We start from the raw sequence: 57671 nt of genomic DNA, 5'->3' as shown, positions 1-57671 counted from the left end.
GGCGAAACGGTGGCGGGCACGGGCATCACGCGGCCGGCCTCGTCCAGGGATTCGATCGGTTTGCCGACCGCCCTGACCCGGCTGTCGCCGCGCTCGCGCGCGTCCACGGACGAGACGACCTCGTCGACCAGCTTGATGAGCTTGTCGATGAACGGATGCACCGCCGAATGGGCCTGTATCGACTGCGGATGGTGACTGCCGAAGAACACCAGCTTATATTCCGGCGGCAATTCGAGCAGCGCCTGCACGGCCGTCTCGATCCCCTTATATTCGGAGATGTAGCCGAACAGGCCGACGATCTTGTCGTGCGGACCGAAGCCGTTCCGTTCGTGAAAGCTCGCCATGTCCGATTGCGCCCAGGCGGCGTCACGCTCCTCGGGGGTCAGGAAGGCGAGCGGATAGTCGAAGCAATGGGGCATCTGATAGATGTCGGTGATGATCCGACGCTCACGCTTGGTATGGACCTTGATCCACGCGTTCTTGTGCTTCGCTTCCCGGCCGACCTGTTCGATGATCCCGCGATAGAGATCCACGTACCGCTTGGAGCCGGCCCGGCGCTTCCACGGCTTGAACGAACGCGCCCGGATGGCGAGCCACGCGGCATGCCACCGCGACGTCGAATCCACGTCGACGCGATGCATCGTCAGGATCAGGTTTGGCGCCGCTTCGATCAGCCAGCCGATCCGGCGGCGGACGTCCGCGACGGTCCGGCCGAACAGCCCGGCTTCGAACTGGATGTTGACGTAATCATAGGTCCGCAACGTCGCGGCCATCGCCCGGATATGGGCGTCACCGGCGCGCGTGAACGCGCTGCCCTTGCGTTGGAGAAGGAAGAGATCGAGCGGCAGAACGTCAACGTCGACGAACTCGCTAAAGCCCGTTTTCAGAACGTGGGTATAGGACGCGTTGCCGCAATTTTCGTTATAAGTACTGACAATGGCTAAGCGTGCCATGTGTAAAGTCTCCGATTTCTATCGTCGGCGATGCATGTCTGCCGGTCGGCGTCAGTAGCTTGCGCCGGACGCCGCAGTGGGACCTCTTCAGACACGCAATTCATCGAAGTTTGATCTTACCCAGTCAATCGTCGCCGCCAGGCCGCTCTCGATCGAATGGGCCGCCTGGAAGTCGATACCCTTTATCCGGCCGACGTCATAGGACCGTCGTAATTGACCGAGCGGCTTGTCCGGATTCCAGCGATACGCGACGTCGGGATAGAAAGCCGCAATCGCCGTCACGAGTTCGCTGATGGTGCACGGCGTTCCGGACGCGAGGTTGTAGCTGCCGTCACCCTGCTCCATCATCAGCGCAAGCCCGGCAGCCGCGTCTGCGGCATATAGGAAGTCGCGCTGGGGCGATCCGTCGCCCCAGATCTCGACGACCCCGCCGTCGCGACGGGCGCATTCGAACTTCATCAGCAGCGACGGGATGACATGCCCGTACTCGACGTTGAAGCGGTCATGCGGGCCGTAGAGATTGGTCGAGATCGCATAAGCGAAGCGTGTTCCGAACTGTCGCCGATAGCTTTCGAGCTGGACGAGCAGGCCGCGCTTGGCGAAGGCATAGGCATATTCCGAGGCATGCGGCTCGCCGGTGAGCGCGTCGCTTTCGCGCATCGGCTGCTGCAAGCCATCGGCGTAGACGGCGGCGGTCCCCATTGCGACGATCTTCTCGACGCCGATCTGGCGCGACGCCTCGACCACGTGGAGATTGAGCAACGTGTTGCGCCGGAAGGCATCGCCGGGGAACGCCGTGTTGCCGCCGATGCCGAACACGGCGCCCGCCAGATGATAGACGAAGCGGGGCCGCTCGCGCTCGAACGCCGCGCGGCAGACGTGCCAGTCCTCGAGGTCGCCGTCGGCCCGCCCGCGCAGGACGCGCACATCCGCGCCCCGGGCGACCAGCAGCGCCTCGAGCGCAGCGCCGGCCACGCCACTACCCCCCGTTACCAGGATGTCGGCCACTTAAACCCTCTCTCGGTAGGATTTCAGAACGAGGGTCGCGATGATCCATGCGCACATCGCGAAGGCCAGGAACGTGGCGATCGCGATCGCGATGCGCGGCGAGTCCGGTTCCTGGGGCAGGGTGGGACCGAAAATGGTGTCCAGGTACAACTGCTGTTGCGCCGCCAGGGCTTCCTGCTTTTCCAGCGATGCCATCGCCAGTTCGTAGCGTTTCTGGGCAAAGTCCTGTTCGACCTGCAACTGCTGGAACGCGTTGAGCGCACCCGAAAGGTTGCCGCCGCTGCCCTGGTCGCCCGTCGAGTGCGCCTGCAACGCGGCGAGCGCGGCGCGCAGCGATGCGATCCGTTTCCGGAATGTCGGCAGGGCGGGCGAGCCGGGCGAGTAGCTTTCGCGCAGCGCCAGTTCGGTCTGCGCCTTGACGATCTCCCCCTGCAGCGTCGTCTGCTGTTCCATGTTCGCCCGTGCGGCGAGCTGTGGATCGAGCATGCCGCGCTGGTTGCGCAGGCCCTGGAACTGGGCGTTGATCCGCCGCAGCGCGATACCGGCGTCGGCCGCCGACTTGCGCGAGTAAGCCACCAGATCGCGGCGCGACCGCGCCGTCATCGTGTTGATCAGCTGTTCCGATGCCGCCAGCACCGCCTGCGACAGCCGCAGCGTGGTGGCTGGATCATAGGCGCGGACCCTCACCACCACCGTATTGGTGGTGTTCTCGTAATAGGCGTCGATCCGGTTCTGCCAATAGCGGGCCAACGCCTCCGGCGACGCATTGGACGACAGGCGCGAGGTGGGGTCGATATTGGGCGCGGAATACAGCTGGCGCAGGTTCAGCCGGCGGTCGAGATCCTTCACGCCGGATCCACTCTCCAGATACTGGATGATGGCGTAGCTGTCGGCTGCGTTGACCGAGGGCAGGCCGATTCCGGTAATCTGCGGGAAGGCGGAGTTGCCGCCTTCCTGCGCGTTCCGCACGATCACGCGGAACTCACAGAGATAAGACGGCGTCTGCACGAACAGCATGTAGGCAGTAAACAACAGGGTCGGGATCAGGACGATCGCCAACCACAGTCTGAACGGCGTAGTATGGCGTGACAAGTTTCTGACATGGTACGACGGCCGCGTCGGACGAGATAGATCCCGCACCGTATCGAAATGACCCTCGTGCGTATGATCCGGCGAGGGATCCTTCAATGTTCAATCCCTTTGGTCACCAAGGTTGCGGCGGAGCCTATGCGTCAGAACCGCGGGGCTTGCAACGGATAGCTATGTGCGGATCGGGCGGGGATCGTGCGGCTATTGGCGGTCGCGGGGAAGCCGGGATGGGCTGGCACGCCCGACGTCCGCGAGCGGAGCGGCCGGCATCTCGAGCGGGGTCGGAGAAGGGCAGGTGCCGGCTGTACGGGCGCGGCGACCACCGGGTTTCATGCTGTGTCGCATCTGTGTCGGCATGTTGATCGTCCACGATCTTCAGGCGCGTTCCTTGTGGATTTCGTGTCGGAATTGTCGTCGCCGCAACAGGCTAGTGCAATCGCCCAACGGATGCGTTAGCACGCCCCAAACCAACGGGGGATCAACGAATGGTAGCGCACAGAGCGGGTATTCTAGAGTCTTTAGCGCAGCTCGTTAACATGCAAGGCTATGGCCTGGAGGTCTCTCCCTACTTTCAGCCTGTTCTTGGCAAGGACGCGTACAACGTCCGATATACTGACTGTATCGACAATGAAACGATCGTTCAGAAGGCGTCGCAAAATCCGGGTTTGAACGGGGCGGTCGTGCCCAAGATCGACTTCGTATGGCAGCCGGGCAAGACCCTGAAGCAGTGCATGAACGATCATGAAAGTTTCGACTTCGTGATCGCGTCGCATGTCATGGAGCATGTTCCCAATACCCTGGGATGGCTGAATGAGATCCTTGAGACGCTGAAGGTCGGTGGACGGGTCGCGCTGTTCCTGCCGAACAGGAAGTTCAACAACGACTTCCACCGTAAGGATACCGATTTCGCGCAACTGTTGCAGTGGTGGATCGAGCAGCCAATCGTGCCAACGGTCGGTCAGGTTCTCGACTTCATGTCAAACTCGCTGTCCATAACGGCTGAAGACATTGTCGACTGGACTAAGCCCGAAGATGTGGTTCGGCTGAAGCCGCATTATTCCAGGAGCGATATCATCAGTACGGGGGTCGCCTTGTACAATGACAGCCCCTACATCGATGCACACTGCACGGTATGGACGCCCGAATCCTTCCGGTCCGTGTTCCGCGAAGTCGAAAGCGCGGGGTTGATCGGCGCGAAGGTCATCGACGTGGTCGACGACACTGTCGAGTTTCTCGTGGTCCTGGAAAAGACCGGGGATCCCGCGCTGACCCCACCCGCCAAGAAGAGCAGTGGCGTCGGGCATTCGACCGGCTCGGTCAATCTCGAGGGGATCGAGCATCGGCTCGGCGTCATGCATCACGACCTGAGTTTCCTGATCGATCGCGTGCACGAGGCGGCAGGGTCGACCTACCGGCAGGAGGGCCTGATGCAGGCCGCCGCGCAAGCCCAGGAGCAACACCGCCGAAGAGGCTGGTTTGCGCGGTTGTTCCAGTAAGAGCGGGGGTGCTTGGGGTCAAACGGCGTCCATGCTGCGGCGGGGCGTGCGTTTGACCCGCTCGTCCTGTCCGGCGGGCACGGGGCTGGAATCACACCACCCGGTTCGCCACCAGATCGTCCACCACCGCAGGATCCGCCAGCGTGCTCGTGTCGCCGAGGCTCGACACGTCCCCCTCGGCGATCTTGCGGAGGATGCGGCGCATGATCTTGCCGCTGCGCGTCTTGGGCAGGCCCGGCGCGAACTGCAGCTTGTCGGGCGTCGCGATCGGCCCGATCTCCTTGCGGACCCAGCCGATCAGTTCGCGGTGGAGGTCGCCCGACGGATCGATGTCCGAGTTGAGCGTGACATAGGCGTAGATGCCCTGGCCCTTGATGTCATGCGGCATGCCGACGACCGCCGCCTCCGCCACGTGCGGGTGAAGCACCAGCGCGGACTCGACCTCGGCGGTCCCCATGCGGTGGCCGCTGACGTTGATGACGTCGTCGACCCGGCCGGTGATCCACCAATAGCCATCGCCGTCGCGCCGCGCGCCGTCGCCGGTGAAATATTTGCCCGGATAGGTCGAGAAATAGGCCTGGAAGAACCGGTCCGCATCCCCCCACAGCCCGCGCATCTGGCCGGGCCAGCTGCGCGCGATGACGAGGTTGCCTTCGGTCGCGCCGGCCAGCACCTTGCCTTCGGGGTCGACCAGCTGGGGTTCGATCCCGGGCAGGGGCGTGGTCGCCGAGCCTGGCTTCAGGTCGGTCGCTCCGGGCAGCGGCGCGATCATCGCGCCGCCGGTCTCGGTCTGCCACCAGGTGTCGATGATCGGGCAGCGCCCCTCGCCGACGATGTGGTGCAGCCAGCGCCACGCTTCGGGGTTGATCGGCTCGCCGACGGTGCCGAACAGCTTGAGCGATGAGCGGTCGGTCGCGGTGACGAAGCCGTCGCCATCCTTCATCAGCGCGCGCAGCGCGGTCGGCGCGAGGTACAGCGTGTTGACCTTGTGGCGGTCGACCACCTGCCAGATCCGGCTCGCGTCGGGCCAGTTGGGCAGGCCCTCGTACATGAGCGTCGTCGCGCCGTTCGCGAGCGGGCCGTAGAGGATGTAGGTGTGGCCGGTCACCCAGCCGATATCGGCGGCGCACCACCAGACGTCGCCGGGACGGTAATCGAACGCAAGCGCGTGCGTCAGGCTCGCCCACACCAGGTAACCGCCGGTGGTATGGAGCACGCCCTTGGGCTTGCCGGTGCTGCCCGAAGTGTAGAGCAGGAACAGCGGGTCTTCCGCGCCCATCGGTTCGGGATCACAGGTCGCGGGAACGTCCGCGGCGGCCTCGTGATACCAGACGTCGCGCCCGTCCTGCCATGCAACCGCGCCGCCGGTCGCGCGGACGACGAGGACTGTGGCGAGTCCCGGCGCCTGCGCCGCGGCGGCATCGACATTGGCTTTCAGCGGGATCGTCTTGCCGCCGCGCCGCCCTTCGTCGGCCGTGACGACGATCGTCGAGCCGCAATCGGCGATCCGCCCCGCGAGCGCCTCGGGCGAGAAGCCGCCGAACACGACGGAATGGACCGCGCCGATCCGCGCGCACGCCAGCACCGCGAACGCCGCTTCCGGGATCATCGGCATGTAGATCGTGACGCGGTCGCCCTTGGCGACGCCTTGCGCCTTCAGCACGTTGGCGAAGCGGCAGACTTCGGCATGAAGCTGACCGAAGGTGAAGTGTCGGGCGTCCTCGTTCGGCAGGTCGGGTTCCCAGATCAGCGCGACGTCGTTCGCGCGCTTCGCGAGATGGCGGTCGAGGCAATTCGCCGCGACGTTGAGCGTGCCGTCGGCGAACCAGTTGATGTGAAAATCCTGTTCATCGAACGACCAGTCGCCCGCCATGGCGGGGCGCTTGATCCAGTCCAGCCGGTTCGCCTGTTCCAGCCAGAAACGGTCGGGGTTGGCGAGGCTGCTGCCATAAAGCGCGGCATAGCCGGCGGCATCCACGCGCGCGTGCGCGGCCCATGCGGCGGGGACGGGATAGAGGTCTGGATCGGACATGCACGCTCTCCTGCGGGGCGCTATCTGCCGGGGGAGGCGGGGGCTTGGCAAGGCGGGCTGTTGCGTTCCTGCCTGAAAACGCGAAAAGAACCCGCAAACGCGTGTTCAAGCCGATCCTTAGGAGTTGCCATGTCCTCGACCCTCGCCGAACTGGAACGCAAGCGCGCCGCGGCGCGGCTGGGCGGAGGCGAAAAACGCATCGCCGCGCAGCACGCCAAGGGCAAGCTGACCGCGCGCGAACGGCTCGAGGTGCTGCTCGACGAAGGCTCGTTCGAGGAACTCGACATGTACGTCGAGCATAATTGCGTCGATTTCGGGATGCAGGACCAGATCGTTCCGGGCGACGGCGTCGTCACCGGATCAGGGACGATCAATGGTCGGCTGGTGTTCGTCTTCTCGCAGGATTTCACCGTGTTCGGCGGGTCGCTGTCCGAGCGCCATGCGCAGAAGATCTGCAAGATCATGGACATGGCCCTCAAGGTCGGCGCGCCGGTGATCGGGCTCAACGATTCAGGGGGCGCGCGCATCCAGGAGGGCGTCGCGTCGCTCGGCGGCTATGCCGAGGTGTTCCAGCGCAACGTGCTCGCGAGCGGCGTCGTGCCGCAGATCTCGCTGATCATGGGGCCATGCGCTGGCGGCGCGGTCTATTCGCCTGCGATGACCGACTTCATCTTCATGGTGAAGGATTCGTCCTACATGTTCGTGACCGGCCCCGATGTGGTGAAGACCGTCACCAACGAGATCGTCACGCAGGAAGAACTCGGCGGCGCGGTCACGCACACGACCAAGTCGGGCGTCGCCGACGTCGCGTTCGAGAACGATATCGAGGCGCTGCTCGCCGCGCGCGACTTCGTCGACTTCCTTCCCGCGTCGAACCGCGAGGGGTCGCCCGAGCGACCGTCGTCCGACCCGTGGGACCGGCTCGAGGAGTCGCTCGACACGCTGGTGCCCGCCTCCGCCAACCAGCCGTACGACATGCACGAGCTGATCCGGAAGACCGTCGATGAAGGCGACTTCTTCGAGATCCAGCCGACCCATGCCGCCAACATCATCACCGGCTTCGGGCGGATCGAGGGGCGCACCGTCGGCTTCGTCGCGAACCAGCCGATGGTGCTCGCCGGGTGCCTCGACATCAATTCGTCCAAGAAGGCCGCGCGCTTCGTGCGATTCTGCGATGCGTTCGAAATCCCGATCGTCACCTTCGTCGACGTGCCGGGCTTCCTGCCGGGGACCGCGCAGGAATTGAACGGGATCATCAAGCATGGCGCGAAACTGCTGTTCGCTTATGCCGAGGCGACCGTGCCGAAGATCACCGTGATCACGCGGAAAGCTTATGGCGGCGCGTATGACGTGATGGCGTCCAAGCATTTGCGCGGCGACCTCAACTATGCCTGGCCGACCGCCGAGATCGCGGTGATGGGCGCGAAGGGCGCGGTCGAGATCATCTTCCGCGGTCGCACGCCTGAGGAAATCGCGGAGCAGACCGCACAGTATGAGGCACGCTTTGCCAATCCCTTCGTCGCCGCGAGCAAGGGGTTCATCGACGAGGTGATCCAGCCGCACTCGACTCGCCGCCGGATCGCGCTCGGCCTGCGCAAGCTGCGCGGTAAGCAGCTCGAGAATCCGTGGAAGAAGCACGACAACATTCCGTTGTGAGTCCCTTCCGGCACCTCACCTTGCAACCGCCCGGGCGCACCTTATAATGAGGTTATAAGGAGTCGCCCCATGCAGACCGCACGCGTGACGTTCTTGACGACGCCAGACGATAAGGCAGCGCTCGACGCCTATGCGGCGCGGACCGGGCATTCGGTCGGGCATGTACTGCGCGAGGCATCGAGCCGATACATTGCCGAGGGTGCGGACCGCGAAGATGCCGACCTCGCGGCGCTGGTCAGCGAAGTCAATGTGGCGATGCCGCGGATGGCCGCCGCGATCGATCGCATGATCGAGACGCTCGACGCGACCCATGACGAGGTCGATCGGACCTTGCGCGCCGCTGGCATCCGCACGTGAGTTCGCTGGGGGACGCGCTGGAGGCGATCCGCAACGTCGTGCTGATGCAGGAACGTCTGGAAGTGATGGACCGAAAAGTCGATCGGCTCGCGTCAGACGTGAAGGGCCTGAGCGATTATGCCGCGATGATCGACAAGCGCGTCGTCCGGATCGAGACGATGATCGAGATGGGTGCGCGGAGCAGCGCGCAGCCACGGATCGAAGGCTGACGCTGATACCGTTGCGCCAACCGCTGTTTTGCCTTTCGGCGCGGGCGCAATCTGATAGCTAGGTTTCGGTGGCGCCGCCCTGCACGTGGCAGCCGACAATCCCACCACCCCCGGTTGCGGCGATCCCCGTGGATCACGATTTCGCACCTGGGCACAGCGTCGTGCCGGAGTTGACCCGTGGCTACTGATACCCCTCTCGATCGTTTCAAGGCCGTGCTTGGCGGGACCGCGCGTGCGCTCGCGGACGAACCCGAGATCGAGCTCGCTTACACTGCCGACGCGCCGACCCAGTCGGGCAAGCACATCAAGGTGCCGATGCCCGCGCGGAGCCTGCCCCCTGAGCAGGTCGCCGAGGCGCGCGGGTTCGCCGACGGGTTCGCGCTCCGGCTGCGGCACCACAATGCCGCGATCCATACCCGCCATGCCCCGGGCGATGCGGTCGCGCGCGCGGTGTTCGATTCGGTCGAGAATGCGCGGGTCGAGGCGCTCGGCAGCCGTGGCTATGCCGGGATCACCGCGAATCTCGGCCGGGCGCTCGAGACCCGCCTGCGCGCCGACCCGATCACGCGCGCGCGCAACCGCGACGAGGTGCCGTTGTCGACTGCGTTGTCGCTGCTCGTGCGCGAGCGGCTGACCGGGGCGCCCCCGCCCGCCGCGGCAGAGCCCGGGCTGGAACTCGTGCGCGACTGGATCGAGCAGAAGGCGGGCACGGACCTCGACGGGCTTGCGCTCGCGATCGACGACCAGCGCGCGTTCGCGGGGCTCGTGACTCGCGTGCTCGAAGACCTCGAGCTGGTCGAGGGAGACATGCTGCCCGATGAATCCGACGAGGGCGGCAACGAGGACGAAGGCACCGAGGAACAACAGCAGGAAGACGAGAGCCAGGACGGCGACGACCAGGGCGAGGAAGGCCAGGGCGAGATCGAGGCGCGCGGGTCCGAGCAGGATTCCGAGGCCGAGGACGGCGAAGGCCAGGAGCAGGGCGACGATACGTTCGACGACATGGACGGCGAGCCTGGCGACGATGGCGAGGAGGGGATGCTTCCGGTCCGCCCGAACCGCCCCGCGCAGGATTTCGCGCCGCAGTTCGAATATAAGGCGTGGACCACCGCCTATGACGAAGTGATCGCCGCGACCGACCTGTGCGACGCGGACGAACTCGTGCGGTTGCGGTCGTACCTCGACCAGCAGCTCGTCCATCTGCAGGGCGCGGTGACCAAGCTCGCCAACCGGCTCCAGCGCCGGCTGATGGCGCAGCAGAACCGCAGCTGGGATTTCGACCAGGAGGAGGGCATTCTCGATGCGGCGCGGCTCGCGCGGATCGTGGTCAACCCGACGCTGTCCTTGAGCTACAAGATCGAGCGCGAGACCGACTTCCGCGATACCGTCGTCACGCTGCTGATCGACAATAGCGGATCGATGCGCGGCCGTCCGATCTCTATCGCGGCGATCAGCGCGGACATCCTCGCGCGCACGCTCGAACGCTGCGGGGTCAAGACCGAGATCCTCGGCTTCACCACGCGCGCGTGGAAGGGTGGGCAATCGCGCGAGACGTGGCTGGCGGCGGGGCGTCCGCCGCAGCCGGGGCGGCTCAACGACGTGCGGCACATCGTCTACAAGAAGGCGGACGAGCCGTGGCGGCGCGCGCGCAACTCGCTCGGGCTGATGATGCGCGAGGGGCTGCTCAAGGAGAATATCGACGGCGAGGCACTGCTGTGGGCGCATTCGCGGCTGATCGCGCGGCCTGAGGAGCGCAAGATCCTGATGGTCATCTCGGACGGCGCGCCGGTCGATGATTCGACGCTGTCGGTCAATTCGGGGTCGTATCTCGAACGGCATCTGCGGCAGGTGATCGGCTGGATCGAGGCCAAGTCGCCGGTCGAGCTCGCCGCGATCGGGATCGGGCATGACGTGACGCGCTATTACGCGCGCGCGGTGACGATCATGGATGCCGAGCAACTGGGGGGCACGCTGATCGAGCAGCTCGCCGCGTTGTTCGATACGCAGTAAGGCTAGCGTTTCTTCAAAGCTGCGATATATTGATGAGATAGCACAACTTTTTATGATTCTAGAGTAACCCGGGGGCGGTAGGCCATGCACAAAAATAGCGGCCGGCTCCGGTATCTCGACGGGTTTCGCGGTCTGGCGATCCTACTCGTGGTCTTTTATCACTACTGCGGACCGGTTTATTCCGGCCTCGTGCGATATAATGCCGGGGTTTTGTCGCCCATCGTCGCGCATGGATGGGTTGGTGTCCAATTGTTCTTCATGATCTCGGGGTTCGTCATTCTGATGACCCTCGAGAAATGTAGCGCGTTCGGAACATTTCTCTATCGAAGGTGGCTCAGGCTTTTCCCCGTGATGCTGATCGCAACCGCTGTGGTTTTTCTGTTCAACGCAACGACAGACCTGCCGGGGCCACATGTGACGCACCAATGGTTTAATATCATACCTGGTTTGACCTTCATCACGCCATCAATTCTGCATGCAGTGAGTCATGTCGATTTTAAGTCGATGGATGCGGTGTTCTGGACCCTCTACACGGAGGCCGGTTTTTACGTCGTATTTGGAATATGCTACTTCAAGTTTGATTGGAGGGTGGCGACTGCGGTTCTGGTGGTACTTGCCCTTGTCACGACCTTTGGACGGCCCGTTCTGACTATGCTCGGCGTCCCGCCCCTTCTGACCCGTGGCATTGAGCCGCTCGAATGGTTGAACATGCAACTCTACAGCTGGTTAGCGAGCGGAGCCATGTTCTGGAAGGCGCGCGAGAATGATGATCTGCGCCTCTTTGCCAAGGCTGTCTTGCTCGCGATCGGCACGGCGCTGATCCAGGTGAACACGATACCGCTCCAATGGTCGGATCGGGCGGCTTTGATACTTGTCGCTCTCGCCTTCACGGCAGCGCAGGTTTCGCCAGCGCTGCAGGTGATGCTGGACAGTCCGATACCCGCTTTCTTCGGCTATATCAGTTATCCCCTTTATCTGCTGCACAACGAGATTGGGGTTTCGATAATTACCTACGGAAATGCGGCGAGCAGCCCCTTGTCGCCGATAGTCGTCGTTGGCGGCACCTTTCTTGCCGCGACTGTGTTTGCGTGGCTCGTTACCGTCTATGGCGAGGGGCCGGTTAGACGTGGCATAACGACCGCAATTGCGCGGCTGTCACTGGTGCCGTTGACTGGCAGGCCGGTCGAAACGCGGTAGTCCGTTGGTACAGGAAGGCCATTGGGGTCGCTGGCGGGTCCGAGACATATGGCTGAAAACATGCAAATCATGCCCCCTCCAGGCGGCTTTGTCGGCCCCGTCAAACGGTCGGTGACAATTGCGGGACATGCGACTTCGATCAGTCTCGAACCGATCTTCTGGCGCGCGCTGGACGATGCCGCGCGGGTGCGCGGGCTGCCGCTCAATGCCGTGATCGCGCAAGTGGATGCGCTGCGGATCATGGCGGACGATCCACCGAATCTGGCGAGTGCGCTGCGGAGTTGGGTGGTTTCGGAGCGCATCGCGATCCTGGAAGTTTGTGAGCGTTTGTAGTCTTCGGCTGACCGTGGCGCAAAGCCGACTCCTGCAGGCACGCAAATGAGAGTAATTCTCAATAGCGTTGACAATGCGAGTGACTCGCAATAGCGAGACCCCAACGAATGGGGAAATTTCATGTCACGTCTCGTCGCCGCAAAGCCTGCCTACCTCGCCTTGTCCTGTGTCGGTGCCTTTGCGAGCCTGCCCGCCTTCGCCAACGATGCGCCCCCGCCACCGCCCCCGGCGAACGACGAGGACCCCGACCATAAACTCGACATCGTCGTCCACGGCCAGCGCGAGCCGCGCCGCGATCCGAAGCTCGTCGCGCCGCTGGTCGACACGCCCAAGTCGATCGTCGTGCTCGACAAATCGGTGATCCAGCAAACCGGATCGACCTCACTCCAGGATGCGCTCCGCACCGTTCCCGGCATCACCTTCGGCGCGGCGGAAGGCGGCAATCCGATCGGCGACCGCCCGTTCATCCGCGGCTTCGATAGCCAGGGCAGCGTCTATGTCGACGGCGTGCGCGACCTGTCGTCGCAGACGCGGGAAGTGTTCGCGGTGGACTCGATCCAGATCGTGCGCGGGTCGGATTCGACGCTCGGCGGGCGCGGCAATGCGGGCGGATCGCTCAACATCCTGTCGCGCCTGCCGCAACTTCGCACCTTCGGCACGGCGAGCGCGAGCTATGGCAATGGCGACTTCAAACGCGTCACCGGCGACGTCAACGTCCAGCTGGGCGACACCGCCGCCTTCCGGCTCCAGGGGGTGTGGCACGACCAGAAGTTCGCCGACCGCGATTCGATCTATGCGAAGCGCTGGGGGTTCGCGCCCAGTGTCACGCTCGGCCTCGGTACGCCCACGCGGCTGACCGCAAGCTATTATTACCTCGAAAGCCACGAGTTGCCGGACAGCGGCATCCCGTACCAATATGTCTGCTCGGCGACCACCTGCGCGCTGCCGGCGGGGAACGTCTTCACCACCCCCGCGATCGGCACGATCACCACGCGCGGCGGTCAGACGGGGACGGTCAAGCGCTCGGCCTTCTACGGCCTGGAGGATCGCGACTTCCGCGACGCGACGACCAACCAGGCGATGCTGCGGGTCGAGCATGATTTCGGCGGTATCACGCTGCGCAACACTGCGCGCTATGCGCACAGCGACCAGGCGTACATCTTCACGCTGCCCGACGACAGCCAGGGCAACGTCTTCGGCACCGCGACGACCAACCCGACGGGCGCGGCGGGTGCGCGCGGCGACGTGCTGACCGGCGGCTATGTCTGGCGGCGCGGCAACACGCGTTACAGCTATACCGAAAGCCTGATCGACCAGACCGACCTCAGCGGCACCGTCTCCACCGGCGGGATCAAGCACAGTTTCGCGGTCGGCACCGAGCTCGCCTGGGAAAAGACGCGTCGCGGCATCTTCGTCTCCGCCAACGGATCGACGATCAGCCCGCGCTGCAACAGCGCGACGATCGCGCGCTATTATTGCGCCAGCCTGTTCGCTCCCAACCCGTCAGACCCCTGGGTGAATTACGCCAGCGACACGTCGAGCGTGGCCACCGCGATCGTGCGGGGTGCCGCCAATACCGAAACGCAGAACGATGCCACCACGGTCTCGGTCTACGGGTTCGATTCGGTCACGCTGCTGCCGCAGCTGATCCTTAACCTTGGCGCGCGCTACGACCGGTTCAAGTCGACCGTCACTCTGCCCTTCGCCGCTGGATCGACCGCCACGCGGCTGTCGCGCACCGACACGCTGTTCAACTGGCAGGCCGGGCTGGTGTTCAAGCCGACCAGCGAGACTAGCCTCTACGCAAGCTACGCCACCGCCGCGACGCCGCCCAACGCGCTGCTCGGTGAAGGGCGCGAGGACAATGCGCTGCCGACCACCAACAGCGCGGCCAATCTCGCGATCCTCGACAGTCTCAAGGTCCAGAAGACCAAATCCTACGAGGTCGGCGCCAAGGGGAGCCTGTTCCACGAGAAGCTCCAGCTCGGGCTGGCGGTGTTCCAGACCGACATCACCAACGCGCGCGTCCAGATCGACGCGAACACGGTCGGCTTCCTCGGCCGCACCCGCATTCGCGGGGTGGAACTGACCGCGAGCGGGACGATCCTGCCCGGCTGGACGGTGTTCGGCGGCTATACCTATCTCGACCCAAAGATGGTCGACGGCGGCAACAGTGCGCTGACCGTCGCGGCCAATGGCCCGGCGCCGGCGCAGACGGTCTACGTCCCCTCGGTCAACACCGGCCGACAGGTCCCGCAGACCGCCAAGCAGAGCTTCACCGCGACGACCAATTACGAGCTTTTGAAGGGGCTGCAGATCGGCGGCAGCGCGATCTACATGGGCCGGCAATATGGCGGCTATGCCGACAATCGCGCCGCGACCCAGACGAGCGCGGGGGTCGTGACGATCACGCCCGCGACCACCATCCTGTCGCGCGGGATCCCGGATTACTGGCGCTTCGATGCGCGCGCGAGCTATGCGATCACCCCCAATGTGGAGATCAGCGTCAACGCGCAGAACCTCACCAACACGGTCTATTTCACCCAGACCTTCACCGCGCATTACGCGGCGATCGCCCCCGGGCGGACGGTGTTCGGCACGGTGACGGCCAAGTTCTGATGCTGACACCGGAGCAACTGGCGGCGCTGTCGCCGGAGCAGATCGCCGCGCACCTCTCGGGTCCACCCGAGCACCGCGCCGCCTTCGTCCGCGCGGCGGCGGACGCGGGAATGGCGGATGCGCAGGCCGTCTATGGTCAGATGCTGCTCGACGGCACGGGCGTGCCGCGCGACGCGACCGCCGCCCTCGGCTGGTTCGTGCGCGCGGCGGCGCAGCATCATGTGATGGCGATCAACATGGTCGGGCGCTGCTATGACCTCGGCTGGGGCACCAGGCCCGACAAGGCGCGCGCCGCGGCGTGCTACCGGATCGCCGCCGAGGCCGGACTCGATTGGGGCATGTACAATTACGCGACGTTGCTCGCACTCGGGCATGGCGTGGACGAGGACCGGGTGGCGGCGCTCGGCTGGTTCCGCAAGGCCGCCGCGCTCGGCAACGCGAAGGCGATCAACTTCATCGGCAGCTTTCATGAGGATGGCTGGGTCGTCCCGCGCGATCTCAAGGCGGCGGCGCAATGCTATGCGCGCGCGGCGCAGGGCGGGGACTTCCGCGGCGCGTTCAACCATGCGCGGATGCTCGGCCGGACCGGCCAGGTCGAGGAGGGGCTTGGCTGGCTCCGACGGGCGGGCGCAAGTGCGACCCCGGCCTTCGTCGAGAAGGCCGCAGCCTGGCTCGCCGCCTGCGACGTCGCGGCGTTCCGCGCGCGCGGGGTCCAGGCGATCCGGAGTGCCACATGCTGACGGTCATTCCCGACCTGCTGTCGGCGGAGCAGGTCGCCGCCTTGCGCGCCGATCTCGATGCCGCCGACTGGATAGACGGCAATGCGACCTCGGGCGCGCAATCCGCGCTTGCCAAACGCAACACGCAATTGCCCGAGGACAGCGCGGTGGCGCGCGCGGGCGGCAGCCTGGTGCTCGATGCGCTCGCCGCGTCGCCGCTGTTCGTGGCGAGTGCGCTACCGCTCAAGGTCTTCCCACCGCTGTTCAACCGCTACGCCGAGGGCGATGCGTTCGGCGCGCATGTCGACACCGCGATCCGCATCCGGCGCGGGAGCGACTTCCGCATCCGCAGCGACCTGTCGGCGACGCTGTTCCTGTCCGATCCCGACAGCTACGACGGGGGCGAGCTCGTCATCGCGACGCAGTTCGGCGAACAGCGCGTCAAGCTGCCGGCGGGGCAGCTCGTGCTGTATCCCGCGTCCAGCGTCCATCACGTCACGCCCGTAACGCGCGGCACGCGGGTCGCGTCGTTCTTCTGGCTCCAGTCGATGGTCCGCGACGATGGCGCGCGCGCGCTGCTGTTCGAACAGGATACCGCGATCCAGTCGATCGCGGCCCGGCTCGGCAGCGACGATCCCGAGATCGTCCGGCTGACGGGCGTCTATCACAATCTTTTGCGCCGCTGGGCGGAGGTCTGATGTCCAAGATTGCACTCCGCAACGTCTGGTTCCAGCTCCACAAATGGATCGGGCTGCTGCTCGCGATCCTGATCATCCCGCTCTCGCTCAGTGGCGCGGTGCTGGTGTGGGACGAGGCGGTCGATCACGTCCTCAACCCGGCGCGCTATGCGACGACCGGCACGACCACGCTCGACCCGCAACGCTATGTCGCGGCGGCGCGGGCGACTCTGAAGCCCGGCGAACGGATCGCCAGCCTTGCGCTGCCTGAGGGGGAAGGGCCGGTCCAGGTGATGGCGATCACCCCGCCCGATCCCGCACGCCGCGGCCCGCCGCTTCGCACGACGGTCTATCTCGATCCGCCGACTGCGAAAATCCTCGCGGTCGGCACCAGCGCGCGTGGCGTGCTGCGCGTGCTCCACAATCTCCACGGCAATCTGCTGGTTCCCGGGGTCGGGCGGCAGATCGTCGGGTGGATCGGCGTCGCGATGCTGCTGTCGAGCGTTTCGGGCCTGTGGCTATGGTGGCCGACGGTCGGGCGCTGGGCGCGCGGGCTGCGCTGGCGGCGGCATCGCAACACCGACACAAACCTGCACCACCTGTTCGGCTTCTGGATCGCGCTGCCGTTGTTCATGCTGTCGCTGACGGGGGTGTGGATCGCGTTTCCGCAGGTGTTTGCCGGGATCGGCGGTGGCGGCACTGGCCCCGGCGCGCGGGGGGCGGGCGGCCCCGGCGCGCGACCGCTGGTGCTGGAACGCCCGTCGCTTGCGCTCGACGCGGTCCTCAGCCGGGCCGGATCGGTGACGCCAGGAAACATCGCGCGGGTCGAATGGCCGACCGATCGCAAGCCCGAATGGAAGGTCCAGTTCGCCGGATCGACCCCCGCTGCTGTCACCGTCACCGTCGACGACGCGACCGGTCGCGCCAAGCCCGCACGCCCCGAACGCGAAACGCTCGCGCGGACGATGCGGCGGTTGCACGACGGGACGCGGATGGGGTTCGTCTGGCAGCTGCTGGTGTTTCTGGGCGGGATCCTGCCCGCGGTGCTTGCGGTCACCGGCATCATCATGTGGTGGCGCGCCCGCGGGTGGAAAGCCGCGCTGAAGGCAAAGCAGCGCGCGCGGGTCGCGGCGTAGGGGACTCCTTCTCTTTGAAGCTTTCGCCACCGCCGGCCGTCGTTTCGATCGGTCTCCAACATCCGTCATCCTGAACTTGTTTCAGGATCCAGCCTTCCGCGAGTCCGGACCATGCCTGTTGCGCGGTGGATGCTGAAACAAGTTCAGCATGACGGCAGCTTTTCGGGAACGGGGGGCGACCAAACCTCCAATTGCCTTTGTGCAAAGGTTTCGCCTTCGCGGGAATGACGAAGTGTGGGGGGGGCAGAACCGCCAGAACGCCGGCTCCTAAAAGAAAGAAAGGCCGCGTCCCTGCACCGGGCAGGGACGCGTACCCAATAACCGGAACCGCTCTACCGCCCCAGCAACACCCGCGCCTGACCCGCGATCTGCGCCAGCATCGCCGCATTCGGGGCAGGGGCCAGCCGCGCGCGGTCGACCACCGCCTTGAACTGCGCGACGCGCGCGGCATTGTCGCCGAGCCACGTCTCGACCAAAGCCTGCGGATCGAGCTTGCCCCCCGCCGAACGCGCGAGGAACTCGAGCCGCAACTGCTGGAAATCACGCGCGAGGCCCGCGATCAGCAGCCGCTCCCACGGATCGCTCGAATCGATCCGCGCCGCATTCGCCTGCGCCCAGTCGAGCCCGAGCGCCTGCCCGAGCCGCGTGAACGCGCGCGTCAGCACGGTCTCGTCGATCCCGAGCCGGTCGCCGAGATCGGCAAGCCCGACCGCGCCGTCCATCTCGAACAGCCGAACCACCTTCTGCACCAGCGCGGTGGGCGCACCTGCCGCCTCGAGCGCGCCGGCGATCCGGGCGCTGTGCGCGCTCGCCTCTTCCAGCAGCAACGCCTTGGTCTGGCGGTCGAGCTCGACGATGCCCTTGGTAAGCCGCTTGAGCGTATCGCCCGGCCCGGACCCGGTCCGCGTCGCGCGGAGCAGGTCGGCGATCTGCGACCGCGTCGCCACCGCCGTCTCGTCGAACAAGGCGATCCGCGCGGCCTCGGGCATGTCGGTCGTCTCGATCTCGCGCCACAGGGCGGGGAGGTCGAACAGCCGTTCGGCGACGACGAACATCCCCGCGATGTCGCTCATCGCGGCGCCTTCTTCCTCGGCCAGTTCGAACGGGTAGAGCACGCCCATCCGGTTGACGATCCGGTTGGCGAGCTTGGTCGCGACGATCTCGCCGCGCAGCCGATGCTCGTCGATCGCCTTGCCGAAGCGTTCCTGCATCGCGCGCGGGAAAGCGGCGTGGAGATCGGGAAGCAATTCGTCGGCGAGGCCAAGACCCGACCGCTCGATCGCCGCCTGCAACGCAAGCTTGGCGGTCGCGAGCAGCACCGCCAGCTCGGGCCGGGTCAGCCCGCGGCCCTCGGCCGAGCGGCGGAGCAGGTCGTCATTCCCCGCCAGCCCCTCGACCGCGCGGTCGAGCGAGCCTGCCGCCTCGAAGATCTCGATCAGCCGGACATAGCTCGGCACGGTCTGTGCCCCGCCCGCCTCGGCGATCGACAAAGCGAGCGTCTGGAGCCGGTTGTCCTCGAGCACCAGATGCGCGACGTCGTCGGTCATCCCGGCGAGGAAGGCGTTGCGATCCTCGAACGCGAGGCGACCCTCGATCATCTCGCGGTTGAGCGCGATCTTGATGTTGACCTCATTGTCCGAGCAATCGACGCCCGCCGAATTGTCGATGAAGTCGGTGTTGATCCGGCCACCATGCGCCGAGAAGGCGATGCGCGCCGCCTGCGTCACGCCCAGGTTCGCGCCCTCGCCGATTGCGGTCGCGCGCAGGTCCTCGGCATCGACGCGGAGACGGTCGTTGGCGGGGTCGCCGACCGCGATGTTATTCTCGGCGCGCGCCTTCACATAGGTGCCGATCCCGCCGAACCAGATCAGGTCGACCGGGCTCTTGAGGATCGCCGAGATCAGCGCGCCCGGCTCCATCTCGCGCTCGGCGATGCCGAGGGCTACGCGGACTTCGTCGGTCAGCGCGATCACCTTGGCGGTGCGCGGGAACACCCCGCCGCCCGTGGAGATCAGCGACCCGTCATAATCCGCCCAGCTCGAGCGCGGCAGCGCGAACATCCGCGTGCGCTCCGCGAACGACGCGGCGGGGTCGGGGTTGGGGTCGAGGAAGATATGGCGGTGGTCGAACGCCGCGACGATCTTGAGCTCCGCGCTCAGCAACATGCCGTTGCCGAACACGTCGCCCGACATGTCGCCGCACCCGACGACGCGGATCGGCTGCGTCTGGACGTCGGTCCCGCGCTCGGCGAAGTGGCGCTGGACGCTGACCCACGCGCCCTTGGCGGTGATTCCCATCGCCTTATGGTCATAGCCGACCGACCCGCCGCTCGCGAACGCGTCGCCCAGCCAGAAGCCGTGCTCGAGCGCGATCGCATTGGCGACGTCGGAGAAGGTCGCGGTGCCCTTGTCGGCGGCGACGACGAAATAGGGATCCTCGCCGTCATGCACGACGACGTCCTGCGGGTGCACGACAGCACCCTCGACGATGTTGTCGGTGATCGACAGCAGGGTGCGGATGAACACGCGGTAGCTTTCGGTCCCCTCGGCGAGCCACGCATCGCGGTTCGACGCGGGCGGAAGCTGCTTGGGATAGAAGCCGCCCTTCGCGCCGGTCGGCACGATCACCGCGTTCTTGACGCGCTGCGCCTTCATCAGCCCGAGGATCTCGGTGCGGAAGTCGTCGCGCCGGTCGGACCATCGCAGGCCACCACGCGCGACCGGGCCGGCGCGCAGATGGATGCCCTCGATCCGTGCGGAATAGACCCACATCTCGCGCCACGGAACGGGCGCGGGGAGGCCGGGAATGAGATGGCTGTCGAGCTTGAACGCCAGCGCGACCTGCCCTGCGGGCGCGAACGCATTGGTCCGGAGCGTCGCGGCGATCACGCTGCGCAGCGAGCGCAGGATACGGTCGTCGTCGATCGCGGACACGGCATCGAGCCCAGCATCGATCGCGGCATCGGCGGCTTCGATCCCCGAACGATCACGCTTCGGATCGTGCGCGGCGGTAAACCGCTCGATCAGCGCGGCGGCGACCTTCGGCGCGCGCCGGAGCGCATCGACCACGGTGACGAGACCATAGGTCAGCCCGGCCTGCCGCAGATAGCGGAACCACGCACGGAACAGCAGCACCGATTCCGAGGACAGCCCGGCATCGACGATCAGCCGGTTGAACGCATCATTCTCGGCGCGATTCTCGAGCACCGCGCGGATCGCGTCCTCCAGCAGCGTCGCATCGGGAACGGTCCCGCCCATCTCGACGAGGAATTCGTGGACGAACCCCTGTTCGTCACCGAGCAGCGCGGTGGGGAGTTCCTCGATGACGCGGAAGCCGAAATTCTCGAGCACCGGCACTGCGTCCGACAGCGCGAGCGCGCCGCCCTCGCGGTAGATCTTGAGCCGGGTCGCACCGCGCTCGTCGCGGTACAGCCGGACCGAGCGATCGCCGGGGTTTTCCAGCCGCGCCAGCCGCACGATGTCCCGCGCGGCTTCCTCAGCGGTGTTGGCGCTGCGATACCCCTGCGGGAAGCTCGCGGCATGTCTGAGCGCAAGGCGTGCCGCGCGCGCGGCGTCGGTCTGCTCCACCAGCGCCGCCTCGACCGCGGGAACCCAGCCGCGCACCATCCGCGCGATCCGCGTGTCGAGCGCCTCGGTCTGGGGCAGCACGCCGCCTTCGCGCAGATCGAGCGTGAAGCGGATCAGCGCGATCGTATCGTCGACCGCGATCGACCAGTTGAGCACGCTTGCGTTCGCCGCCTGGGCGAGCATGTCGCCGATCGCGATCCGCCGCGCGGTGGTGAGGTCGTCGCGCGGCAGCCACACGAACGCGAACAGATGCCGCCCGAGCGTGCTGCGCACCAGCACCAGCTTGGGCCGTGGACGATCCGCCAGCGACATGGCGGTGAGTGCGACATCCTCGAGCGCCTCGGGCGTGAAGCCGGTGATCAGGTCGTGCGGCAGTGCGGCGAGCGCATGCGTCAGCGCCTTGCCGGTATGGCCCTTGGGGTCGAACCCGAACTTGGCCTCCAGCGCAGCGAGCCGCGCGCGCAGGACCGGCACGTCCTCGGGCGCCGCGCCCAGCGCGGCGCTGGTCCACAATCCGGCGTGGATCGACAGGCCGGCCACGCGCGCGCCATCGCGCAGCGGGACGAGAGCGAGATCGAGCGGCACCTGCCGGTGGACGCCCGAGATGAGGTTGGACTTGAGCAGCAGCGGCGCCTCGCCGCCATCCTCGAACCAGCGCATCGCAAGACTGCGCGACGCTTCGGCGAGGATCGGCACGGGCTGCGGATTGCGCGCGATGCCGAGCGCCTGCGCTTCGGTCGCCGCATCGTTCGACCCTGTTCCCGACCACGTCTGGTGCCCGAGCAAGGTCATGTTGCGGTCGAGCAGCCAGGCGAGCAGCGCGCTTCCCTCGCCCTCGGGGAGCGTCGCGATATCCGCCGACAGCGCGTCCTGCAGCGCATGCCAGTCGCCGACCGCCGCACGGACGTCCGCAAGGTTCTTGGCGAGATCGGTGACGAGCTCGCGCCGCTCGCGCGCATCGACGCGTTCGAGCTCGATATAGATCATCGATTCGGCGGCACCCTCGTCGACCTCGGTCAGCGCGCCGTCCGTATCGCGCGTCACGCGCAGCACCGGATGGATGATCCGGTCGATCGAAATGTCGTGCGCTCCGATCGTCGCCGCGATCGAATCCACCAGAAAGGGCATGTCGTCGTTGACGATCGCGAGCCGCATCAGGCGGCGCGGGTCGGTTGCCGGGAGCGGCTCGAGCGCGATCGTCGCGGTGGCGGGCGCGCGCCGCTCGGCGGTGGCGGCGACGAAGCTGGCGGCGGTAGCGCGCTCGGCCTCCCCGAAGCCCTGCAACTCCCCGGGAAGTGCACCTTTGGTGAGACGGACGGCAAGCGCATCCGACAGCGATTTCAGCGTGGTCTTAGGCATGCGGGCCCCTATGCGCCGGTCGCCGCGCGACCTCAAGACTTGTGGCGGTGCAGCAAATTCAGCTGATCGCGCGGCGCATTGCGCGCTCGGTCAGCGCGGAATCGTCTGTGATCGTCGCGATGATGTCGAGGGTTCCCGGATGGCCCGACCGCGCGAGGAGCAAGACGTAATCCCCTTCGGGCGACGTGGTCTGCATGGTGACACTGGCGAGCGTGGGACGCTTGGCGAGCTGGACGGAAGGGCTGGACCGCGGGCTCGCGACCGGCGCGCGCGCCAGCCGCTCGGCCTTTACCACGGCCTTGATCCCGCCGTCCTGCGACTCGAGAAATGCCTGCAGCCCGCCGGCCGGTACGCCGGTACGGCGCGCATATGCGAGGACGGCGGCATATTCGGTCAGGCGCGTCTTGTCATAGTCGGTGCCGAAGACGAGCTTGACCACCGGGGTCATCGGCGCGCGCAGCTGCACCGGGATGCGCGCGTGCTTCAGCAAGGCGTCATACCCCTGGGGATCGGCATCCGCCGCCGCCGCGAAATCATGCGCGCGGGCGAGGGCGCGGTACAGGGCGGCGCGGCTGCGGGTATCTGCCGCACGCAGCGTGGCCGCGGTCTGCTGTGCCAGCAGCAACCGGTCGGCAAGGCTGTCCTCGCGCTGAGACGCGACGTCGGCGGCGTCTTCCGGATCGGATGGCTGGCCAGCGCGTGCATCGTCGGCGCGGTCGTCGTCCTCGACCAGGTCGTCGAACCCGCCGCTGGGGCCATCGGCCCAGATGGGGGCGGTCGCGACGGGCTTGGGTGCGCCCCGAGCCGCCTCGATCTCCGCGTGGAGGCGGGCCTGCATCTCCGCGTCGACCAGTTCCTTCCAGTTGATCACTCCGTAGATGAAGTCGATCGTATCCTCGTCGGAGGAGAACGGCATCAGGATGCCGCGGTACAGCGTGTTGTGCCCGCGCGTGCTGACGAACTCCGCCTCGAACCCGATCGGCGAGCGATTGGCGATGATCTGCAGATAATGGTCGGTCAGGCGCGACAGGAGCGAGCGGCTCGGCACCTGCGCGATATGGGTCGTGCCAGCGTCGAGCGAACATTCGTCGCGCAGCGCGCGCCCGAGATAGGCGATTGCGGGGTTTTCGATGCCCTGTGTGAAATCCAGAAGCACGCTATGTGGGCCAAAGTCCGCGATGGTCCCGGGATCGAGATCGTTGATCGAGGGATATCCCCGCCCGCCCAGCAGCGAAACCCAGTAATTATACGCGCGGACGTGCATGCGGCGTTCGTCGGTGCCGACGTCGATCTGCGCTTCCGCCAGATCGTCGCTGCCCGCGTCCTGCGCGCCGCGACCGGGATCCTCGGCGCCGATCCGATCATCCTCGAAGTCGTGAACACTATCCATTGCGCAAACGCCCTATCTGGCCCGACGGGGCCGTTACTGCCCGACCTTATGCGCCCTGCGTGGTAAACGTCCGGTAAAGGGATGGGCAGAAGCCAGAAATCTTCCCGAGATTGCGCTCTCGGCTTGCCATCCCGAATTCGATTTGATAAGCGCCCGCCTCCACGATCGTCGATCCGACATCGTGCATGCCGCTTTAGCTCAGTTGGTAGAGCATCGCATTCGTAATGCGGGGGTCACAGGTTCGAGTCCTGTAAGCGGCACCAGAACACATTGAGAACATTGTAGAAAACCGCAGAAATCTGCGGTATATTGCCTCCTGTTGATCCCGCGAAATCTCACTTTGTTCCGCTAAGGATCACTCAAAGTGGACCACGAATTGGTGGACCACGGTATTTTGAGGAGGCGTGGTCCACCGTGCTGACGACCGTTCAGATCCGTGCGCTCAAACCCGCAACGCGCCCATTCAAGGTTCCCGACTCCGATGGGCTGTTTCTTTTGGTCCAGCCAACCGGCGCGCTCCTCTGGCGATTTCGCTACAAGGTGCTCGGCGTCGAGCGCAAAATGTCGCTCGGGACGTTTCCGGACGTATCGCTCAAGGACGCCCGAAAAAAGCGGGACGAGCTTCGCGGCGAAATCGTCGACGGGATCGATCCCGTCGAGGAAAAGCGGCAGCGCCGCATCAAGGACGAACTTGCCGCCGCAACGACGTTTGCGGTGGTCGCCGAGGAATTCATCCAGAAGATGGAGCGCGAGGGGAAATCCCCTGCCACCGTCAAGAAAGCCCGCTGGTTCCTCGAACTGCTCGACGGGATCGCCAAACGGCCCATCGCTGCGATCACACCCCACGAGTTGCTGGACGTGCTAAAACGCGTCGAGCGCCGGGGCCATCACGAAACGGCGCTGCGCTTGCGTTCGTTCGCCGGCCGCGTGTTCCGCTACGGCTTCGCGACGCTGCGCGTTGATCGCAATCCCGCCGACATTCTAAGGGGTGCTCTCACCGTGCCGCGCGTCAAGCATCATGCGGCGATCGTCGAGCCGCTGAAGGTCGGCGAGCTCCTGCGGGCGATCGAGGACTATAGCGGCCGCCCCGAAACGCGGTTTGCGTTGCGTCTTGCGCCGCACGTCTTTTTGCGGCCCGGAGAATTGCGCCAGGGCAAGTGGAATGAGATCGACTTCGCCGACAAGGTTTGGCGTATCCCTGCCGAGCGCATGAAGATGAAGCAGGCTCATACGGTGCCGCTTTCGCGCCAGTCCCTCTATCTTCTACAAGAACTGCGGTCGTTAAGCCGACCGAGCGAATTCCTGTTTCCGGCGTTGCACACAACGAAGCGTTCGATCTGTGAGAACACGCTCAACATCGCGCTGCGCCGGCTGGGTTACGAGCACGACCAGATGACTAGTCACGGCTTTCGCGCCACGGCCAGCACCTTGCTCAACGAATGCGGCCTTTGGCATCCTGACGCTATTGAACGCGCCCTCGCTCACGGCGAGAGCGACAAGGTGCGCGCCGCATATCATCGCGGAGCGCATTGGGCAGAGCGCGTGAAAATGGCGCAATGGTGGTCGGATTATCTCGACCAACTTCGAGCGGGCGGAAAAGTGATCAACGGGAAATTTCGCAAGCGGGCGTGACTCTTGTGTCGGAAATTGAGCCCGGTTTCCTGACTGATCGGTTTCGGGGAGCCAGCGTAGGATCGCCGCCGTTCAATGAAAAGATTGCTTCCGACCGCTGTTGACCAAGGCCGGCCGATCGCATTTTCGCAGACGAATGTCTGATCCCGACAATATCTGCTGATCGCTCCAATCAAAGCCGACGGTCCGCGAAGACCACGCGGCAGGTTACGATATCGAAATAGTTCAATTGAGCGGATAGATATTTTTCAGCTCAACCCCGCTCCGGCTGTTTCCGTCCAGCTCAATGACGCTGAGGGGCCGCACCAGGCCTCCCGCCGTCTCAACGGTGTCTATGCCGGCAAATTTTTCGATTAGATGACGCGCCAGAGACCGGCTTGATGTGGTGATGACCAGATTAACCGAACGGCTTTCCTCGAGCACCGTGGCGCGCAAAATGTCGAGCAAGCCAACGCGATTTAGGTCATCGAGATGCGCCACCGGCTCATCGAGGAAGAATGTGCCGCCGAGGCTGCGCGCACGTGCCAGGAAGAGTGCAAGGGCAAGATCCTGTCGCTGCCCCTGGCTGAAGTCTTTACCGGGATCGAGCTGCGCGTCGCCGGCATGCGCCAGCCAGTGCAGGAATTCGCTGCCCTCACCAAGATTGATGCGATCATAGACCCGGTTGGCGTGCATGCGCGCGAACAGCGGATTCACGACCTTGGCGAGATCCTGGACCTGCCGCTTGCTGATCGTGGTGTACGTATCCTGGAACATCGCCTGCGCTCGCGTCGCAGCGGCAATCCGCGCGGTCATCCGCGCCTGCTGCTCTAGCGCGGGTTCCATGGCGGCCCGGAGCGCGGTCAATTGCGCGCGGCGCGTTTCGGCGGTCCAGGCGGCTCGCGCGGCTTCGATATGCGCCTCCGCGTGGGCGAGTTTTTCCTGCTCGTTCTTCAGCTCGGTTTTGAGCTGTGCAAAAGCTGCCTCGCTCCACGACTGCTCCGGTGCGGCGACGTCCCACAAGGCCTGGAGTTCGGCCAGCTCGCTTCCCTTCGCCGCCAACTGCTCGCGACAGTCCCGCAACCGCTGCTGGATTCCGGCATATTCCGCACGCAGGCGATCGCGCAGCGTTGTCGCGTCCTCGCTGTCGCGGGCCAGTCCCGCCAGTTGAAGCTGCAACACATGATCGCGTGCGCCGATCTGAGCCAAGACGCGTTCGACCAGGTCGGACAGCGGCGCCTGGTCCGGGAGCAACTGGGCCGCGTCGGCGGGAACCATGGGACGCGCCATCGCAATCTCTTCGTTGAGCGCGGCGAAGGCGTCGGCGATGTCGAGGCGCGCGCGCTGCAGGCCAAGTTCGCCAGCAGAAACCGACGCCGGCAGTCCGGCATTTTGCAGCGAAAGCGCGCGGCGCTCTGCGGCATCCGCAAGCGCTGCACGCTCGCGGTCCAGCGTTGCGAGCCTGGCATTCGCCGCCTGCGCGGTTTTTAGCTTCTCGGTCGCTATCCGAGCCGCTTCCGTAGCGGCCTGCGCTAACGCTTCGGCCTGGCTTGCAAGCTCAGGGATAGTCGCAAGCGCCGCTGCGATCGCAGCGCGCAGCGCATCCGCTGTCTCCCAGTCATGCGCGCAAACCGGACAGCTGCTTGCCGCATGGCCATGGTCATGCGCGAGCAGGTCGCGTGCCGCCGATTGAAGTCTGGACAAGGGTGCAGCAGCGGCGTCGCGTTGCTGGTTCGCAGTTATCGCCCGGCGTTCCGCATCGGCAGCCTCGGCCCGCAGGGCAGCGAACGCCGCTTCGGAGATCGTGGCCGTGCTGGCAGCCTCGCGCTCGACGTCGAGAAGACGCAACCGTTCGGCCTCTCGATCGGCCTGTTCCAATCCGGCAGAAAGGGCAGTCAACAGTGCGCGGCGGTCGGCGCGCGCTTCTATGGTCCACCCTGTCTCGGGCAAACCGGCGCGCAGAGCGCCAAGCGTGACGGGGACAGGATCGAACACCGGTGCCCGGTGAATGATCGAGAGCATCGCGGCGCCCCGCCGCGCCAGCCGATCACCGGCCGCCGCGAGCGCTTGGCTCGCCGCGGTGACGCTCTGGCGTTCGGTTTCGCTCGCGGCGACCTTGGCAGCAGCGGCCTGACCGTTCTTGCCCATCTCGGCAAGTTCGGCATCAAGCTCAAGCTCTGTTGCCTTCGCCGCAGCAACGGCCTGCTCCAGCGCAGCACGACTGCTTCGACGAACCTCGACCGCGCTTAGGGCTTTACGCCGGCGCTCGTTCTCATGCCGGCCGCGCCGCTGCAGTGCTGTCAGCGCCTCCAGCCGATCGGGGAACGGCGAATTGGAAGGCGGCATATCCGCAGGCGTCGGTTTGAGCAGGACCTCGGCCTGCGCGGCCTCGCCGATCGCCGACGCCACCGTCGTAGCCAGCGACATATTGCGGTCGAGTTCCTTTTCGATCGCATCGGCCTCGGCCGAGCGTTGCTGGGTAAGCTGAACCTGGGCGCGCAGCCGCGACGAAAGCTCGGCCGCATATTTCTCGAATTGCCGTTCGGCATCAAGCAAATGCCGGATTCCCAACAGGTCGGCAAAGACCTGTGTACGCCGCTCGATCGTCTCATCGTCCGTATCGACCAAGGCGGCCAGCGCCTCCGCGCTCAAGAACCGGGTCCCCTTGAGCCAGCGCTGACGTAGACTGATCGCGGTCAGATGATGGGCCTCATTGGCAGCGGCCGCCGGCGCCAGCAGCGCAAGGAGGTCGTTCGGCCGCTGCGGCACCGCGAGCCCGTCGATCTCGAACGCGGCCGGGGATTGGCTGCCCTCGGCGATGCGCGAAAGTTGATAGGCCTTTCCGCCGACCCGGACATTGGCCGCGACGTGCGGCTTGTGCTCGGGCCCGGTGAACTTCGAGCGCAACACCTTGGCGTCGAAATCCTTCTTGTCCTTCAATCGGTCGACCTGGCCCGTCAGCAGCCACTCCGCCGCTTCGCACATCGTTGTCTTGCCGGTCCCGTTGGGCGCGAACACCAGCGTCAGCGGTGCGCGCAGATCGAACTCGAGCACCTCGCCGATTCCGCGAAACGCACCGACCGTAAGCGAAGAAAGGCGGACGCCGCGCGTCATGCCGTTTCGTCCTGGATCAGCGTTGCCGACAGGCCCAGCGCGGTAAGGTCTTCCCAAACCGCTTGGGCTTCACTGTCGATCTTGGGCCACACCAGTTCGCCACCACTCGACGGCATCGTGTCAGGTAAACCGACGACGGTCACGTCGGCCACGCGCAGCCACGTACCCGCAGCCTCCTCAGGATCAGCTTCGCCCGCTGGCCAGATGAGATGCTTGCGGCAAACCTGCGACGACAGTTCGAGGCGCCGAACATCCTCACTGGCATCCGCTGCCGGTGCGGCCGGCAACGCAAGCACAAGATACCCGTCGATCGGTCCCCGCGACTGCGCCTCGCCGCGTACGAGCATCTCGTCGAACCAGCCTTGTCCCTCGCGGGCCGCGGCGATAACGCCCGCAGCGTCGCTCGCACTGCACGGCCACAGAACCAGTCGGGCATAGCTTGACGTCCACAATGTCGTTCCCGCCGGGACAACGTGCTCGCCCGCTGCGACGGGCAAACCGGCTTGCTGCAGCCCAACCTTCGCGCAGAGCTCATCGACCTGCGCCACCGCGAGGTCGAGATTGCCGGCGCCAGGCTGCATATCCGTCATTCCGCACCATCCTCGGCAAAACATGCATCGATCTGCCCGAGCAACGTCGCGACGCGCCCGGCATCGGCGCCTTCCTCGAAATCGGCGTAGACATCCGCGACATTGGCGAGGCCGAGACCCGCAACCCGCCGCAAGCTGCGCGCCGCGGTGAAGTCGTCCTCGCGCGCGGCGAGCGATCCACCTGCGGCCAGTTCTGCAGCCGACGAAGGCGCGGTGCTGATATCGTCACGGCGGTCCTGCGGGATCTGGCCCTCGACCAGATCGCCGTTCGGTCCTGCGCCCAGCACGATCAGATCAGGATGTTCGCCGCCGGGCAGCATGCGCCACGCGGCAAGATCGCGCCGCATCGCCAACCGCGACTTGTCGGGCGAACGCCATACCAGCAGATGCTTCGCGTTCGCCAGCCTCAGTTGGCCGGTCAGCTTGGGGTTGGCCTGCCAGGATATTCCGTCGATCGACTTGAGTGTGGCAACGGCGTGGATGCCCGCCTTGAATGCCACGCTCGTCTCCGCGACGTGGAGCCTGTCAGGATCCTGCGGCCGTGCGGGAGCAACCCCGCTCAACGTCGCGTCGAGCAGCGCCGCCGGCGTCGGCGCTGCTGCTGTACGCAGCTGCTCGACGACCAGGTTGAGGCCAACCTGCAGGCGCGGCGCTGCCGTGGCGACCGGCGGATAACGGCGCAAGAAACGCGCAATCTCGCCCGCCGCGGGCGGCGGCGTCGGGCCCGTAAGTATGGCAAGCCCGGCATTGCCGATCGGGCAACTCATATTGCCGCGCCAGGCGAACTTGCCCTTCACCGGTGTGAACGGTCCCCATGTAACATGCCCAGTAGTCGCGCAGGCTTCTGTAATCCGGACCACACCGCCCGCGATGCCCATATCATTGAGCGCACGTACTGCCGGCAGATCGTCTTGGCCCTTGGGTAGTGCATCGAACGGAACGTAAAGACCGCTCAAACTGCGCCATTTGTCATGGGCTTCATCGGCCTTCGGCGCATCCGCAGCTATGTTGCACAATGCGACTGCTCCCGGCCGTCCGGCGAGCACCGTGTTGAGCAGCGAGTTCACTGCGGCGACCCAGTTGACGTTGTATCCGCTCTGCAGCAGTGATCCGACCACCAGCGCAGGTCGATCAGCGGCAGTCGCTTCAAGCGCGTGCAGGATCCGCGCTTGCGGCGAGCCTGCATCCTGTGCAGCTGGCTGCAACAGGTCCGCGCAGATCAGCGGAAAGATATCGACGTCGCCAAAAGCGAGATGGAGGATGGCGCGGCCTTCCTGAAGATCGGGCAGGTTTACCGCTTCGATCGACTGCTCCAACACATTCTTGAGATAGGCGATGCAGTGCGTGGTCTCGCCTGGCGCATGCAGCCAGCACCATCCGCCATTGACCCGCTGGATATCGCTGATTGCGCCATCAGCTTCGCGCCAGCCGAGGTGGCGTTGCGTGGCTTCACCAGCGCCCGCGGCCTGCCAGTCGAGCACCGATTGGCCGATCGTCGCGCCGAAACCGGCCAGTAGGATGATCGGGCGCGTCGCCGCCCGAACCAGCGCGTCGATCTTGGCCCAATCGCCCGACCCAAATGTATATTCTGGAGCGACGACCAACACCGGATCCGCGCCCGGGATCATACGCTGCAAGGCCGGCACCGCATGGTCCGGGCCCCCAACCAGCAGATCGCGCACCGCGCCGATCGCCAAAGGCCGCGGATGATCGCCGTCGACGGAGGCTGCCGATGACGGCAATTGCAGCAGACAAATTCCGAGGCGGCTCGCTGCCAACAGCGAAGCTGTGACATCTACTCGCGTGACGCGTTCGGAAAAATTGAAAGTAACGTTGGGCACGTAGTGAGACTGTACTCACATTTCAGGGACCGCGACCTTAGCGTTAACCACATGCCGCGTCATGCTTCATCGCGCGCAGCTATGCGACGGGTAGCCCGCCGGACCCGCAGAACCGTGCGCTAGCCTAAAAATTCGCTGAGCGAATTGCGTCGTCCCGCCGCACCCGCGCGCCGCATCATCCCGCGACACAGAGCCAGCCTTTGGGTGTGTTTTTATACACTTGGCCATATCCAGTGCCGAGGCCGACGCCGTGCTGGTTGAAGCAGCGAGCGCAGAGATTGGCCCAGCAAGGACCGATATCGCCATCGACCATGAAGCGGAGCAGCGCGAACGGATGCTCACAGACATCGCAGGTGTCGAGATCGCCTATCCAGTAGGACACCTCCTCCTGCGTGGGCGCATCCGCGATCAACTCGGCCAAGCGCCGCTCGGCCAGCGACATATCGTTGTTGATGGGGAACGCCTGGATCGTCTGCGCAAACCCCTGATCGAAGCGCATGAAGGGCGCGACGATCTGGTGGACCTCAGCTCCACCAGTCAACCCCGAAAAGGGGCGGATTTGCGTGGATTTCGCCGTCTTGCCGCTCCTCGGTACCACAATCTGGTCCCACAGTTGCTGCGCTGCTGTGGACTGTCATGGCACTTAATGATTGTCGTAAGACCCGAAAGCGCATGTGGCGATTGCGTCTAGTCGGACCTGACATATGATCGCCCTTCGGAGAGGCTAGTTTCCGAATTAGGGAGTGATTCAGTGAACAGCCTGTCCGTCCGGCTTCTTTATCGTCCGATGCGGATCGGATGGTGCATAGCGCCCGGCGACATGTCCGGCCTTCGCACGGCTGTGCTCCGCAATTTCACGCTGTGGGGCGGCCGCTTCAATCCGATCATCCCGATTTGGGATCCAGAGGAAGCCCGCCGGATTGCTGACGTTTTTCGGGTCGATTGCCTCTATCCGCTGAGTGAAGCATCGGACGTTACCGCATTTGTCGATTCCCAGTCTCATCGACCTTGGTTCGAGTACGGCCGCGCCCTCATCACAGATCATGGCAGTAGCAAATCGTCGGCTATCGCCGACCTCCTGCACCCCATCAATCGACTGTATGAGGAGGTTTACAAACACAATCCTCAGGCTGACCCGGTTCTGACGCTGCACGAGTGGCAAAGCGACGATGCGCTACGCGATGTTTTCATGATGTCGTTCGGCGAGCTTCCTCCGGTGGAGGAATGCGCCGAGGATTATGCGGGCATCCTTAAAACGCATCTACGCGCGACGAGAACCGTACTGGCAATTGACCAGCCGGTTCCACCGCCCGACGTTAAGATGATGTCTCTCTCCGGTTTCAACCGCGCGCATGTCGAGCAACACTACACCGTTCGCAGCCGGTCTGGCCCCGGCTTTTTCGTCGGCGATTCTGCCAACTTCGACGATTTGGTTGCCTTCTGGAATTTGCGCGCGACCGGAGAGATCCTACAATTCTACGACCCTGCTTTCGCCCCAAGATTGGACGTGTCTCGCGACTTTTGGGTGCAGCATTTTCCGGAACTGCCTCGGGCAGAATGGGCGCGCGAACCAACAGTGTGGCACCGAGGGGTCGGATTCGACCCTGCATGGTTTGGCGGGCGCGTTATCGCCTGCCACCTCTCGTCACCGATGTGGAACGGGCTAAATATCAAGGCGCCGGTGATGGTGTTTGGCAAGGCCGACGCCTTGGCGTCGGTTGACACGAGCCGCGACACGCCTGCAATTTCGTTTGCCCTAACGGCAAGTCCGGTCCGCCAAGAAGACGCGTTCAATGACAATGCGTACGTCGTTTCGGTCGATCCGGGCATCGGATTGTTTGGCGACAACCAAAATACCCTCAACTTCCCTTTCATTCCGGAGCTCAACGAGTTCTACGGGCGAAATGCGGATTACCGATCAAACCGGGTGCGCGCGGAACCAGGGTGTATAGGCGTCATCGCAACTGCCGGGCAGCATCATCTGTCGCTGCGTTCGATATCGATGACCCGACTCATGACCGCGATTTTCAAATCAATCGGAATCGACGCAAAGCCCAGTAGCGCAGGATTGATCTGTGATCGCTTGATCCGACAGATGGGCGGATTAGACGATTGCAGGGTATTTCGGATCGGCGGCGTTCGCGATCTGATCGAAGGGTACAAGCCCGACCAGAGTTTCACCCGCAGTCAAGCCAAGCAGACCATTCGCGGCGAAGCCACTGACCACCCACTGAGCGCCTATCAAGATCTCTATATTGAGCCGCGCGGCCCATCCTCCAATCTCACGAACGACGCGGTTTTTGCTCATCTCTTACGTAAAGAGATTTTTCGACCGGGGCTTAAGCTCGCTTGCTCCAACTGCCAGCTCGATTTCTGGCGGTCGATCGATGAAGTGAAAACGCGTAACGAGTGTGAATATTGCGGGCACGTTTTCAATTTGGGACCCCAACTGAAAGACCGCGACTGGGCGTTTCGTCGATCGGGGCTTTTCGGACGCAACGACAATCAGGAGGGAGCACTTCCGGTCATACTGACACTCCAGCAACTGTCCCATGTTCATGACATGGCACAAACCATCAGTGCGACCGCGATGACCCTGACGCCTAATGGCGCCGACATCGAGCATTGCGAGACGGACTTCGTGCTGCTCGCGTCGCGGAGCGATGATCGTCGAATTCAGATTGCAATTGGCGAATGCAAAACGCGCCAGCCGATTTCAGAGCAAGACGTCAAGAATCTTATGCGGGTAGCGTCAGCTTTCCCCCAAGACCGATACGAGGTCTTCATTGTCTTTTCGAAGTTGACAGCCTTCTCCGGTGAGGAGCTTGATCACATTCGTCTCATCAATCACGATCACCGCCGGCGCGCTATCATTCTGACGGATCGCGAACTGGAGCCGTGGCACATATACGAAAAAGCCGAGGCCGAGTTCGAGATTAGAGGTTTTGCCGTATCGTTCTCCGACATGGCGGAAGCGACCGACGCGATCTTCCTTAATCCCAAGCCTCGCTTGTCGAAGGACGATTCGGTCGTTTCACCGATCGATCCGAATTCTGAGCAAGAGACGAAGCTCGATTGAGTGACAGGTAGCGGCAGGCCTGACCATTCGTGATCACGGCTCGGAGCGTTCGTTTCGGGGCGGTGCGCACTTCGGTCGACCACCTGACGCTTCCGGCCACGCCGGTGGTAGGCGGCTTGAGACCAAATGGAGACTCGATGCACTTCTCATCGATCGAACAAGAGGCGATCATCTTGAGTGCCGTTGTCGGCATGGTCGATGACATGGTCAATCACGCGATCTTCTGTGCACTGGGCGAGAAACGGCACGATACTAATCTGCTCCCGCAAACCTCAGAATCGCTCAGGCTGTTCGGCACCCTGCTGCGTGATTTTTTATCGCCCGTAACTGCGCGTGGCAAAGGCCCGCTTCCATTCGGATTGCCCAAACCACCGGCGAGCGGCAGGGCCGTTGATCATACCAGCTTGTTCTATCTTGGGCGCGTATGCGACGCGCCGCTGATTGGCGGTGACGCCGCCCATCTGTCGCGGATCGTCAGAGCGTTCAGCGACTGGCTAGAGGACTATGCCGAGGTCGAACGCGTTTGGCTCTCCAACATTTCAGTTGAACTCGATCTCCGGATTAAGCGGATCGATTTTATCCGGATGAGCGGCGACATCGGCAAGCACAATTTTCTTCGGCTCGGCGGCCAGGCCAACCGTTTGCGGGCCATACTTGCGGAGAATGGTGTCACAATCGATGAGAGCCAGGCCTACCTGGCACTCCCGGATTGCTGGGATTGGTTCCACACCCATTTGCTCGCCTTCCACGCAAGCAACATCGCAGAGTTTCTGAACAACATCCGCTACGCGATCCGGCTTTACGTGACACCCGTTGCGAAGGCGCGCTATCGGGTTACGGGCAGGGTCGATGATGACGACCTCTATACGTTCGAGCGGCCCGATGAGATCACGAATGATTTCGCTTGGGCGCAGTACTTTGACTTGCTGCAATCTTCGTTAAGAAGGCCCAATTTTCCACCATTCAGCGTCTCGAACTCGTTCAAGACGCAGTTCTGATAATCGGCCATTTGGTGACTTCAGTACTGCTGCGCGGGACGACTACTCGGTGCGGTCATAATCATCCGCTCACCCGCTCGCCGCTGATCGAGCCCGATAGTCCGAGCCGCCATCCATTCCGGAACATGCCAGCTAGCCGGTAGCGACCGAGCAACGGCGCCCGGCAAAACCGCCATCATAAGGATGCCGACAATCGCGCCCGCCGTGGCGGCCCAGCCAAGCTGCCTCCACTGAGCATTGACTGCCTGACCGCGCTCGACAATCGCATCGATCCGGCCGATCGACCGCGACAGCGCGTCACGCGCATCGGCCAGCAGCTTACGGTCCTCGGCCCGGACCTCGGTGCTCGCTTTGACCATTTCGACCGCCAAGATCGCGGGCGACAGCCGCAAAGCCGGACTTTCGAGAATCTGCCCGATGCCGCCGGTCGCAACCTTTAAATCCTGAGAGATCTGCCCCAGCGTTGGGCTGTAATCGGGTATACGTTCGCGCGCGGCGGTTAGACCCTCGACCGCTAAGCGGGTGAGGCTGCCCTCGCTGCGCAGCGCTTCCAGGGCGCGGATGATGTCTTCGACTGCGGCGAATTCTGGCTGATCATCTGTCATGCAAACAGTCTAACGCCCCAGTCCGCGACCACGCGAGAGGGCGGGACTCTGCTGGAGATCGTGGGACAAAGATGCCCCGCCCGAAGTGCGGATTCCAAGCTCGCGGACGCGATTTCGGAGCAACGACTCGAGTTGCGGGTCGCGATGGAGGCTCTTTGCCATATCGACCATGCCCCGCTGGACGTGGTCGGCCTTGTCGTATTCGCCATCGCGGCTGAGCCGCTGCAGGAGGCGAGCATTCCGCTGCCAGTCGGCGACGAACTGGTCGGCGCGTTGCACCGCGCCGACCCGCATTTCCGCCTCCAATGCCATCGCGCGAATAGCAGCGGCGGTCTTGCCGGTCGCGGCCTGGCCGATCAGCGTCGGATCGGCGTTGAGCGCGTGCCGCAGATCGCGCGCGGCATCGGGACGCAGCACGTCGAGCGCTTTTCCGGCCTCGGTGAAGGCCACCTTCTGGTGCGGCAGCTCATCAAGACCGGCGCGTCGCATTCGCAGAATGTCGGCGGCGGCGCGCGCATAGCGCTCGACCGCCTTGTCCAGCGGATTCGTGCGTGTTTGGGGCACAGGCGCGACCGCGGGTGCGATGCGAACTCCGGCAAAAGGATTTCGCGCAGGCGCAGGCGCTCCCCGAATGAGCTCCGGTGCCCGCTGATAATCGAACGCCATATCCTTGCCGCGCTCACGCGAGAGCGCACGCACCAGTCTGCCCTGATCGGCAAAGTCGTCGCGGCCGTAATGCAGATCGACACGATCGCGATGGCGTGACAGCGCAACATAAGCAGCGTGACGATCGAGCCCCGGTGTCGCCAGCACATGGACGCGGTCAACGGTCACGCCCTGCGACTTATGCACGGTCGCGGCATAGCCGTGATCGATCTGGTTATAGTCCTTGATGTCGAACGCCACCGATCGGCCATCGTCCAGCATCACCGCCATGCGCGCTTGGCTGACGAACCGCGCGGTGCCGAGCGTGCCGTTCTTCACGCCAAGACTGCGCTCATTCTTGAGGAATATCACCCGGTCGCCGGTCGCAAACTGACGCGGCCCGCGTTCCGCCTGCACGGCGACATCGTCGCCGAGGTCTCCACTCGCGTGCAGCCGCTCGCGCGCGGCGATGTTGATCGCGCGCACCTCGTCATTGGTGTGGGTGAGGATGATCCGGCTGGCGGACGGTGCGGCCTGCCGGTCGCGATCCCAGCGATCGACCAAGTTGCCGCGCGCCTGTTCGTGCGTGTCGGCGATATGGATGTGGCCGCCATCCTGATACGCAGCAATCGCCTCAGCGGTGCGGCCGGTCGCAAGCTGCCGCGTAGCACTACGCTGCCAGTCTTCGCGCTGACGGCGGATCTGGGTGATCTCAACGCTGCCGTGCCGCTCGGCAGTCGCACGGAATGCGGCACCGGCCTCGATCGCCTGCAGCTGCTCGGGATCGCCGACCAGCACGACCTTGGCGCCGCGCTTCGCGGCTTCGGATACGACGCGTTCAATCTGGCGCGTCCCGATCATCCCGGCCTCGTCGATCACCAGCACATCGCGGCTGCTCAGCAGGTCGCGACCCTGCGACCATTGATGCTCCAGGCTCGCGATCGTGCGTGACGCGATGCCCGAACCGCTTTCGAGATTTTCGGCGGCGATGCCGGACAGCGCAATGCCTTGAACGGAATAGCCCGCGCTCTCCCACGCCTCGCATGCCACGCCGAGCATCGCCGACTTGCCGGTGCCGGCATAGCCGACGACGATGCCCAAGCCCTTGGCCTCAGTGACCTGCTCGAACGCCGAACGTTGCTCGGGCGATAGGCGCATCCCGCGCAGCGATGCACGACCGAGCGCGAGGTCGCGGTGACGATCGGCTACGATGTGATGGCTCCGGTTCGCCATGATGCCAGTGGCGCGTTCGAGCCGCTGCTCGGTGTCGATCATCGCGCGGCTGGTGAACCGCTGTTCGCCGCGCCCATCCTTGCCGAGCGCGACCAGCTCGGGTGCGGCCTTCACCGCCGCCATCACGCGGTCGAACTGATCCTTGCCGTCGCTGTGGCGGTGCACGAACATCGCGAGGTCGCGGGTCGTGAACGTCGCCTGCCCGTGCGTGATCGCGTCAAGCGCCAGCGCAGGATTGGCGAGCAGCTTTTCGCCATTGGCGCGCGCGATGGCGTGATGCTCGACGAGCCGCTCGGACTCCAGGCCTTGGCGCTCCATCCGCGACGCTGCGGGTCCGATCTTGTGCTGCGGCTCGAGATCGATGCCCTGTGCTTCCAGCGATCGGTGATCGACCCGCGCGTCGATACCGAGTTCGGCAAGGCGCTGGTTGACGTGCTCGCCCCAGCGCTGGCGCCATGTCTCCAACAGGTCGGTACGGTTCCAGTCGCGGTTCTTCGGACCGAACCCGTCCTCGCCGACCTCGCGCATGGTGAGCATCACATGCGCGTGCGGCTTCGCCAGCCCATCGGCACCGATATCCCAATGCACGTTGAGATCGGCGATCATGCCGCGCGATACAAACTCGTCGCGCACGAAGTCGCGCGCGAGCGTAATGCCCTGTTCTCGGCTCATCTCGCGCGGGATCGCGAACTCGATCTCGCGGGCGAGCTGGGCGTCGACGCGCTTCTCCGCCGCCTCGACGGCGTTCCAGAGTTTCTGGCGGTCACCGAACTCCTCGGGCGCGCCATCCGAGAGCATCACCTCGGAGTGGACGACGCCAGCCTTGTTCGAGAAGTCGTGATCCCGCTCGATCCGGTCATCGTGCAACCGTGACGCCGAGCGGTAGGCGGCAGCGGCCACGGCGCTCGACCCGGACGCGCGGGAAATAACCTTGGCCGAGAAATGGTAGATCGCCATGACGGCAATCCACTTACACCTGAAGCAGCACGTCGGCACGACGTATAAGCGCGCCCTCGAAAGATTTCATCTGTCTCGGGACGACGAAGTCCCATGACATTTCAGTGCGTTGTCGCTGATCGACAACACCGATAACTGGTTGGCCCTTGACGATCAACACGAGAATAAACCGATGCGAAAACCCCGCGATTTCGATGCCGAACTGAAGGCGCTTGGCGACAAGGCCAAAGTTCTCCGCGACCGCAAACTCGTCCAATTGGGCGAGCTTGCGGTCGCTACCGGAGCCGATGCGTTGCCGGTCGAGATGCTGGCTGGCGCCTTGCTCGCTGCCGCGCAATCGAAGGACGCCGCGACGAAGGAGGCGTGGCGCAAAAGCGGCGCTGCGTTCTTTCAGCGGACGGCGCGCGGCACTTCTAACAGCGCTGATCGCGACGCGAGCGGCGGCGCGGCGGACAACAGCGACGCGCAACCGCCTGCTGCTGACCCGCGCCCGTCATGATGGGCGAGACTGGCAGGTGAAGCGGCGGGAGCGAACCCGGCAGTTGATCGAGCTTGGCGGTCTGATCGCCAAGGCGGGGTTGATCGATCTCACTGATGACGATCGCGCTGTGATCTTCGCACTGCTGACGGAAGCGGCCGCACGATTGCGCAGCGACGAGCGCGAGGATTCGCTGACGCTATGGCGACGACGGGGCAAGCGGGCGTTTGCGCAAGATGCGGAGGGTCTGTCTGGCTCCGGCGAGGCCGACAGCCGTTAAGTCAGTGCCTTCGGATTGTCGGGAACGCGTGTTGTCGGCGTGCTGGCAAGCGTGCGCTTTAACTCTTGAATCGCGCGAACGAAAGCTTGGCAATCCTCATTTCGACTGAACATGAAGGCTTCGTTGAAGCCGCCCGATGCTCTGAGACTCATCTCGCCATAGAGCATGACCGGCAATTCACGATTATCTTTGAAACGACGATCGCGCGTACCGTTCTTATTCGATTTTGCCCACACTTTGCCGACTAGTCTGGCGTCACCCGGCGTCCGCTCCGTCTCGGTAAACTGTACGCCCGAGTAACTGACGTCGAGTTCCCTGAGGTCGATCAGCGCAAAGTCAGACCGGCCCGCGTCAATTACGAGCACGAATCCTGGATAGAAATATGCTGTTGATCGACCGTTTTGCACCGGCAGTGCCAAGGGACAGTCTGCTGTGTCCACGAGCGGATCGGAATTTCGCGCGAGGCGCGTCGACTGACGGTCGACGACTCCGTTCGACATGCTCCTCGCCCGGACTCGATCGATCTGCTGGGACATTTTCAGGACCCATGATCCTTGCGATGTCGCGAGGCCGTCGAATGCGCTGAGCATGCGAAGATGAGGCCCAGCTACAGCCGTTTCCATATCGAAGCTGATGGATATTCGCGAGGCGGCGAGATTATCGCGCAGCGTGGATATCTCGTTTTTACGCAGCGCGACGGCCTGCGTAGCTTTGGTCCGGACGGATTTCGATACGACCGAAACGAGGCTCGTCCATGCCAAGGCTCGCGCCGTCCACGAGATCGCGTGCTGCATGCGCGCTTTCTTGACGTCGGCGCGTATCTCTCGTTCGCGGGCCTGCGTCGCAAGCAGCAGTTCTTTAAACTGGCTAAGGCCGCTCGACGTCATCGTGGCGACGTTGCCGCCGCCGAAATCGATCCGAGTGCCGGGAATGAGATATCGCTCGGTTGGTAAAGGTCCCGCGCGACGAGGATCACCTATCACGCCGAATCCAACATTGGAGAGGCCTCGATCAGCGCCTCGGGAGTTCCAGTCGATTGTCGTTTCAAGACCCGTTCGTCTGACGGCGATGCGAACCGGCGGTACCACGGTAAGCTCGCCTCGGAAGCGTGATGTCATCGACTCCCCCTATCCCTGTCGATGAACTATATCGGTTGGGACGGGAAGCCGCCATTGTTCTCGGGCCGTCACGCAGACGACCGTTCGGCTCTCCGTTATTTCTGCGAGCCCCGTGTTTGCACGGAATTGTTTCAGGCGGCGGTAGCGCGTTCCAAAACCGCGATCCGCTCGGCACAGATCGTTTCGACCGCCTGTCCGAGTTCTTCAACTCGGTCTGCCAGCCACGCGAGTTCCTCCTCCGTGATCCGGAAGTGCCGGGAATAGCGTGCCTTGACGTAGGCTTCCTTGAGTTTCTCGAACCGGGCGCGTTCGTACTTGAGCACACGCGGCCAAACATGAACGAGACGAAGGTCCAGCCGTTCGGCCTGTGTTCGCAGGAAGCCGAGATTATGGACGTGCGGCGTGTAGAAAGTGCAGACCAGAAGTACGCAATGGTAGTAACGCTCGGCCGTCTGGTGAAGATCGAAGGCCGCGTCTTTTAGGTTGCCTTGACCGATATGGAATTTGGCGCCGTCGAAGCGCTTGTTCGCACTGGGAAACCACTCCTCATAATATTCTCGTGCCATCGCCAGCGCCTGATCAGGCGTCTTGGGTTTGGGTTCGACAAAATCGGTATCGTCGGTCTGATAGAGCGCGATGCCGTCGCGGACGACGTCCATGAAGAAATAGCGGCCTTGGTTGAGGCCGGTGGTCACTTCGCTCAGCGTGTGTACGATGAAATTGACGGGCGTTCGCAGCGTCTTCGTGATCGCCAGTTCCCGATTGAGCCGATCTTCGGCACTCGACCAGAACTCGACGCGGTCGGTGAGCTTTTCATGATTGACGATCACGAGCAGATCGAAGTCCGACTGATAGCCCTTGGCAGTGTGCGGCTCGTCGACCCAGCCGCCCCGCGCATAGCTGCCGTACAGAATGACTTTCTGTATCCGCGCCTGCTTCTTCCATGCCGAAGTCGCTATCGCGGTTGCGTCGGCAAATTCCTCGAAGAGAATTTGCACCACGCGTTCCAGTTCGCGCTGCTTCGCCGGTGGCAGATGATCGAGATCGGACTTCACGGTATCTTTCTATCGAGAGGACGGCGGCGCGCCAACCTCGCCCGGCGATTGCCGGGCGAGGCCGTGGTCGATCAGCGCAACCAGCGCGGCAGGTGCGCGTCCCGCCAGCGCTGCCACGCGGTGCGTTCGTCACCACATACGTAGCGATCGATCTGGCTGACTGCCTTGGCGATCTGGCGCTCGACCTGTCGCACGCTGAGGCCGGTGATCTTCGCCATTTTCTCGTAGCTGTAGTGATCGAGGCGGTGCGCGAGGAAGATTTCGCGGGTGATCCTCGGCAGTGCGAGCAGGGCGCGCTCGATACAGGCAATTCGCTCCGGAGCGGGCGGTTCTATCGATCCGGACTGACTGGCAATCGTGCAGTCGAAGGCGATCTTGGAGCGCGCGGCCAGATCGGGGTCTTTGGGATCATTCATGCTCGGTCTCCCAACATGAAGGTCGTGGCAAATGGATGGGAGGCCTGTGACGACGCTGCCGCCACCGGCCAGCGGTCACGCCGCGATGCGGATCGGGTCGCAGGCGGGCTCGGACTGATCGGCCATCGTCGGGATGCTTGCGCTACGCTCGACGCTGCCGACACCACCGCGATCGGTGTAGGCGGATGCCGGAAACCGCAGCCAGCGCGGCACCCAGCTTTCGACCTTCGAGCGTCCGCCTGCGCCCGCGAGATAGTCGCGGATGATCTGGCGCTTGACCATGCCGGTCACTTTGACGTTCGCGTCGGCCACCATGTCGCCCGCCACCTCGCGCAGCATTTCGTGCAGCACCTCACGGTCTCGGACCCCACGCAGCAGGGCGTCGTCGCACTGCGAGACCTCGGCCATGTTGATGCCGAGGTGCCCGCCCAGCGTATCGACGATATCGCTGTGAGCGTGGAGGGTCTCGCCCATCACGACCGAGAGGATGTCGAGCACAGTACCCTCGTCGAGCGCCACCAGCCGGAGGAACAGAGCGGACAGACCCTCACTGTCATTACCGGCGATCACCGGCATTTCAGGATCGAGCCCCAGCACCGTGAGTAGCTTGCGGCGGCGGGCATCGAACATCGCTTCGGACAGGCTGCTTTCGACGCTCTCGACAACCGCATCGGCTGCGCGCTGCTGTTCCACTCGAACGGTCCAGAGCGGCGAACCGGCGATCATGTGCGCGACTGCGACCCGCAACGCGATGCCGGGCTGATCGACCATCTTCGCCCGCACGGCGGCATGGCGGTGCAGATCGACATAGTCCTGCTGGCCGCTGGTGATCTCGGGCCGTTTCGGCGTGTCGATGCCCTCGCCCTTGGCGAGCTTGCGCGCTTCCTTGAGGGTGACATAGCCTTCGTGAAACGCGACATCGCCGCGTGGACTGACCGCGATATAGACGCGCCCGCCCTTGCGCTTCGGGCAACGCTCATGCTCCCAACTTTGGAAATACTCGCTTTGACCGAGCACGACGACCTCGGACCATCCCACCTCACGGTACGCTTCGGCCCGCGCCTCGACTGCCTCGTTCTGCGCGACCCAGAACGCGGCCGCATCGGTGAAGTAACGATCCTCGCCGAAAAGATCGGACACGATGCCGCCGGAATAGCCGTTTACGTCGAACAGCGCTGCGCTGACCGGGATCGACGCGCCGCCGAATGCCCATGCCTTCAACTGCGATCCGGTCGGGCAATTGCCGCCGGGCGTGTCGAACAGCGCAAACCATGCCTGCTGCTGCGCCTTCGATATCAGGGTCAGATGCCGCACCGTCGCCGCGTCGATCTCGCCGCGCCGATAAAGGTTGCGGATACGCGGGAGCAGGTTGCCGAGCGCTAGCGTGCGTTTGACCTGCAACTCGGTCAGGCCGAACGTGGCCGCGATCTGCTCGGGCTTGCGGCCCTCGCGGACCAGTCGGGTGAAGCTCTCCCAGCGCGTGACCTCGTCAGGGTCCAGCCGCGCGACGTTTTCGATCAGCGATGCTTCCAGCGCCGACGCATCGTCGCCCGCTGCGATCACCGCGCAGGGTAGTGCCTCCTGTTCGCCGGTTTCTTCCGCGACCGTCAGCGCCGCCTGATAGCGCCGTTTGCCCGCCACGATCTCATAGGTGTCTGGCGTTCCGTTCGCCCTCACGATCAGTGGCACCAGCACCCCGCGTGCGCGTACCGATGGCAGGATGTTGGCAATGTCCGCCTTGCCCTTGCCGCGCATGTTGAGGCCCGAGACGGCAAGGTTAGCGAGTTCGATATGCTTGAGTTCCATCGTCCTTACTCCTTCACACCGCAGCCCGGCCGGAATGGCGGGGTCGGCGGCAGGAGCGGACCGGCAGTCCCGCTTGAGCGCCGGGCAGCACCCGCAGGGCCGGAACGAAGAGTAGGACCGGCGCAGCCGGTTGCGGCCCGCTGCGGCGGGACTAGAGGGAAGCGACGCCGACCCCGCCAAGCCGCGCCGCGGCGCGCAACGCCGGCGCGGGGAACCCGCGCCGACCATATGCCGAATTCAAAAGAGCCGGCATCCGCGTCATGCGATCGTCACCCGAATGGGCCGAGTCGCATGGCGGCTCGGTGGAGCGTCAGCGGAATAGAGCGCGGCCCCGACGCAGACGGGGAGACGCACTGCTCTTTTCGTAAAATTTATTTTTTGCACTCCCAGCGCTGTTTGGCGTGCTGCGGCTTTATTCGGCGTTTTTCAACACTTGGCACTGTTTTCGGCACTCTTGTGCACCACTCACAGCAGTCTCAGATCGGTTTGGAGGGAGCGATTAGAGCGCATGATATTCAGGAGCTGCTCGATATGACTGATACCCCAGATCGAATGATTCGCATCAAGAGCGTTCTTGCCCGCACCGGGCTCAGTCGCTCAACGATGTACCGTAAAATGCAGAATGGTACGTTTCCCAGCAGCATTAAGATCAGCGAACGCTGCGCCGGGTGGCGAGAGTCGGCCATCAACGAGTGGCTGCGCAACCCGATTTTCTATCATATCGACGATCACGAGAATTCAGCATCGGCCGGCTAGTCTAAGAACAACGCCCGATTGATTGAGCTCATTTTCACCGTCGGCTGGTGGATGCTGAGAGCCACCGTCGGCTGACGTGCGAAAACCGTCTATTGAATGTTGCTACTTCAGGTGTCCGGCAGGGCGCTCAAAAGGTCCTTGGCAGCTTTCAGCGCTGCTGGCGCGACGGGCGCGTCCGGGTGCCTTGATGCGGCCACGAGGATGGCGGCAGCAGCGCGCGAGAGCCGTTTCAGCTGGTGGGTCCGAAAGTCTTTCGGATCAGGCTGATCGAGATCGATATCTTCGATGCTCGCCGCGAGGACCGTCATCCACGGTGTTTCGAGCTTCTGGAGCAGGGTCTCGAACGCTGCGTAGCCGATAATGCGGAAGCGCCGTGCGGAGGCTTCATCGCGCTCGATCATCGCATCACCAAGCGCATCCTGCCAGTCGCGGTAGATCAGGGCTTCCCGGAAGACGAGGCTGTCGAGCACATCGCGCACCGACGATGCCACCAGCTCGACCGGCGGTGGCGGACAATTGAGCGCGGCGGCTACGAACGTGGACAAGCCCAGGCATAAAGTCACCTGCCGGTCTGGCCCGAGATCGGCGACCGCGGCGAGATCCGCCGCAGCGGCAATGCCTGCCAGTTCGTGCGCCTTGATCTCGACGCGCATGGCGAGTTTCGCGCGCGCCGGATCCGTGAGGAGCGAGACGTCGAGCGACCAGATGTCGCAGAGCCGCACGAGCCGTTCCTGTTCAACGGACGCGCCTTCAGCGAGCGCCGTGCCGAAGGCCGTGACGGCGGCGGCAATGGCGGGGGACCGTGCAGGATTGCGGCGCGAGAGCGCGCTGAGCTCGCGGTCCATGCCGCGGATCCAGCCGACCAGCGTGGCGACGCGGTAAAGTGTGCTGGTCCGCTTGTAGCTGTTGAAGCCGAGCGGTAGCGTCGATGTCTTGAGAAACGCGTGCCGTTCGTCGATGAAAATCTCGTGGCTCCGCCAAACGATCTTGGCGCAGGCCTCGCAGAGCGGTGCGAGATACTGGTCGTAGATCTCGGTCTCGGTTCGGCGGACGGCGCGCCGCTCCTTGCGGATCTCCAGGAACCAGTCCTTTATGAGCGAGACGAGGAGTGCGCTTGCGGCACCGATCAGCGCCGCCACAGCGCGATGTTCCATCCCGAGGGTAAAGGCGGCGGCGGCGCCGAGAGGATCGAGAGCAAAGGCATCGACGCTGTGATACCGAAACTTGCGGCGTCGTCGATTCCCTGCAGCACTCCGGAACGTCCCATAGCGATGCCCGGCACCTGCGCTGTACGCGATATCAGCGTGCGCGGGGCAATCCCACGCCGCCGCTCCCGGGGCTGGCGACGCCCATCGACACGCTTTAGGCAGACGAGATGATCGAAAGCCTCGCTCCAGCGCCCGCGCCTGTCGAGACCTGGCCGACAATCGTCGCGGGGGACTACGATTTCGGCGTGGTGCGGTTGGCGACGCTCGTGAATGCCGGGACGAACCATCTTTTGTTCGCCTCGGTGGAGCTTCTCCCCGCCGAGATGTCCCCGCCCCCTGAGGATGGGACCTTCCAGAATTTCGGCTCTGCGCGCCTGATCGTCGGGCGAAGCGTCTTGCCCCTCGCCGACGCGCTTGCCTGGTACGCATCCCTGTCGGAAGTTGCTGGCCGTATACCGGGACAGGCATTCGCCATCGCACCCGGTTCCCTCGGGGCCGAGCCGCCGCTTGGCCGGTTCACGCTCCCGTCAACGCCCCTTCCCTTTGCGCCGCACTGGCACGGGCGGCCGAGGCTTCACCGGCTCGTGCCGATGGCGGCATTGGCTGATCCCGTGGCGATGCTCCGAGATACGTCCGCGACGGTCGCCGCATCAATCCGTGCTCGCGCTTGGCTCCAGGATCAGCTGCACTTCGACCTCCTCGGCTATGACGCGTGGCTCGGCGCGGCCGTGCTGATCGCGCCGAACCCCTTGCTTCGGAACTGCAGCCTGGTCCTTGGCGACCGCGATAGCGTCGGCGAGACGGTGGAGCTACGGGGCACGCCGAGGCGCGGTGTCGACCTGTCGACGCTTCGCTTCACCATCGAGGAATTCCGCGCCGGCGTCGCCGGGTGGCGGCTCGATGGTTCACCGGATGCGCTTGGACGCCTGTGTGGCACCGCACCGTCGCAAGTGCCGTCCGCACGCCACGAAATTGTATGCGCGCGCCGCGGATTACTCGATCAGGATGATCCAGGCTGGTTCATGCGCGGGGTTTGGTCGCAGTCTGCGACGGCGGTCAAGCGGCGCATTGTACAACCCCCGAAGCGTGCGGCCGCCAGTGCACCGCTCGTCATCAGCCTCCACGACAAGAACGCCGGTCCGCCAGCGCCGCCGTTGACGCCCCTGCGTCAGGTCGAGCATCTGCAGGACCGTCAGGGCGAGCGCACTGGTGGCTTGCTGCCGGCGGGACGCGCCGATGACCCACGGACATCGCACATCCTCGAAAACGACCGCGCCAGCGCGGTGGACCATATTCGCCGGTTGATCGGTCATGCTCGCGATCGGATTCTGTTCGTCGATCCCTATTTCGATGCTGAGGATTTGCAAGAATTCGCGATGGCGGCGCAGTTCGAAGGGGTCGCGATCCTGGCGCTGATCAATCCGCGCCCTCGCAACGCGAAGAAGGAGTCGAACGAGAAGGACGAGCTCAACGGCAGCGAGTCGATCGGGGACGCGCTCCTACGGCAAATCGCGGCAATGCGCGATCCTGCGCAGGGGTTCGGGATCATCGATATTCGCGTTTCCACCGGGCGGCGGTCGCACGACCGGTTTCTGCAGATCGACGACGACGTCTGGCACTGCGGCCATTCCTTCAACCAGATCGGCCAAGGCGAGCTCAGCTTGATGACGCAGGTCGCGAAGCCCGCGGAAATCCGCGCGATCCTGGCGGATGTCTTCGCCGAGGCGACGCCGTTCGAGCATTGGTGGGCACAGCGTCAACGCGCGACAGAGGCCCGGCCCGCCGACGCGGGCGTTGGGACTCCGGGCGAACAGCCATGACCAACGACGAAGACGCTCTGGAGAAACGCCCGGGTGGGCTTTTGCTTGAAGCGCCGGCCGACGGTCCGGGCGCGCTCAACTGCGTCGGAGTTTGGCTGCGGGAACGCCTGCGGGCCGGCCAGCCTTCCGAGCTTTCACGCCTCCTCGCCGCCGAGGACACAAATGCATTGCTCGCGGCGCGCCTGACGGAGCATGGGCTGGCGAACTGGGGAAAGACGATTGCGGCCGCGCGCGACGACGTCGTCCACACGATTGCCGTCAAAGCCCCGATCCGCTGGTTGGCGGCTCACCTCGCACTTGCCTCGGTGACCGCTGACCTCGTGCATAGCTATTTCGGACTTGTCGAGGATCTGCTCACACTCAGTGGCGACACCAACGCCGCTTTCACCGCCGCACTTGTCGGTGGCCAAGGCAATTCGAACGGGGACATGCTACTGCTTGCCTTGCAGGCGCGGATGGCGATGCTCCTGCAGGCCGGGCCCTATGCCCGTCTCCGGCAACTCTCTGAGGCGCGCGCCGATGCGCCGATCGGCACGCGCGACCTATGGCCGGGCCCGTATGATGTCATGATCGGGGACGGCTGGGCGCATCATGCAGCCGCCATCCTCCGGCCGCAGGACTATCTCGAGATGATGTCGGCGTTTCCGCCGAGCTTTCAGCATGCCGCGGCGGCGCACCTCGGCCACCTTGCGTCTGACCAGATCGAACGTCTTTTTGCGACATCCCCGCGCGTCTTCTCGAAGGAAGGCACCCCGCTCGGTCCGGTGCTGCTGTTCGGCCTAATCGGAGCACTGGAAAGCGCACTTGAAGCGGGCGATGCGGTTGCCGCGGAGACTATTCAGGATCGCTATCTCGCCGCCGTGCTTGCCCGCGGCGACGGGGCCTGGATTGCGCGGTCGTGGTTGCAGCAGCTGTTCTGGCGACGGCCGTCGCGCCGCGCCAGCCGCGCGAACTCGGATACCGCTGCGCAGCAACGCTATACAACTGGAACTACTGCGCGACTGGCCGGTCGGATTGAACCCCTTGGAGGGGCTTTGCAGGCATGGGCAATGGCCGAAGAGCCTCTCTGGCAGGTCGATCGCGTGCTGGCCGAGGCCGTCATTGTCGAGCTGCATGCGGGCGCGGAAGCCGCTGCCGGGCATCTGGCGCAAGCCATTAAGGACGGCCTCGTTACCGACACTGGCCGCATGGCCGCTCTGGCGAATACAGGAGCGGAAGCGGATCTGATAGGGCGTGTTCTGTCCGCCGTGCCTTCGCCCGAAGCCTGGTTCGAGAGCCTGTGGCTGGCAACCTATCCTGCGCGGGAACGGCTGCGGTTCGACCCGTATCGCGACGAGACCAACCCGGCTTATCCTTCGCTGATCTGGGCCCTGCGTGGTCTCAATGCGTGCGGAGAGCGCCCGGGTCTCCTCGCGCCGTTCTGGACGCGCCTCGCCGAGGCGGTGTTCGAGACGCAACTCACCGACCCGCGGGGCACAACGCTGCTGGGGCCGCTGGCCCCGATTTGCCAGGCGCTGGTGCAGATCGGCGCGGCGATGGCGGACCGAGACCTGCTCGACGCTGACGCGCTTGCGCATTTCATGAGGGACCAACTGGCGCCTACCCCGGATCATGCGGCGCTCTGGCTTGCGGCGAGAAGCGCGATGCGTGGTGAGACCGCGCTCGGCATCGGACGGCGTGTGGGTGCGGAGAGCCTTGCGGCCGCTATCGCGGCGGGCGTTGCCCAAGACGACCGACGCGGCACAAACGCACAACTCGGGAAAGACCAGCGCGCCGATTTGCTGGCATTCACCGCGCGGTTATGATCCCGGGTCCGATGCTGATCCCGCAGCCGATGTCGATTCCGACGGCTACGAACCGGCATCGCCGGTTTCACCGCTTTGCCAGGCGACAAGCCTGTTGAACCAGTCCTCAAGGCTTGCGAGCGGTAGCGCGGGATCCAGAAACGCGCTGCGGTCCCACATGTGCAGCGCCCGGCCGATCGCGTATTCGCAGTAATCATTGGCGTCGCGCACGGCGTCGGGGACTTTGGGATCGAGCGGCGAGATTCCGCCATGCACGAGCTCGGAGCGGGTCGTGTACAGGCGTTTGAAGGCGGCCTTGTTCTGCGCGAACGTCCGGTCCGGAATCAGGCCGGTCGTCATCGCCGCGATCCGGCTCGACACCAGGTCAGCGATCCGATCAGGGGCACCGTCTGTACGTTCCTTGCGGGTCAAGGTTAGGCGCTCGAGCGCGGTCACATATTTGACGAGCCGCGTACTCGGGGAGCGGTCTCGCACCGCTTCGCCGAACCACTGCGCGGCGTCGAGCAGGCGCTGCGACAGGGGGCGGTCGAGGTCGGGATCGAGCCGGGATTCCAGGATCGCCCCGGCCTGGTCGAACGCAAACGCTTCCTCGCCTTCGAGAAACTCGGTAGTCCAGCCCTTCGACAGACCTTGCCCCTTGAGGGCCCATCCGGTCGAGATGCTGAACCGACCCGAACCGTCATCCCGCTGGATCGATGCGGTTTGCTCGTAGAGATGCGGTCGGGCGTCGATCGTCATGCGCTCCGAATTGCGTGCGCCGATGATGACCTGCAGGAAATCCAGCGCGGAGGTCGCCGCGAGTTCGGCGATTGCTTCCGAGCGCTTCGGCGCGCAGTCCGCGACGGGCACCTGCACGAACCAGCGATATCCCTTGTGATACTGTATAGCGCGCAGCAGATGCGCCCGGTCGGCGGCAGGCAGGTCGGGGTTCGCGGCGCGCTCGGCGCGCAACAACTCCCGCACCACGGCTTTTGCCTCGCGCCGGCTGAGAAAGCGGATGCGGCCGAGGCTGAGTCCGACCGGTTCGGGATCGCTGGTCAGCTGGCAGGGGATGAAGTGCGTCAGCGACCGGAATAGCTGTTTGGCGGTCTTCACTGTCTCGCTGAGCGCCCGTGCTACGTTGCGCTGGTCGATCGGCAGGGCTTCGGACAGAAACTTGCGGACGAAAATCGTGCCGAGGATGTTCTGGACGGCGCCGCGGTCGGCGCGCGCTGCGATCTTGCCTTCGAACATGGCTGCCTGGGTGAGCCGCCCAAGCGCTTCCCACCCATCGTCGCCGGTGTGGAACATGCCCATGTCGGGCGGTCCGTTGATCGTCTTGAACCAGCCATCCATGCCGCGGCGGATACCGCGCAGAAAGTCTGCGCGCTCGCGGGCTACCGCGTTGAACAGGATGCGCGCATCCGCGATGTTGGTCGCCTCGGCCATGGCGTGGCCTAGAGATCGTGCGAAGGAGGATCAACTGCGCGGCGCGATGCGTGCGGCACTGTAAGGGGAACGGTTTTCGGTCGGCACGGCCATCAGGCCAAGACTGCACGGGAGCAAACAGCGGTGCATAGCCGAACGCGTGTCGAAAGCATCAAAACCCTTCAGTCACAAACCTGGTCTCAGCGTGCTGGGCCGGCGAAGGCGTTTCACCGTCGGCTTGGCATGCTTCAGGCGCGGGCGTATCGGCGGTAGCGTGAACGGCGGTCCTCGACCTCCAGAGCGGAAGGCGCGTGATGACTGATCGTCTGCCGACAGATGGCTATGACCGCGTCTTTGCGCTCGACACGCAGATGATCCTCGAAGCGCGTCCGCTCGACCAACTCGACTGGTCGTCGCTTTCGGCTGGCCCGATCCTGTTGTTGATCCTTCCTCAGGTCAGCGTGGAGGTTGATGCGCGAAAGCGCGATGGCCGCCTCGGGGAGCGCGCCCGCATCTTGAATCGCCAGCTCGATCCGTCGATCGAAACGGGCGCGCCATCGCCCATCCTGAAGCTCCCCGTCCGAGTCGATATCGCCTATGTGCCCTCTCGCCAGATCGACTGGTCCGGGCTAGACGATCTTGAGCCCGACAGTGGCGACGATCGTATCGTGGCGCAGGCGCTGCACGCGCTGGTCGACGATCCGACGCGGCTCGAGGTGATGAGCTTCGACAGTAGACCGCGCGCTGCTGCAAAACGGCACGGGCTGCGCACGGTCAAACCGGCAGAGTCATGGCTGCTCGAAACCGAGCCGTCGACTGCCGATCGCCGTCTCGCCGAACTCCAGCAGCGCCTACAGCTGTTGGAGACCACCGAGCCGAAGTTGCGCGTGACGATCCGGGCCTTGGATGCTGAGCCGCTTACGTTTCACAAAATCGCCGCTGTTCCCGCCGAGCTCATCGAAACGGTGGCGAGGTCCGTGCTCGCGAAGCATAGGCGTCAGAGGGCCGGCGGTGTGTACGGGCTTCCCGGGCTGAACGTGAATTCGCGTTACGACGAAGAGTATGACGTGTACGAACGCGAGATGCGGCAGCGCGACATTCCCGCCTTGAACCTCGGGGCAAGCCGGCAATTCTCATCCTACCCGCTTGAGATCGTGATCGAGAATATCGGCGCGCTAGCGGCGCAACATGTGACCGTCGAGGTGCAGTCAGGGAATGCGGCGCTGCATGCGAAGCCTTTCTTCGTCGATCTCTTCGGGCCGCCGCCTCCTTCCACTGAGCGGGATTTGCTAGCCAATATACCGACACTTGCGCAGCAGCTCGCGCGGCGCGATCGCACGAGTTTTGGAGTCGAGCTCTCGGAGGATTCGTCCGTCCAGGTCGAGTATCGTTGCGAGGATTTCCGGCACGGGCGCAGCCAGACCCTCACGCCAGTTCTCGAAATCCTGGATCGAACCAGCGGTGCTGCAAGCGTCGAGGTCCGGGTAACTGCGGGAAACATGCGCGGCGTCATAACCGATCGCCTGGTCGCTGCAGTTGCGCAAAAGGAAACGCTGCTTGGCGACCTCATCGATCTCGATGCGATGGGCGTGCGCGCTGCGCCGCCAACGCGAGAGCTCATCCTTGCCGCGATCGGCGATGACGACGGTGCGCTTGCGCGGTTTCGCAACGATGGAACGCGGCGCGACTAAAAACTTAAATCTGGAGCCGATTGATCAGCTCGCCCGGACGTCGCGCAAGGGCGTAAAGCTAACGGCTGGGCGATAGCGCGAGGTTGGTAACGATCACACCCTCCAGCTCCTCGCGCCACACGCCGGAATTGTATCGCCCTGACCGATAATCATACTGCACCACAACGAGTCGGCTCTGCGATCGGCTTGCGCCGGGACCGTCTCCAGAGGAGCTTCCGGAAGCAACGATCAGGTCGGTTTAAACCATCTAAGGCCAACGTCGCGCCTTTTAATGGTGCCGGCTCCCCAAGCGCCGTCTCAAGAACCTGGCCGAAGCCAACCGGCAGTCACATGCTGGGTGATACGGGGGCGATCGACAAGGCCCGATTTAACCGATTTGGCGGTAGATCGCGCGCTGCGATCCGCGGCGGCCCGACTGGCGCAAAAGACGGTCTTGCCAAGAGTCGAAATGGTCTCGAAGAGTTTCGGGGGCGGGGTTGGGCTTGAGCCACGGCGGGTCCAGCGACACAGGATGGTTTGAGGGGGCAGAGTTTGGCGACGATACTGACATTGGGCGGTGTCGATGCTGACGAACTGCTTGACTTGCTGCGCAACATTCCCGCGAGCGGCGTCGGCAGTTTCGAGAATTTCGTGCGCGATCTGCTGTCGCGCACCACCGGCCGGCGCGTAACCGTCGCGAAGTCCGGTCCACAAGGCGGCATCGACGGGAGGACTGGCGACGACCGGCACGCCACGGTCATTGGCGTCGAGACCAAGCGCTACGGAATGGAAACCAAGCTTCCGCTCGACGAGATCAAGAGCAAGCTGCGCGACGCTGCAGCGACCCATGCCGATCTGGATCTCTGGATCCTCGTCGCAAGCCGCGAGATCAAGGAGCCGGATCGGGGGTCACTTCAGGCTACCGGGCAGGACCTTGGTGTCGAAGTGCTTATTCTCGATTGGCCGGAGTCGCCGGAGGTGCTGCCGGGTCTGTTGGTGATGTGCGCGGCCCATCCGGATATCGTCGAAAGCTACGCGCTGGCGACGCCAACCGTCCTCGGTGTTCTGCAGGCGGTCCGGGACCACAGCAGCTATCCCGTCCAGCGCGCCGAGCTCGAGTCCAACCTTCGGGAGCCAGAGCTCGGCTATGCCAACGCGCGGCAGGTCATGGCGGACAGGATCCGTGCGAACATGGCGAGCATGACGGCGGCCTCGGCGCGGATTGGCCGCTATACAAATCTTGCCGACCCCAACATCGTTCGGATCGACCGTCCTGTGGTGCGCAAAGCCATCACCGACTGGTGGAATGGCGCGGCCCCCCGTCCGACTTTGGCGCTCCTTGGCACCGAGGGCATGGGCAAGACCTGGGCAGCGCTTGGCTGGTGGCTCGACCGGGAACGTGCTGACAATCCCCTGCCCCTCACCCTCATCGTTCCGGCCAGAAGCGTGAGCGAGGCGACCCCGGACGCCGTGATCGGCAAAGCGCTGTTCGCCATATTTCGCACGCGCGATCCGACCTGGTGGGCGAAGCGCGCCGCGCGCTGGTGTGCCGGCGCTTCGGAGACGCGCCTCATCCTGATCCTCGATGGCTTGAACGAGCGGTTCGAAGCGCAGGATTGGTCAATCCTGCTGGCGGAGCTTTCGGAGCCGCCTTGGAAGGATGCGGTCAGCGTGGTGTTGACCGACCGCCAGGATCATTGGCGGCGCATAGGCTCCGGGATCGGGTCGGCGGGCGTTCCCTGCGCCGAACAGGCGATCGGACACTTCAGCGACGCTGAACTCGACGAAATCCTCGGCCGCGCCGGACTTTCGCGGGCAGCCTTGGATGATCGCCTCGTCCGTCTCCTGAAGGTGCCGCGCCTCTGCACGTTGGCGCTGCGTCACTGGGAGAAGCTTGGGCGCAGCGGCGACATCACGCCGGAGCGGCTGATCTATGAGGACTTTCGCGACCGGATATACCCCGACCTGGGCGACGACGAGATGCGCAATCTGATCGCGTCGATCGGCAATGATATTCGTGGGTCCGCGAGCCCGGACATCACGGTTCTGCGCCGCAATGTTCGCGAAGCGCTGACCGCGGAGAGTGGCGGGGTAACGTCCGATGCCGCAATCAGCGAGATCGTCAGCGGCATCTGGTTTGCGCCGATCCCGGGCGAACCTAACAAGCTCAAGGTCAATCCCGACCTGGCGCCGGTCGCCATCGGGCTCGCCCTTGCGCGTGCGGTGCAGGGCGATACGACCGCACCCGAGATCGCTGCACGGATCGAAGCCTTTCTCGATGATCTGCGTGGACTCGAACTGGGCATCACGATTGTCGGCATCGCCGCGAGTTTTGCGACGGTCTGGCCGTTATCGACTGTCGTCGCGCGCGACACGCTCCTCGACACCTGGCTTGTCAGTGACAATTTCAACGATGACGAGTTGAAACGGTACGCCCGCGTCATCCAGGAAGAGCCGAGTTTCTTTCTCGATCGCACGGAACGGGTGTGGCGCGACCGCCAGCGCGTGCACGACGATCGCAATGTCCACCTCGCCGGCCTCGTGAACGCCGCTGAAGCCTATCCGACCGTGCTGGCGGCGTTCGTCGCGCGCGCGACGGCTTGGCTCTCGGAAACCTTCGGATGGCGCGACGCGATGAATGGCGGCGATCCCCCGGATGAGATCGGCGCCGCGGCTGTCCGCACGCGCGTCGAAGCCTGGAATGCGGTCCACGCCGATACGCCGGAGCTCGTGCTGATCGAGCCGGGTGCCGACAATGATTGGGTAAGCGTTGCCAGTTCTACGCTGAGCGCCATCTCGTATCTGCCGCGCGCACCTTTCGCCGCGGCACTCGGCGCTTATGCGGTCGCGATGACCCTCACGCGCCGGGTGCATTATCATGTCGAGCAGTTCGAGTGGCTCCTGCGCGCGAACACGGTCGACCCTCACGAGGCGGAGCCAGCGCTGATCTCGGTGGCGCGCGGCATAGCGGCAATACCGCATCCCGAGGCGGGAGCGGCAGCGGACCTCTTGCTCGAGAGCCTGTCTTCATTTGATCCCGCTGCGCAACCCGGTCCGCCGGGCGATACATTCCGGATTGGTCATTCCGGCACACTGGATACAGGTGCAGGCGGCATCACTCGGTGGACGCCGGGGGTGTCGCAGGAGGGGCCGCACTGGGGCGAGCAGATCTTCCGGAACTCTCGCGAGCTTGTGGCGCTTGCCGAGGATCCGAGCGCGGAGCTTCACCCGGACAGCATCGCGGTGATCCGCGCTGCTTTCGACCATGTGGTGGCGAACGATCAGGACCGAGACTTCGATTTGCGCGACTCCGTGCGTACGATTCTCGCCCGCTGGGTGCCGGACTTGCTCGCGCAGTATCTCCGCCGAACCGACACGATCTCGAGCGCCGGGCGTGGCCTGAGCGCGATCCTGCACGGTCTGGAAGCCACGTGGCTCGTGCATGACGCGGCTACTAGGCACGGCATCCGGTCCGCGTATGAAGCGAGCCTGCTGGCCGCGAACACCGCCGGCACCCGCATGAACGTCGACCTCGTCGTGCTGGCGCTCGGCGAGGCTTCGGTCGGTGAACAATATGCGGCGTTTCAGACAATGTCTGGTGGGCCGCTCTGGCCGCAGGACGCGACGGACTTCCTCAAAAAGCCGGGAGCGGACGAGTTCGCGCTGTATCCCGCCCTCCTTGAACCAAATCAGGATCCGAAGGTCATCACGGGCTGGCTCGGGCTGCTGGAGTATTCGGACCTCACAGACATGCCGCCGGGCTTCGCGCCGGTGGCGGCGCTCTTCACGCACGACAGTGCCGATGTCCGGGCCGGCGCCAGCCGTGTCGCTGCTCAGGCTCCCGACGCCACCCTCGCCAATATGCTCCGGGACACCGGCTGGTCGGCGACCGGGCGTGAAGGTGAAGATGCCTTTCGGGGGAGTGTCGCGCTGGCCAAGGCCGAGCCGGTCGCGGGTGAGGATCGGCCGGGCCGCATCCTCACGGTCACATGGGGCTATCTGTCGCGTGAGTGGCCGGACCAGGCCGATTATGCCGACGCTTTTGCGCGCAACGTGAAAAGGCGGGTGACGCGCGAGTTGGTTCCCGCTGGCGAGACCCACGGTTTCGGATACGCCATGCACGATCGTCCTTCGTACGTGCGGCTCGTTGCCGAACGGCGGGAGGAAGCGGAATCGTGGCTTCAGCCGGCGCTGGACGGCGCCTCGATCTCTCACGGCGATATGATCCTGAGCCCGGAACGGGCGACGATCGAGCTGATGCGGGCGCTGATCAACGCGGGTAGCGCTACCGGAGCGACGGTCTGGCGCAGCCTGGTGAAGAGCATGACCAACTCGAACCTGAAATCGGACGATGTCATCGTTTTGCCGTTCGACGTCGAGGGCAACCCGGTCAGCGACGCGCTTCGCCAGGAAGCGCTGGCGATCGCCAATGTGGACAACACCCTCTTCGATATCGCAGCCGTTCTTCAGCGACGGGGCGAGGCGGACTGGCTCATTGCCGGCATTTCCGGGCTGTTCGGGAAGACGGTGTTTGAGCATGCCAAGGCGCTGGTGCTGGCGGGTGAACTCGATAACACGCCTGAGGCGGAAGCGCTTTGGACGACGGTGATCCTCCCGCAGCCCCTCCCGCGCTGGCTCGCCGAGGTGCGCGACGCGGCGCTCGGCCGCTACCGCGCAAATGGGCATGCCAAAGTCTGGCTATCGCGCTTCTGTTCGTCCGGCGACACGATCGAGGCCTTTGCGGCGTTCGAGCTGTTCCGGCTGACCGCGGGCCGCGCGTGTCCACGGTGGGCGACATCCATGATAGATGCTGCGCGCACAACTATGAGCGAGCGCGCACAGGACCATTGGTCGCTCAACGTTCCGCAGCTCAACAGGCGGCTGAACGAGATAGACAAGCCTTCGAAAGACCGCCTTGCATTCGATAAGGTGCCCAAGCTGGAACAGGCACCTTGGCGTTGATGCCAAGAGGCTCTGAAGCAACGGTCGCATGATCGACATATGCCCCCACCATCAGACCTCCGCGGCGAGATGAATAAACGGCAGCTTCCGGGGCCGTACCTAGCCCAGCTGAACGGTCAACTATAGGGTGCGATGCAGACCGGCAGTCTCCACGTTCGGCGAGCGGCAAGCCAAGCGCGAACGGGCGTTTGCGAACAGGCCGAAAATTGAACAATAGAAGGTCGGTGTTGACCGACGAATCACTCGACTTTCGAGCGGTTCGGCGAGGGTTCGAGTCCGAGTTTTTGAGGGTGGACCTTGCATGGACCACGGCGCGGGACCCTAAAAGAACATCGTTATAAATCAATTCATTAGAAGGAAGTGTCGAGTCCTGTAAGCGCACCATTTTCA

39 protein-coding genes and 1 tRNA gene (1 of these 40 running past the window's edge) are annotated in these 57671 nt (G+C 64.4%); 22 read left to right on the top strand and 18 right to left on the bottom strand.

Annotated features, from left to right (window positions below; translation table 11 throughout):
• From L8K25_RS14300 to L8K25_RS14290, 3 genes are all read right to left on the bottom strand, one after another.
• Positions 1-953, bottom strand: the 5' portion of a protein-coding gene (locus L8K25_RS14300) for a hypothetical protein (protein ID WP_242139662.1). Its footprint begins 406 nt before the window's first position; only the first 953 of its 1359 coding nucleotides appear in the window; it begins with the start codon at positions 951-953; its stop codon lies off the left edge, out of view.
• 87 nt (positions 954-1040) lie between these two features.
• The gene (locus L8K25_RS14295; RefSeq protein ID WP_242139661.1) at positions 1041-1961 is read right to left on the bottom strand and encodes an NAD-dependent epimerase/dehydratase family protein; all 921 of its coding nucleotides are present in this window, start codon (positions 1959-1961) and stop codon (positions 1041-1043) included.
• Positions 1962-3020: a hypothetical protein gene (locus L8K25_RS14290; RefSeq protein WP_242139660.1), complete on the bottom strand. Its 1059-nt coding sequence runs from the start codon at positions 3018-3020 to the stop codon at positions 1962-1964. It lies immediately after the preceding gene.
• A gap of 515 nt (positions 3021-3535) precedes the next feature.
• On the opposite strand from L8K25_RS14290, the gene L8K25_RS14285 reads away from it, so the two are divergent.
• Positions 3536-4546 carry a methyltransferase domain-containing protein gene (locus L8K25_RS14285; RefSeq protein WP_347341156.1) on the top strand — a complete coding sequence of 337 codons (1011 nt, stop codon included), beginning with the start codon at positions 3536-3538 and terminating at the stop codon, positions 4544-4546.
• 91 nt (positions 4547-4637) lie between these two features.
• Here the strand turns inward: L8K25_RS14285 and acs are convergent, their stop codons facing one another.
• Complete coding sequence (gene acs / locus L8K25_RS14280; RefSeq protein ID WP_242139658.1) at positions 4638-6578, bottom strand: acetate--CoA ligase; 1941 nt, start codon at positions 6576-6578, stop codon at positions 4638-4640.
• Positions 6579-6707: 129 nt separating this feature from the next.
• Here acs and L8K25_RS14275 point away from each other — a divergent pair, with 129 nt between their 5' ends.
• From L8K25_RS14275 to L8K25_RS14230, 10 genes are all read left to right on the top strand, one after another.
• Positions 6708-8234, top strand: coding sequence for an acyl-CoA carboxylase subunit beta (locus tag L8K25_RS14275; RefSeq protein WP_242139657.1), 1527 nt, complete (start codon positions 6708-6710; stop codon positions 8232-8234).
• 69 nt (positions 8235-8303) lie between these two features.
• The gene (locus L8K25_RS14270) at positions 8304-8591 is read left to right on the top strand and encodes a hypothetical protein (RefSeq protein WP_131530556.1); all 288 of its coding nucleotides are present in this window, start codon (positions 8304-8306) and stop codon (positions 8589-8591) included.
• Complete coding sequence (locus tag L8K25_RS14265; protein WP_242139656.1) at positions 8588-8800, top strand: hypothetical protein; 213 nt, start codon at positions 8588-8590, stop codon at positions 8798-8800. Before L8K25_RS14270 ends, L8K25_RS14265 begins: the two co-directional genes overlap by 4 nt.
• Positions 8801-8977: 177 nt before the next feature.
• Positions 8978-10810 carry a cobaltochelatase subunit CobT gene (gene cobT / locus L8K25_RS14260; RefSeq protein WP_242139655.1) on the top strand — a complete coding sequence of 611 codons (1833 nt, stop codon included), beginning with the start codon at positions 8978-8980 and terminating at the stop codon, positions 10808-10810.
• A gap of 84 nt (positions 10811-10894) precedes the next feature.
• On the top strand, positions 10895-12007 hold the full coding sequence (locus tag L8K25_RS14255; RefSeq protein WP_242139654.1) for an acyltransferase: 1113 nt from the start codon (positions 10895-10897) through the stop codon (positions 12005-12007).
• Positions 12008-12055: 48 nt separating this feature from the next.
• Positions 12056-12340, top strand: coding sequence for a ribbon-helix-helix domain-containing protein (locus L8K25_RS14250; protein WP_242139653.1), 285 nt, complete (start codon positions 12056-12058; stop codon positions 12338-12340).
• 120 nt (positions 12341-12460) lie between these two features.
• Positions 12461-14959, top strand: a complete 2499-nt coding sequence (locus L8K25_RS14245; RefSeq protein WP_242139652.1) for a TonB-dependent receptor — start codon at positions 12461-12463, stop codon at positions 14957-14959.
• Positions 14959-15699: a tetratricopeptide repeat protein gene (locus L8K25_RS14240; RefSeq protein ID WP_242139651.1), complete on the top strand. Its 741-nt coding sequence runs from the start codon at positions 14959-14961 to the stop codon at positions 15697-15699. Before L8K25_RS14245 ends, L8K25_RS14240 begins: the two co-directional genes overlap by 1 nt.
• Positions 15693-16376, top strand: a complete 684-nt coding sequence (locus L8K25_RS14235; protein ID WP_242139650.1) for a Fe2+-dependent dioxygenase — start codon at positions 15693-15695, stop codon at positions 16374-16376. Before L8K25_RS14240 ends, L8K25_RS14235 begins: the two co-directional genes overlap by 7 nt.
• A complete protein-coding gene (locus tag L8K25_RS14230; RefSeq protein ID WP_242139649.1) occupies positions 16376-17491 on the top strand; it encodes a PepSY-associated TM helix domain-containing protein in 1116 nt (371 codons plus the stop codon). The genes L8K25_RS14235 and L8K25_RS14230 overlap by 1 nt, the downstream gene beginning before the upstream one ends.
• Positions 17492-17823: 332 nt before the next feature.
• Here L8K25_RS14230 and L8K25_RS14225 read toward each other — a convergent pair whose 3' ends face one another.
• Both L8K25_RS14225 and L8K25_RS14220 read right to left on the bottom strand, forming a co-directional pair.
• Positions 17824-22437 (bottom strand): NAD-glutamate dehydrogenase domain-containing protein, encoded by a 4614-nt coding sequence (locus tag L8K25_RS14225; RefSeq protein ID WP_242139648.1) that lies wholly within the window; start codon positions 22435-22437, stop codon positions 17824-17826.
• A 58-nt stretch (positions 22438-22495) separates the two neighbouring features.
• Complete coding sequence (locus L8K25_RS14220) at positions 22496-23827, bottom strand: hypothetical protein (protein WP_242139647.1); 1332 nt, start codon at positions 23825-23827, stop codon at positions 22496-22498.
• A 187-nt stretch (positions 23828-24014) separates the two neighbouring features.
• Here L8K25_RS14220 and L8K25_RS14215 point away from each other — a divergent pair.
• Both L8K25_RS14215 and L8K25_RS14210 read left to right on the top strand, forming a co-directional pair.
• Positions 24015-24090, top strand: a tRNA-Thr gene (locus L8K25_RS14215).
• A gap of 151 nt (positions 24091-24241) precedes the next feature.
• Positions 24242-25459 carry an integrase arm-type DNA-binding domain-containing protein gene (locus tag L8K25_RS14210; protein WP_242139646.1) on the top strand — a complete coding sequence of 406 codons (1218 nt, stop codon included), beginning with the start codon at positions 24242-24244 and terminating at the stop codon, positions 25457-25459.
• A gap of 225 nt (positions 25460-25684) precedes the next feature.
• Here L8K25_RS14210 and L8K25_RS14205 read toward each other — a convergent pair whose 3' ends face one another.
• The 4 genes from L8K25_RS14205 to L8K25_RS14190 form a co-directional block, all read right to left on the bottom strand.
• Entirely contained in the window at positions 25685-28552 is a 2868-nt protein-coding gene (locus L8K25_RS14205; RefSeq protein ID WP_242139645.1) for an ATP-binding protein, read from the bottom strand.
• Complete coding sequence (locus L8K25_RS14200; RefSeq protein WP_242139644.1) at positions 28549-29142, bottom strand: hypothetical protein; 594 nt, start codon at positions 29140-29142, stop codon at positions 28549-28551. The genes L8K25_RS14205 and L8K25_RS14200 overlap by 4 nt, the downstream gene beginning before the upstream one ends.
• Positions 29139-30920 carry an ABC-three component system protein gene (locus L8K25_RS14195; RefSeq protein WP_242139643.1) on the bottom strand — a complete coding sequence of 594 codons (1782 nt, stop codon included), beginning with the start codon at positions 30918-30920 and terminating at the stop codon, positions 29139-29141. Before L8K25_RS14195 ends, L8K25_RS14200 begins: the two co-directional genes overlap by 4 nt.
• Before the next feature lie 238 nt (positions 30921-31158).
• The gene (locus L8K25_RS14190; protein ID WP_242139642.1) at positions 31159-31482 is read right to left on the bottom strand and encodes a hypothetical protein; all 324 of its coding nucleotides are present in this window, start codon (positions 31480-31482) and stop codon (positions 31159-31161) included.
• Between the two features lie 252 nt (positions 31483-31734).
• On the opposite strand from L8K25_RS14190, the gene L8K25_RS14185 reads away from it, so the two are divergent.
• On the top strand, positions 31735-34062 hold the full coding sequence (locus tag L8K25_RS14185; RefSeq protein WP_242139641.1) for a hypothetical protein: 2328 nt from the start codon (positions 31735-31737) through the stop codon (positions 34060-34062).
• 137 nt (positions 34063-34199) lie between these two features.
• Complete coding sequence (locus L8K25_RS14180) at positions 34200-35060, top strand: hypothetical protein (protein ID WP_242139640.1); 861 nt, start codon at positions 34200-34202, stop codon at positions 35058-35060.
• 20 nt (positions 35061-35080) lie between these two features.
• On the opposite strand, the gene L8K25_RS14175 is transcribed toward L8K25_RS14180, so the two are convergent.
• Positions 35081-35665: a DUF6118 family protein gene (locus L8K25_RS14175; RefSeq protein ID WP_242139639.1), complete on the bottom strand. Its 585-nt coding sequence runs from the start codon at positions 35663-35665 to the stop codon at positions 35081-35083.
• A 9-nt stretch (positions 35666-35674) separates the two neighbouring features.
• On the bottom strand, positions 35675-38500 hold the full coding sequence (traA, locus tag L8K25_RS14170; RefSeq protein WP_242139638.1) for a Ti-type conjugative transfer relaxase TraA: 2826 nt from the start codon (positions 38498-38500) through the stop codon (positions 35675-35677).
• Positions 38501-38672: 172 nt separating this feature from the next.
• On the opposite strand from traA, the gene L8K25_RS14165 reads away from it, so the two are divergent.
• Together L8K25_RS14165 and L8K25_RS22815 are read left to right on the top strand one after the other, a co-directional pair.
• Positions 38673-38999, top strand: a complete 327-nt coding sequence (locus tag L8K25_RS14165) for a conjugal transfer protein TraD (protein WP_242139914.1) — start codon at positions 38673-38675, stop codon at positions 38997-38999.
• 16 nt (positions 39000-39015) lie between these two features.
• Positions 39016-39258: a conjugal transfer protein TraD gene (locus L8K25_RS22815; RefSeq protein WP_242139637.1), complete on the top strand. Its 243-nt coding sequence runs from the start codon at positions 39016-39018 to the stop codon at positions 39256-39258.
• Here L8K25_RS22815 and L8K25_RS14155 read toward each other — a convergent pair.
• The 4 genes from L8K25_RS14155 to L8K25_RS14140 all read right to left on the bottom strand — a co-directional run bounded on the left by L8K25_RS14155 (position 39255) and on the right by L8K25_RS14140 (position 43653).
• A complete protein-coding gene (locus L8K25_RS14155; protein WP_242139636.1) occupies positions 39255-40376 on the bottom strand; it encodes a hypothetical protein in 1122 nt (373 codons plus the stop codon). The genes L8K25_RS22815 and L8K25_RS14155 overlap by 4 nt on opposite strands.
• A 131-nt stretch (positions 40377-40507) precedes the next feature.
• Complete coding sequence (locus L8K25_RS14150; RefSeq protein ID WP_242139635.1) at positions 40508-41431, bottom strand: HEPN domain-containing protein; 924 nt, start codon at positions 41429-41431, stop codon at positions 40508-40510.
• Between the two features lie 71 nt (positions 41432-41502).
• Positions 41503-41847 carry a sigma-70 region 4 domain-containing protein gene (locus L8K25_RS14145; protein ID WP_242139634.1) on the bottom strand — a complete coding sequence of 115 codons (345 nt, stop codon included), beginning with the start codon at positions 41845-41847 and terminating at the stop codon, positions 41503-41505.
• 75 nt (positions 41848-41922) lie between these two features.
• On the bottom strand, positions 41923-43653 hold the full coding sequence (locus L8K25_RS14140; RefSeq protein ID WP_242139633.1) for a ParB/RepB/Spo0J family partition protein: 1731 nt from the start codon (positions 43651-43653) through the stop codon (positions 41923-41925).
• 531 nt (positions 43654-44184) lie between these two features.
• On the opposite strand from L8K25_RS14140, the gene L8K25_RS14135 reads away from it, so the two are divergent.
• A complete protein-coding gene (locus tag L8K25_RS14135; RefSeq protein WP_242139632.1) occupies positions 44185-44409 on the top strand; it encodes an AlpA family phage regulatory protein in 225 nt (74 codons plus the stop codon).
• A gap of 107 nt (positions 44410-44516) precedes the next feature.
• On the opposite strand, the gene L8K25_RS14130 is transcribed toward L8K25_RS14135, so the two are convergent.
• Positions 44517-45548 (bottom strand): hypothetical protein, encoded by a 1032-nt coding sequence (locus L8K25_RS14130; RefSeq protein WP_242139631.1) that lies wholly within the window; start codon positions 45546-45548, stop codon positions 44517-44519.
• Positions 45549-45784: 236 nt separating this feature from the next.
• Here L8K25_RS14130 and L8K25_RS14125 point away from each other — a divergent pair, with 236 nt between their 5' ends.
• Both L8K25_RS14125 and L8K25_RS14120 read left to right on the top strand, forming a co-directional pair.
• Positions 45785-47437: a VPA1262 family N-terminal domain-containing protein gene (locus L8K25_RS14125; protein WP_242139630.1), complete on the top strand. Its 1653-nt coding sequence runs from the start codon at positions 45785-45787 to the stop codon at positions 47435-47437.
• Positions 47434-49242, top strand: coding sequence for a hypothetical protein (locus tag L8K25_RS14120; protein WP_242139629.1), 1809 nt, complete (start codon positions 47434-47436; stop codon positions 49240-49242). Before L8K25_RS14125 ends, L8K25_RS14120 begins: the two co-directional genes overlap by 4 nt.
• A 45-nt stretch (positions 49243-49287) precedes the next feature.
• Here L8K25_RS14120 and L8K25_RS14115 read toward each other — a convergent pair whose 3' ends face one another.
• Positions 49288-50670 (bottom strand): HEPN domain-containing protein, encoded by a 1383-nt coding sequence (locus tag L8K25_RS14115; RefSeq protein WP_242139628.1) that lies wholly within the window; start codon positions 50668-50670, stop codon positions 49288-49290.
• Between the two features lie 350 nt (positions 50671-51020).
• Here L8K25_RS14115 and L8K25_RS14110 point away from each other — a divergent pair, with 350 nt between their 5' ends.
• Positions 51021-52340 (top strand): hypothetical protein, encoded by a 1320-nt coding sequence (locus L8K25_RS14110; RefSeq protein WP_242139627.1) that lies wholly within the window; start codon positions 51021-51023, stop codon positions 52338-52340.
• A gap of 549 nt (positions 52341-52889) precedes the next feature.
• Positions 52890-57281, top strand: coding sequence for a hypothetical protein (locus L8K25_RS14105; RefSeq protein ID WP_242139626.1), 4392 nt, complete (start codon positions 52890-52892; stop codon positions 57279-57281).
• Positions 57282-57671 lie beyond the last annotated feature (390 nt).

Source organism: Sphingomonas sp. TREG-RG-20F-R18-01, assembly GCF_022662475.1.
Classification (GTDB): Bacteria; Pseudomonadota; Alphaproteobacteria; order Sphingomonadales; family Sphingomonadaceae; genus Sphingomonas.
The sequence above is the reverse complement of the archived record's forward strand: the minus strand, read 5'-3'. Positions and strand labels throughout refer to the sequence as shown.

Bases quoted from the DNA above. Each gene is read 5' to 3' on its own strand.
- L8K25_RS14285 (WP_347341156.1), top strand. From the start codon at position 3,536: ATGGTAGCGCACAGAGCGGGTATTCTAGAGTCTTTAGCGCAGCTCGTT.
- acs (WP_242139658.1), bottom strand. From the start codon at position 6,578: ATGTCCGATCCAGACCTCTATCCCGTCCCCGCCGCATGGGCCGCGCAC.
- L8K25_RS14275 (WP_242139657.1), top strand. From the start codon at position 6,708: ATGTCCTCGACCCTCGCCGAACTGGAACGCAAGCGCGCCGCGGCGCGG.
- L8K25_RS14270 (WP_131530556.1), top strand. From the start codon at position 8,304: ATGCAGACCGCACGCGTGACGTTCTTGACGACGCCAGACGATAAGGCA.
- L8K25_RS14255 (WP_242139654.1), top strand. From the start codon at position 10,895: ATGCACAAAAATAGCGGCCGGCTCCGGTATCTCGACGGGTTTCGCGGT.
- L8K25_RS14250 (WP_242139653.1), top strand. From the start codon at position 12,056: ATGGCTGAAAACATGCAAATCATGCCCCCTCCAGGCGGCTTTGTCGGC.
- L8K25_RS14245 (WP_242139652.1), top strand. From the start codon at position 12,461: ATGTCACGTCTCGTCGCCGCAAAGCCTGCCTACCTCGCCTTGTCCTGT.
- L8K25_RS14240 (WP_242139651.1), top strand. From the start codon at position 14,959: ATGCTGACACCGGAGCAACTGGCGGCGCTGTCGCCGGAGCAGATCGCC.
- L8K25_RS14235 (WP_242139650.1), top strand. From the start codon at position 15,693: ATGCTGACGGTCATTCCCGACCTGCTGTCGGCGGAGCAGGTCGCCGCC.
- L8K25_RS14230 (WP_242139649.1), top strand. From the start codon at position 16,376: ATGTCCAAGATTGCACTCCGCAACGTCTGGTTCCAGCTCCACAAATGG.
- L8K25_RS14225 (WP_242139648.1), bottom strand. From the start codon at position 22,437: ATGCCTAAGACCACGCTGAAATCGCTGTCGGATGCGCTTGCCGTCCGT.
- L8K25_RS14220 (WP_242139647.1), bottom strand. From the start codon at position 23,827: ATGGATAGTGTTCACGACTTCGAGGATGATCGGATCGGCGCCGAGGAT.
- L8K25_RS14205 (WP_242139645.1), bottom strand. From the start codon at position 28,552: ATGACGCGCGGCGTCCGCCTTTCTTCGCTTACGGTCGGTGCGTTTCGC.
- L8K25_RS14200 (WP_242139644.1), bottom strand. From the start codon at position 29,142: ATGACGGATATGCAGCCTGGCGCCGGCAATCTCGACCTCGCGGTGGCG.
- L8K25_RS14190 (WP_242139642.1), bottom strand. From the start codon at position 31,482: ATGCGCTTCGATCAGGGGTTTGCGCAGACGATCCAGGCGTTCCCCATC.
- L8K25_RS14180 (WP_242139640.1), top strand. From the start codon at position 34,200: ATGCACTTCTCATCGATCGAACAAGAGGCGATCATCTTGAGTGCCGTT.
- L8K25_RS14175 (WP_242139639.1), bottom strand. From the start codon at position 35,665: ATGACAGATGATCAGCCAGAATTCGCCGCAGTCGAAGACATCATCCGC.
- traA (WP_242139638.1), bottom strand. From the start codon at position 38,500: ATGGCGATCTACCATTTCTCGGCCAAGGTTATTTCCCGCGCGTCCGGG.
- L8K25_RS14165 (WP_242139914.1), top strand. From the start codon at position 38,673: ATGCGAAAACCCCGCGATTTCGATGCCGAACTGAAGGCGCTTGGCGAC.
- L8K25_RS14155 (WP_242139636.1), bottom strand. From the start codon at position 40,376: ATGACATCACGCTTCCGAGGCGAGCTTACCGTGGTACCGCCGGTTCGC.
- L8K25_RS14145 (WP_242139634.1), bottom strand. From the start codon at position 41,847: ATGAATGATCCCAAAGACCCCGATCTGGCCGCGCGCTCCAAGATCGCC.
- L8K25_RS14140 (WP_242139633.1), bottom strand. From the start codon at position 43,653: ATGGAACTCAAGCATATCGAACTCGCTAACCTTGCCGTCTCGGGCCTC.
- L8K25_RS14135 (WP_242139632.1), top strand. From the start codon at position 44,185: ATGACTGATACCCCAGATCGAATGATTCGCATCAAGAGCGTTCTTGCC.
- L8K25_RS14125 (WP_242139630.1), top strand. From the start codon at position 45,785: ATGATCGAAAGCCTCGCTCCAGCGCCCGCGCCTGTCGAGACCTGGCCG.
- L8K25_RS14120 (WP_242139629.1), top strand. From the start codon at position 47,434: ATGACCAACGACGAAGACGCTCTGGAGAAACGCCCGGGTGGGCTTTTG.
- L8K25_RS14115 (WP_242139628.1), bottom strand. From the start codon at position 50,670: ATGGCCGAGGCGACCAACATCGCGGATGCGCGCATCCTGTTCAACGCG.
- L8K25_RS14110 (WP_242139627.1), top strand. From the start codon at position 51,021: ATGATCCTCGAAGCGCGTCCGCTCGACCAACTCGACTGGTCGTCGCTT.